50 protein-coding genes, 1 tRNA gene, 1 other RNA gene and 1 pseudogene (1 of these 53 running past the window's edge) are annotated in these 57671 nt (G+C 41.7%); 29 read left to right on the top strand and 24 right to left on the bottom strand.

Translation table 11 applies throughout. The annotated features are described in order from the left end of the window. The 8 genes from mmp3 to ACPK8D_RS03110 all read left to right on the top strand — a co-directional run. On the top strand, nucleotides 1-599 hold the end of the coding sequence (gene mmp3, locus ACPK8D_RS03145; protein WP_424716389.1) for a methyl-coenzyme M reductase-associated protein Mmp3. Its footprint begins 958 nt before the window's first position; the window shows 599 of its 1557 coding nt (coding positions 959-1557); the start codon falls outside the window, past its left edge; its stop codon occupies nucleotides 597-599. A gap of 315 nt (nucleotides 600-914) precedes the next feature. Continuing rightward, on the top strand, nucleotides 915-1358 hold the full coding sequence (locus tag ACPK8D_RS03140) for a methanogenesis marker 6 protein (protein ID WP_424716388.1): 444 nt from the start codon (nucleotides 915-917) through the stop codon (nucleotides 1356-1358). Nucleotides 1359-1363: 5 nt separating this feature from the next. After that, a complete protein-coding gene (locus ACPK8D_RS03135) occupies nucleotides 1364-1867 on the top strand; it encodes a methanogenesis marker 5 protein (protein WP_424716387.1) in 504 nt (167 codons plus the stop codon). Continuing rightward, entirely contained in the window at nucleotides 1864-3111 is a 1248-nt protein-coding gene (locus ACPK8D_RS03130) for a methanogenesis marker 15 protein (protein ID WP_424716386.1), read from the top strand. The genes ACPK8D_RS03135 and ACPK8D_RS03130 overlap by 4 nt, the downstream gene beginning before the upstream one ends. Nucleotides 3112-3118: 7 nt before the next feature. Beyond that, nucleotides 3119-3718 (top strand): methanogenesis marker 17 protein, encoded by a 600-nt coding sequence (locus tag ACPK8D_RS03125; RefSeq protein WP_424716385.1) that lies wholly within the window; start codon nucleotides 3119-3121, stop codon nucleotides 3716-3718. 1 nt (nucleotide 3719) lies between these two features. Continuing rightward, complete coding sequence (locus ACPK8D_RS03120) at nucleotides 3720-4652, top strand: methanogenesis marker 7 protein (protein ID WP_424716384.1); 933 nt, start codon at nucleotides 3720-3722, stop codon at nucleotides 4650-4652. Between the two features lie 145 nt (nucleotides 4653-4797). Next, nucleotides 4798-5280, top strand: a complete 483-nt coding sequence (locus ACPK8D_RS03115; RefSeq protein WP_424716383.1) for a carboxymuconolactone decarboxylase family protein — start codon at nucleotides 4798-4800, stop codon at nucleotides 5278-5280. A gap of 348 nt (nucleotides 5281-5628) precedes the next feature. Next, the gene (locus ACPK8D_RS03110; protein WP_424716382.1) at nucleotides 5629-6318 is read left to right on the top strand and encodes a matrixin family metalloprotease; all 690 of its coding nucleotides are present in this window, start codon (nucleotides 5629-5631) and stop codon (nucleotides 6316-6318) included. 35 nt (nucleotides 6319-6353) lie between these two features. Here ACPK8D_RS03110 and ACPK8D_RS03105 read toward each other — a convergent pair whose 3' ends face one another. Further along, nucleotides 6354-6791, bottom strand: a complete 438-nt coding sequence (locus tag ACPK8D_RS03105; RefSeq protein ID WP_424716381.1) for an NUDIX hydrolase — start codon at nucleotides 6789-6791, stop codon at nucleotides 6354-6356. A gap of 607 nt (nucleotides 6792-7398) precedes the next feature. On the opposite strand from ACPK8D_RS03105, the gene ACPK8D_RS03100 reads away from it, so the two are divergent. The 5 genes from ACPK8D_RS03100 to speB all read left to right on the top strand — a co-directional run bounded on the left by ACPK8D_RS03100 (nucleotide 7399) and on the right by speB (nucleotide 13905). Beyond that, a complete protein-coding gene (locus ACPK8D_RS03100; RefSeq protein WP_424716380.1) occupies nucleotides 7399-9549 on the top strand; it encodes a TolB family protein in 2151 nt (716 codons plus the stop codon). Nucleotides 9550-9662: 113 nt separating this feature from the next. Further along, nucleotides 9663-9914, top strand: a complete 252-nt coding sequence (locus ACPK8D_RS03095; RefSeq protein WP_424716379.1) for a hypothetical protein — start codon at nucleotides 9663-9665, stop codon at nucleotides 9912-9914. Nucleotides 9915-10315: 401 nt separating this feature from the next. Next, nucleotides 10316-12049 carry an aldehyde ferredoxin oxidoreductase family protein gene (locus ACPK8D_RS03090; protein ID WP_424716378.1) on the top strand — a complete coding sequence of 578 codons (1734 nt, stop codon included), beginning with the start codon at nucleotides 10316-10318 and terminating at the stop codon, nucleotides 12047-12049. 515 nt (nucleotides 12050-12564) lie between these two features. Continuing rightward, a complete protein-coding gene (locus ACPK8D_RS03085; RefSeq protein ID WP_128506096.1) occupies nucleotides 12565-12951 on the top strand; it encodes a translation initiation factor IF-5A in 387 nt (128 codons plus the stop codon). A 78-nt stretch (nucleotides 12952-13029) separates the two neighbouring features. Next, nucleotides 13030-13905, top strand: a complete 876-nt coding sequence (speB, locus tag ACPK8D_RS03080) for an agmatinase (protein ID WP_424716377.1) — start codon at nucleotides 13030-13032, stop codon at nucleotides 13903-13905. A gap of 158 nt (nucleotides 13906-14063) precedes the next feature. Here the strand turns inward: speB and ACPK8D_RS03075 are convergent, their stop codons facing one another. From ACPK8D_RS03075 to ffs, 11 genes are all read right to left on the bottom strand, one after another. Continuing rightward, entirely contained in the window at nucleotides 14064-14249 is a 186-nt protein-coding gene (locus ACPK8D_RS03075; protein ID WP_424716376.1) for an MM0924 family protein, read from the bottom strand. Nucleotides 14250-14448: 199 nt separating this feature from the next. Next, nucleotides 14449-14628, bottom strand: coding sequence for an MM0924 family protein (locus tag ACPK8D_RS03070; RefSeq protein ID WP_424716375.1), 180 nt, complete (start codon nucleotides 14626-14628; stop codon nucleotides 14449-14451). Between the two features lie 437 nt (nucleotides 14629-15065). Continuing rightward, nucleotides 15066-15290, bottom strand: coding sequence for a helix-turn-helix transcriptional regulator (locus ACPK8D_RS03065; RefSeq protein ID WP_424716374.1), 225 nt, complete (start codon nucleotides 15288-15290; stop codon nucleotides 15066-15068). 99 nt (nucleotides 15291-15389) lie between these two features. After that, entirely contained in the window at nucleotides 15390-15773 is a 384-nt protein-coding gene (locus tag ACPK8D_RS03060; protein WP_424716373.1) for a DUF2178 domain-containing protein, read from the bottom strand. 594 nt (nucleotides 15774-16367) lie between these two features. Then, nucleotides 16368-16625, bottom strand: a complete 258-nt coding sequence (locus ACPK8D_RS03055) for a hypothetical protein (protein WP_424716372.1) — start codon at nucleotides 16623-16625, stop codon at nucleotides 16368-16370. A 476-nt stretch (nucleotides 16626-17101) separates the two neighbouring features. Beyond that, nucleotides 17102-17461 (bottom strand): P-II family nitrogen regulator, encoded by a 360-nt coding sequence (locus tag ACPK8D_RS03050; protein WP_424716371.1) that lies wholly within the window; start codon nucleotides 17459-17461, stop codon nucleotides 17102-17104. Continuing rightward, a complete protein-coding gene (locus tag ACPK8D_RS03045; protein ID WP_424716370.1) occupies nucleotides 17451-18185 on the bottom strand; it encodes a DUF1538 domain-containing protein in 735 nt (244 codons plus the stop codon). The genes ACPK8D_RS03050 and ACPK8D_RS03045 overlap by 11 nt, the downstream gene beginning before the upstream one ends. Next, entirely contained in the window at nucleotides 18182-18874 is a 693-nt protein-coding gene (locus tag ACPK8D_RS03040; RefSeq protein ID WP_424716369.1) for a DUF1538 domain-containing protein, read from the bottom strand. The genes ACPK8D_RS03045 and ACPK8D_RS03040 overlap by 4 nt, the downstream gene beginning before the upstream one ends. Before the next feature lie 567 nt (nucleotides 18875-19441). After that, a complete protein-coding gene (locus tag ACPK8D_RS03035; RefSeq protein WP_424716368.1) occupies nucleotides 19442-21433 on the bottom strand; it encodes a cation:proton antiporter in 1992 nt (663 codons plus the stop codon). A 460-nt stretch (nucleotides 21434-21893) separates the two neighbouring features. Continuing rightward, nucleotides 21894-21978 (bottom strand) — tRNA-Ser (locus tag ACPK8D_RS03030). Between the two features lie 137 nt (nucleotides 21979-22115). Next, an RNA gene (gene ffs, locus ACPK8D_RS03025) (signal recognition particle sRNA) lies at nucleotides 22116-22430 on the bottom strand. Between the two features lie 311 nt (nucleotides 22431-22741). On the opposite strand from ffs, the gene ACPK8D_RS03020 reads away from it, so the two are divergent. Next, nucleotides 22742-24367 carry a methylamine methyltransferase corrinoid protein reductive activase gene (locus tag ACPK8D_RS03020; RefSeq protein WP_424716367.1) on the top strand — a complete coding sequence of 542 codons (1626 nt, stop codon included), beginning with the start codon at nucleotides 22742-22744 and terminating at the stop codon, nucleotides 24365-24367. A gap of 287 nt (nucleotides 24368-24654) precedes the next feature. On the opposite strand, the gene purB is transcribed toward ACPK8D_RS03020, so the two are convergent. After that, nucleotides 24655-26001 (bottom strand): adenylosuccinate lyase, encoded by a 1347-nt coding sequence (gene purB, locus ACPK8D_RS03015; protein WP_424716366.1) that lies wholly within the window; start codon nucleotides 25999-26001, stop codon nucleotides 24655-24657. A 437-nt stretch (nucleotides 26002-26438) separates the two neighbouring features. Here purB and ACPK8D_RS03010 point away from each other — a divergent pair, with 437 nt between their 5' ends. The 3 genes from ACPK8D_RS03010 to ACPK8D_RS03000 all read left to right on the top strand — a co-directional run bounded on the left by ACPK8D_RS03010 (nucleotide 26439) and on the right by ACPK8D_RS03000 (nucleotide 29595). Further along, nucleotides 26439-26588, top strand: a complete 150-nt coding sequence (locus tag ACPK8D_RS03010) for a 50S ribosomal protein L40e (RefSeq protein WP_048137048.1) — start codon at nucleotides 26439-26441, stop codon at nucleotides 26586-26588. Between the two features lie 6 nt (nucleotides 26589-26594). Then, entirely contained in the window at nucleotides 26595-27338 is a 744-nt protein-coding gene (locus tag ACPK8D_RS03005) for a geranylgeranylglyceryl/heptaprenylglyceryl phosphate synthase (protein WP_424716365.1), read from the top strand. A gap of 502 nt (nucleotides 27339-27840) precedes the next feature. Then, nucleotides 27841-29595, top strand: a complete 1755-nt coding sequence (locus tag ACPK8D_RS03000; RefSeq protein WP_424716364.1) for an ATP-binding cassette domain-containing protein — start codon at nucleotides 27841-27843, stop codon at nucleotides 29593-29595. Between the two features lie 254 nt (nucleotides 29596-29849). On the opposite strand, the gene ACPK8D_RS02995 is transcribed toward ACPK8D_RS03000, so the two are convergent. From ACPK8D_RS02995 to ACPK8D_RS02985, 3 genes and pseudogenes are all read right to left on the bottom strand, one after another. Next, on the bottom strand, nucleotides 29850-30581 hold the full coding sequence (locus tag ACPK8D_RS02995; RefSeq protein ID WP_424716363.1) for a flavodoxin family protein: 732 nt from the start codon (nucleotides 30579-30581) through the stop codon (nucleotides 29850-29852). An 85-nt stretch (nucleotides 30582-30666) separates the two neighbouring features. After that, a complete protein-coding gene (locus ACPK8D_RS02990) occupies nucleotides 30667-31332 on the bottom strand; it encodes a flavin reductase family protein (protein ID WP_424716362.1) in 666 nt (221 codons plus the stop codon). A 298-nt stretch (nucleotides 31333-31630) separates the two neighbouring features. Continuing rightward, nucleotides 31631-32847 (bottom strand): annotated as a pseudogene (locus ACPK8D_RS02985) (ABC transporter permease). A gap of 446 nt (nucleotides 32848-33293) precedes the next feature. Here ACPK8D_RS02985 and ACPK8D_RS02980 point away from each other — a divergent pair. After that, entirely contained in the window at nucleotides 33294-34622 is a 1329-nt protein-coding gene (locus tag ACPK8D_RS02980; protein WP_424716361.1) for an ATP-binding protein, read from the top strand. Between the two features lie 22 nt (nucleotides 34623-34644). Beyond that, on the top strand, nucleotides 34645-34782 hold the full coding sequence (locus tag ACPK8D_RS02975; protein ID WP_424716360.1) for a hypothetical protein: 138 nt from the start codon (nucleotides 34645-34647) through the stop codon (nucleotides 34780-34782). A 36-nt stretch (nucleotides 34783-34818) separates the two neighbouring features. On the opposite strand, the gene ACPK8D_RS02970 is transcribed toward ACPK8D_RS02975, so the two are convergent. The 7 genes from ACPK8D_RS02970 to ACPK8D_RS02940 all read right to left on the bottom strand — a co-directional run bounded on the left by ACPK8D_RS02970 (nucleotide 34819) and on the right by ACPK8D_RS02940 (nucleotide 46737). Further along, nucleotides 34819-36075, bottom strand: coding sequence for a COG1361 S-layer family protein (locus tag ACPK8D_RS02970; protein WP_424716359.1), 1257 nt, complete (start codon nucleotides 36073-36075; stop codon nucleotides 34819-34821). Nucleotides 36076-36124: 49 nt separating this feature from the next. After that, entirely contained in the window at nucleotides 36125-36994 is an 870-nt protein-coding gene (locus tag ACPK8D_RS02965) for an ABC transporter ATP-binding protein (RefSeq protein WP_424716358.1), read from the bottom strand. A gap of 606 nt (nucleotides 36995-37600) precedes the next feature. Continuing rightward, complete coding sequence (locus tag ACPK8D_RS02960) at nucleotides 37601-38815, bottom strand: ABC transporter permease (protein WP_424716357.1); 1215 nt, start codon at nucleotides 38813-38815, stop codon at nucleotides 37601-37603. A gap of 41 nt (nucleotides 38816-38856) precedes the next feature. After that, nucleotides 38857-40098: a COG1361 S-layer family protein gene (locus ACPK8D_RS02955; RefSeq protein ID WP_424716356.1), complete on the bottom strand. Its 1242-nt coding sequence runs from the start codon at nucleotides 40096-40098 to the stop codon at nucleotides 38857-38859. A gap of 12 nt (nucleotides 40099-40110) precedes the next feature. Then, a complete protein-coding gene (locus tag ACPK8D_RS02950; RefSeq protein ID WP_424716355.1) occupies nucleotides 40111-40833 on the bottom strand; it encodes an ABC transporter ATP-binding protein in 723 nt (240 codons plus the stop codon). A 4084-nt stretch (nucleotides 40834-44917) separates the two neighbouring features. After that, on the bottom strand, nucleotides 44918-45751 hold the full coding sequence (locus ACPK8D_RS02945; RefSeq protein ID WP_424716354.1) for an ABC transporter permease: 834 nt from the start codon (nucleotides 45749-45751) through the stop codon (nucleotides 44918-44920). Further along, nucleotides 45748-46737, bottom strand: coding sequence for an ATP-binding cassette domain-containing protein (locus tag ACPK8D_RS02940; protein ID WP_424716353.1), 990 nt, complete (start codon nucleotides 46735-46737; stop codon nucleotides 45748-45750). The genes ACPK8D_RS02945 and ACPK8D_RS02940 overlap by 4 nt, the downstream gene beginning before the upstream one ends. Nucleotides 46738-47588: 851 nt before the next feature. Here ACPK8D_RS02940 and ACPK8D_RS02935 point away from each other — a divergent pair. From ACPK8D_RS02935 to ACPK8D_RS02920, 4 genes are all read left to right on the top strand, one after another. Beyond that, nucleotides 47589-47783, top strand: coding sequence for a hypothetical protein (locus tag ACPK8D_RS02935; RefSeq protein WP_424716352.1), 195 nt, complete (start codon nucleotides 47589-47591; stop codon nucleotides 47781-47783). After that, nucleotides 47747-47941 (top strand): Hsp20/alpha crystallin family protein, encoded by a 195-nt coding sequence (locus tag ACPK8D_RS02930; protein WP_424716433.1) that lies wholly within the window; start codon nucleotides 47747-47749, stop codon nucleotides 47939-47941. The genes ACPK8D_RS02935 and ACPK8D_RS02930 overlap by 37 nt, the downstream gene beginning before the upstream one ends. A gap of 44 nt (nucleotides 47942-47985) precedes the next feature. Continuing rightward, the gene (locus ACPK8D_RS02925; RefSeq protein WP_424716351.1) at nucleotides 47986-48294 is read left to right on the top strand and encodes an Hsp20/alpha crystallin family protein; all 309 of its coding nucleotides are present in this window, start codon (nucleotides 47986-47988) and stop codon (nucleotides 48292-48294) included. A 132-nt stretch (nucleotides 48295-48426) separates the two neighbouring features. Beyond that, nucleotides 48427-48636 (top strand): DUF1059 domain-containing protein, encoded by a 210-nt coding sequence (locus ACPK8D_RS02920; RefSeq protein WP_424716350.1) that lies wholly within the window; start codon nucleotides 48427-48429, stop codon nucleotides 48634-48636. Nucleotides 48637-48862: 226 nt separating this feature from the next. On the opposite strand, the gene ACPK8D_RS02915 is transcribed toward ACPK8D_RS02920, so the two are convergent. Further along, nucleotides 48863-49387 (bottom strand): TspO/MBR family protein, encoded by a 525-nt coding sequence (locus tag ACPK8D_RS02915; RefSeq protein ID WP_424716349.1) that lies wholly within the window; start codon nucleotides 49385-49387, stop codon nucleotides 48863-48865. Between the two features lie 379 nt (nucleotides 49388-49766). On the opposite strand from ACPK8D_RS02915, the gene glnA reads away from it, so the two are divergent. The 6 genes from glnA to ACPK8D_RS02885 all read left to right on the top strand — a co-directional run bounded on the left by glnA (nucleotide 49767) and on the right by ACPK8D_RS02885 (nucleotide 57539). Next, nucleotides 49767-51110, top strand: a complete 1344-nt coding sequence (glnA, locus tag ACPK8D_RS02910; protein WP_424716348.1) for a type I glutamate--ammonia ligase — start codon at nucleotides 49767-49769, stop codon at nucleotides 51108-51110. A 772-nt stretch (nucleotides 51111-51882) separates the two neighbouring features. After that, complete coding sequence (locus ACPK8D_RS02905; protein WP_424716347.1) at nucleotides 51883-52935, top strand: class II glutamine amidotransferase; 1053 nt, start codon at nucleotides 51883-51885, stop codon at nucleotides 52933-52935. Beyond that, nucleotides 52932-54443, top strand: coding sequence for a glutamate synthase-related protein (locus ACPK8D_RS02900; RefSeq protein WP_424716346.1), 1512 nt, complete (start codon nucleotides 52932-52934; stop codon nucleotides 54441-54443). Before ACPK8D_RS02905 ends, ACPK8D_RS02900 begins: the two co-directional genes overlap by 4 nt. A gap of 5 nt (nucleotides 54444-54448) precedes the next feature. Beyond that, a complete protein-coding gene (locus ACPK8D_RS02895) occupies nucleotides 54449-55192 on the top strand; it encodes a hypothetical protein (protein WP_424716345.1) in 744 nt (247 codons plus the stop codon). A 6-nt stretch (nucleotides 55193-55198) separates the two neighbouring features. Beyond that, nucleotides 55199-56233 carry a Coenzyme F420 hydrogenase/dehydrogenase, beta subunit C-terminal domain gene (locus ACPK8D_RS02890; RefSeq protein WP_424716344.1) on the top strand — a complete coding sequence of 345 codons (1035 nt, stop codon included), beginning with the start codon at nucleotides 55199-55201 and terminating at the stop codon, nucleotides 56231-56233. Nucleotides 56234-57098: 865 nt separating this feature from the next. After that, nucleotides 57099-57539: a hypothetical protein gene (locus tag ACPK8D_RS02885; RefSeq protein WP_424716343.1), complete on the top strand. Its 441-nt coding sequence runs from the start codon at nucleotides 57099-57101 to the stop codon at nucleotides 57537-57539. Nucleotides 57540-57671: the final 132 nt, after the last annotated feature.

Genomic DNA, 57671 nt, shown 5'->3' with positions numbered 1-57671 from the left:
AAAGCCTTCCTCCCCAGCTAGTTCTTCTGGGGCATAGCTTTGATGAAGTTGAGCCCGTACTTTCTTCCATAGGGGTTGAACTCGTAAAGGACGGGTACACCGGAGAGGATGCAATAATTGTCAGGCAGGACCCGCCGACAACTCTGGAAATTCTTGGAGAAGCAAAAGTGACTGCGTATGCAGTATCCAGAGCAAAACTAATTGAAATCGAACTTTATCCTGAAAAAGCCCCCAAATCTGTGGATTTCTTCCGGCATGCCCTTGAACTTAAGATAAAAACTGTCGGAAAACTGCCTGTTTATATGATATACGACGACACCTACCTTTTTAAAACCGAAAAGGAAGTCGTCAAGTATAAGGAAATCCTTCCGGAAAACATACCCACGGATACAGTATTCGGAGGAGAAATAGGAATTACAAATCAGGCGGCAAAGAGAATGGGGACTATAGGAGTAAGAATTGGAGATGATGAGCTTTTCGGCCCCACCGGAGAAAGATTTTCCTCAACTAATATTGTCGGCCGGATAATAAATCCTGAAAAACTCCTCGGTATCAAAGAAGGAGATGCGATATACGTAACTGAAATTGTGCGCAAGTAAACTTAAAAATATAAGTAGTGAAACAATTGGATAAGTACTGAGGCGTACATAATAAAGATAATATATAAAAGAAGTAATATACGTGAGTGCAGTAATAAATAAGTAGCCGTAATAAGTACCAGCCTAATAAATAACTCAAAAGTTAATAAATAACTCAAGCAAAAAATCGGCTTGTCGGTATCAGGTTAAAACCTGGCTGATATATAAGTCAACTCATTATGATACAGCCGCTTTAATGGATTCAAACACTTGAACGAATTCAGATTTATTGATTTATCGCAGGTGAAGTCTCCCGGGGCTAAGGAGAGACGAAAGATGACGGAAACGAAAAAAGAAGAGATTACGAAATACATTGTAATCAGTTCGGATGAAGTGCTGCCTTCAGATGCAGCTATGAAAATCTACGAGTCAGAGTTCCCGGTTACGGTAAAGGAGACATGTTTTGGACTTATCGTATCAGGAGCTAAAGATGATGTCGAGATCGTTGTCGACAGAATCAGGCAACTGGATAAAAATCATATTTTCGTAAAGGATAGGGGATTCCCTCCAGGAGATGAGAGGCGCTGCCGTGCAAGCAGGGGTGGAGGTCCGCGGCCTGGGTTCCATTTTTTGAGGGAAGAAGTGAAGATGCTTCCTGCAATAGGGGCTGCACTTGACGAACTGGAAACAAAGGAACATGTAAAAGAAAAATGCAAAACGAAATGCAGGCTTAAAACTTCGGACCTGGAAAAAATTATTGAAGAAGAGCTTGCGAGGTGAGTTTTTTGGCAAAGGTTTTCATTTACCCTCTAAATAGTCTTATTCTGGCGGACCTGGTTGAACGTTTCGGGCACAAACCCCTTACCATGATGAGCCAGATACGAGAAAAAGTTACAAATATCAGCCTGGATTCCCCCCCTGTAAATATTACTCCCGAAGACCCTAAATTAGGTCTTAAATACGCTGCAATTGAAGTGCCGGCTGGAGTAAGGGGGAGGATGGCGCTGATAGGTCCCCTTATAGAACAGACCGAAGCTGCAATTATAGTTGAAAACCCACCTACGAACTTTGGATGTGTGGGTTGTAACCGCACAAATGAGCTGACGAAGTATCTGATACGCTCAAAAGGTGTCCCTTTACTTGAGGTAAAGTATCCTGAGTCTGACGAAGAGGCCCACGATTTCGTAAACAAAATCGCAGAATTTCTGGAATCACTACCTAAGGAAAAGCCTGAAGAAGAGGAAAAGGCGAAAGAGGGAGAATCGGTAGAAAAGGAGGACGAAAAATGAGCGCTGAAGAATCTGCACTTGTCAAAATTGCGCTGGTATCCTGCGGCTCTGAGTATTCCGGGGTTCAGCCCGAATTTGAAGAGGCCGCAGCCAAAGTAAATGCAAAATTTGTTTTCCCTGAGATTGATGTTGCGTCCATAGATACTATAGGTAGAGATTTCGGGCTTGAGGTTGCGAGCGGAGATCTCAGGCTTATGATGGCCAGAGCAAAGGCTGTCGTTGAAGGCACGACCAATGTGGATGGAGTTTTTATTACCACTTGCTTCCGCTGTGCAGAAGGAGCTATTGTACGAAATGAAGTCAGAAGGTACATCCATAAGCACTCCAGAATCCCGGTAATCAGTTATTCATTTACCGAAAGCACCACTGCAGGTACCCTTCTCACTCGCCTGGAAGCCCTGACTACCATTGTCAGACGCAGGCACCTCCTTACAAGGGAGGTTCAGACGGGGCTAACTGCGGGAATAGATTCAGGGTCAACAACTACAAAAGCCGTGATAATGAGGGACAATAAAATAATAGGCAAAGGCTGGGTGCCCACAACGAAAGTCCTTGAAAGTGCTGAAGAGGCATACTCTATTGCCCTGAAAGAAGCCGGGGTCTCCAGGGAAGAGATTCAGGCTCTGGGTACGACCGGATACGGGCGCTTCCTTATCGGGAACCACTTAAAAGCTCAGCTTATCCAGGAAGAAATAACCGTCAACTCAAAAGGAGCGGTCTATCTCGCAGGCAGGCAGAAGGGCCCTGCAACCGTTATTGATATAGGCGGTATGGACAATAAGGCGATCTCGGTTGAGGATGGAATTCCCGGAATGTTTACAATGGGTGGGATCTGTGCAGGCGCCTCAGGACGCTTCTTTGAGATGATCTCAAAACGTCTTGGTGTGGACATTACCGAACTCGGAGCCCTGGCAGTCAAAGGGATGCACGAAAAGGTATCCATGAATAGCTATTGTATAGTTTTCGGGATCCAGTCCCTTGTAAATTCCCTTGCCAAAGGAGCTACCCCTGAAGATGTGGCGGCTGCGGCTTGTTATAGTGTGGTAGAGCAGATCTATGAGCAGCAGTTGCAGGAAGTGGATGTAAAAGAACCGCTGATTCTCGTGGGCGGATCTTCCCTGATTGAAGGGGTTCCAAAAGCCCTCGGAAAACTTCTCAAGATCGATGTCCTCGTGCCCGAAAACTCCCACCTGATAGGAGCAGTAGGAGCAGCTTTGCTTGCTTCAGGCTTTGTGGAGGAGTGAGGAAAAGATGGATTCGCTTGAGATTTTTGCTGTTGAGTCCGCAATCGCTTCGGAACAGGAATTTTACAGGAAAATTATCGAGGACAACCTTGCAAGTCTCAAGCTTGCCCCGGCAATAGGGAGAATAAAGGTAGTACTGAAACCTGAAGATTCACTCTTTCAGATGGCAATTATCCTGAGGGATGTAGGCACCAGGGTTACAACGATTGATATTGCCGACGTGGAAGCAAAACCGGTTGCCGGTGAGATAATAATTTCGATCAGGAAAGAGCAATATATTCCAGAGTTACTGGGAAAACTCTGGGAACGTTACGGGAAAGCGAATATCAGCCAGCCGGACCGCTGGACTGTAGCCATAAGTACGGATAAGCCAGAGGAAGAAGCGATTTTTCTTAAAGATATGATGGTCGCAGACCCAAGGCACAGACTTCACGAAAACCTTGTTGATTTCGCAATCCGTGTCACTCCCGAGGGTTTCAGGGTTCGGTACCACCTATATAAAGGTAACCAATTTATTTTCGTAGCGTCCGAGGAAGCGTTAAAACGTGAATGGATCGAAGAAGCAGGGATAATGCTCGAAGAATTGATGAAAGGAGGGAAAACGTAAGATGGCTGTACTCCGACCCTATCTTTATACAGGCGGTGTCCACAAGCATGGGCTTTTAATCGAGCTGCTGGAAGACCTGGGAGGTTACATAATCCAGAAAGTGGTTACAGGGACTGAAGTCAACCTTATAATGCTTATTCCTGAAAAAGATATCCAGATAGTAAAACAGCAATCTGACGAACTGCTTGGGATTCTGATAGAAGCTCCCCTGACCGGAGTTGAGATCGCAGTTGTTTCTCCAACCCTTGCCTCTCATCACCTTCCGCATTCAGCCTGTGATATAGCAGAGTATCTCCGCCACCCCGGGGCCAACACAAACATGGTAGGACTTGCAAGAGGAATGGGGCGTAGAGTGTCTCTATCTATGGATTATGAAAGAAAGCTGATTAATGAACATGATATTGCGGTTTTCACATTCGGTTCATTCAGCGACTGCATTATAAACAAAAAGCCAAAACTCTTTGAAGGCATAGAGATACCGATCGTGGTTACAGGCGGGCCGGACCTGAAAACTGAGGAAGTCCCCGGGGCAGACCTGTATGTTGGGAATATCGGGAGAACTTCCCACAGATTAAGGAAAACAGAGGAGGTTAGCGCCCTTGATAAACTCAATGAAGAGGTTGGGAAAATTGCTGACAATATTCGTAAACAGCAGGCAAAAGACCCCCTCGCAGTGCTTCCTGCCAGAGTTATGAAGGAGATCGAAAACCAGGTTCCGGAAATCCGAACAGTACTTTCACCTGCCCCACTTACCCTCCAGCTTAACGGGCTCAGGGTCAAGCTGCCTTATGATGAGTTTCACGAAAAACTTGAAAAACTGGAGTTTGATGAAGGAGTTACGCTTTCCGAGCTTGCAAATATTTCGAGATCAAAAATGAAAAATTATATATTGATAAAAATCAAATCTAAGTCTGACGTTGGTTTTGCAATTTGATCCGGATTCTGTTGCGTTAAGAGTTGTCAGCTTTACATTTTTACTGGATTCGTGCCCTTTCACTTATCCTTTTAAACTGTAGAGCCTGACCCGGAAAACGGTGACTGAACCCTTTTTCCACGTTAATCTATGCTGGTGGTTTCGTATGGAACTTGAGGATATTGTGGAAATTTTGAAAAAGGACCCTGAGAGAGCTGTTCCTGAACTCCTTGAGGATGTCCGGAATCAGTATGGCGAAGTTCCTTATATAATGAACTTTATGAAGGATCTTCCTGAGATTTTCATTCCGAAAACACTTTATGATAACTCCATAATGAGGGAATTCAAGAACCTTGACCCGGAAACAGTGGAACTTATTTCTATAGGTGTAGCTTCTGCCCTTCGCTGTGAGCATTGCCTGAAAATGCACATCAGAATTGCAAAAAGAAGAGGGATAAAGAAAGAAAAAATATTCTATGCCATTATGATAGGAGCATCCATTTCCAATGCTGCCGTGCTTGCCGAAAGTACAAGAGCACTTGCATCCGAGTTTCCGGGTGACGGAAGTGAGGTAGAGGACGAAAACGAAAAAAACTGCAGGGATCCAAACTGTGAGATATGTGACATCTCCAGAGCAACTCTTAAGTAAATAGAGAGATCCAGTAAATATGTCAATTCGAGTTTTGTGGATTTTGTAAATTCAACTCATCAGGACCTTTTTAATTTTGTAAAAGTAATTCCCTGACTAAACTTGACCAAAGTTACTGTCTGATAGTATCTCCATTAACAGTTATCTGTCAGTACTTATCCGTCAATAAATATCCGTCAACAATTATCCGTTAACGTAACCAGGCTTTTGCAGTGAATTTTATGAGAATATATTCGAGAAACATGTGGAATATATGCGGGATATATTCAGGAGATCGATACTGTTACGTCAGGATTCCAGGTCAAATAACATTTATTATGGAGGCAGATTTATATAAATAAAAAAAGTATGTACGGAATTAGACTGTTCTTTGTGCTGTTACTGATAGTTTCTGTTTTACCCACTGTCTCGGCCACGTCCGAAGGGAATCCAGAAAAGATTCTGGAATATCCGTGGGATCATTCCCCTATCACTGTATATATAGATGACAGCAACGTGCCCGAACATTACAGCCCTACCTATTATACGCAAATCGAAAAGGCTATGGAATACTGGGAGGAGGGAGGAAACGGAGACCTTGAATTCACGCCTGTTTTCGAGCTTGTGGATTCGAAAGAGGCTGATATCAGAGTGAAATGGGTCGAAAATCTGGAGAACGTCGAAGGGGCTCCTTCAGGCGTTGCTGGCTATGCAAGCCCCAGGGTATCAGATGGGCGATTTGTAAGGGTGGATATAGTGCTTGAGGTAGGGAACTACAAGGGGAAAGCCTGGCGCCAGTATGGGGATGCAACAATGCTCTCTATTTCAAAACATGAATTCGGGCACGCCCTTGGCCTGGGGCACAGCAGCGACAGGCGAGACATCATGTATCCCGAGTACGAGCTGAGAGACAACATAAATCCTCTCCTCCTGAGCAAATACGGGCCCTTACTGCGCGTGGCAGGTTTTGCAGCTCTGGCGGTTCTCCTGTATCTTGGGGTAAGCTGGCAGCACAGCAGGAAAAAAAGGAAAATACTTGAGGATGAGTACTTCAAGTAAAAATTTGTATGAATTAACCTCAGAGTAAATCCGGATTAAATAGGTAACTCTGGAGGTTCTTTATTTTCTGTAGCGAACCTTTTAAAGAATTCTTTGAAATGACCAGGGAGATCATTCATTTCCAGAATACTATCAAGAGGGCTCCATACATATTCCATATGTTCATGGCTCAACTTTACATCGGCGATAACATATCCTCCATCATATATTATGGCAATCACCTTTTTTTCCGGAAGCTCAAAGGTGGCATATCCTGCGATATCTCCAGGAACAATTGAAATCCCGGTTTCCTCCCAGACCTCCCGCACAACGGCTTCTTCAAGGGGTTCCCCACGGGTCAGCTTTCCACCTGGAAAGTCCCATTTTCCAGGATTGCTGTGAGAGTTTTCCGACCGCCTGAGGAGCAGAAATTCACTTTTCTCGTTCCGGAGAACGGCATATACAGAAACGATGTAAGGTTTCTCCAGATTCATATAATAATATTTGAGATTTCCCTGTCTTAAAGGCTGGCTCTTTCAGGATTTTCAGGATATAATCTCTTTTTAGAACTGATTTTAAAACTAATAAAAATTTCAGAGGGAATGAATACCGAGGTTATTTTCAAACTAATAAAACGAACATATTCATCTCTTTTAAAATACCTATGGGAATTCCGAATTTTATTTATTGCTTTAAATTATTAGCCTAAAATATTCGATGTTAACTTAAATAGGAAAATATATATATTCTATAATACTGATATTTTTTTAGAATGGAAAGAAGTAAATATCCATTCTTTCAATCTGGTTTCCTGGAACCAGTGAAAAAGCTGGGACTTTTTTTGACCTTTTTTTTGAATGTCACAGTCATAAATAGGCTCCAGAATTCAGCGCCTGCAGTAGATTAAAAGGCTAAGTTTGAAGGTTGTGATTGCAGTTCTAAAAGGCTTTTAGAGTGGAGGCTGCAAGTTTCGTACACCTGGATAGTTGTAAGAAACTCTTCCTGCAAATTTAGAACTCAATGCGTAAAACGAATATACCGGATTCTGGAACAGATTCAAACCAGGGGTAAAAATCCTTTCTGGATTAAGGGGTAAGTTAGATGAAAATTAATAACAGAACGGTAATTTGTTTTGGAGTGTTTCTTGTTCTATTTTTGATGACCATAGGGAGCGCATCTGCAGGTTCGGAAAGTAACTCAGTTATCTACGAAGACCGGATAGTCTGGCAGGATGATAGTAATGGAAATTGGGATATTCAAATGTACAATATTTCCACTTCCACTAAGATTCAGATTACAAACAATGAAGCAGATCAGCAAAATCCTGACATCTACGGGAACAGGATTGTTTGGCAGGATTCCCGTAATGGAGGAGACAGAAGTTACTGGTGGAGTCTTTCTGGGAACTGGAATATTTACATGTATGATATTTCCACTCAGAAAGAAACTCAAATCACCAAGAATGAATCAATACAAATCAATCCTGCTATTTATGGTGATAAAATCGTTTGGCAGGATTTCCGTAACGAAAACTGGGATATCTATATGTACGATCTCTCCACTTCTACAGAGACCCAGATAACCCATAATTCCTCAGATCAGACTTCACCTGATATTTACGAAGACAAAATAATCTGGGTTGAAGAAGCAAAGATCCACATGTATAACCTCACCACTTCCGAGGAAACCCGAGTCTCACAGGGTCCTGGCTGGACACTCGATTTTGACAGCGATCCTTCTATTTATAAAGATAAGATTGTCTGTTCAGCTGAGACAACTTCTACTAATTATGTAATCAAAGTATATGACCTCACTAATTCTACCGAAAACGTGATCAGTGACTATATTGACTATTCATCTTCGCCGGATATCTATGAAGATAAGATAGTGTGGATAGATAACCGTAATATGATTGACATTGGTCAATGGAACTATGATATTTTCATGTACAATCTCTCCACTTCCAAGGAAACTCAGATTACTACAAATAAATCAAATCAGATGAATCCTGCTATATACGGAAACACAATAGTCTGGACAGATGAGCGGAATGCTGAGACTTACAATGATATGTCGGAAATCTATATGTACGACCTTTCAACTTCAAAAGAGATCCAGATCACTACCGTTGGAGAAGAACAGCTGGCACAGGGTACGGAAACCCGGATTACCACTAATGAAGGAGAGCAGGAATGTCCTGCTATCTATGGGGACAGGATAGTCTGGAGGGATTGGCGCAATGGAAACCAGCATGACTTCGAAAACGGAGATATCTACATGTATAATATCCCAGCTTCTACGGAAACTCAAATAACTGCTAATAAGTCATGCCAGGTGAATCCGAATACCTATGGGGATAGAGTGGTATGGGCAGATGACCGTAATGGAAACTGGGACATCTATATGTATGAGCCTTCCACATCCAGAGAGACTCAGATCACTACCAATAAATCAGATCAGTGGGACCCTGCTATCTACGGAGATAGGATAGTATGGTTAGATCAGCGCAACGGATACCCAAACAACGATATTTACATGTATGATCTTTCAACTCACGAGGAAACTCAAATCACCACCGATGGATCAAATCAGCAGTCACCTAAAATCTACGGGAATAGAATAATATGGGATGATTGGCGCAACGGTGACGATTATAACAGAAACTGCGATGTTTATATGTACGATATTTCTACTTCCAGGGAAATCCAGATCACTACCGATAAATCATTTCAGGGAGAGTCCGCTATTTATGGAGACAGTATAACGTGGACGGATGAGCGTAATGGAACAATAGAAATTCAGATATATGATCTTTCCACTTTCAAGGAAACTATAATACCCATAAAAGGGGAAAAAGAAGGCGGTTCTGCTATCTACGGGGATAGAATTGTCTGGCATGAGAATAAAAAGCTCGATACAGGAGGATGGGGATGGGGAGATATTTACATGTACAATCTCTCTACTGACACTGAAACTACAATCAGCACCAGCGGATCTGCAATTCGCCCTGCAATCTACGGGAACAGAATTGTGTGGGAAGATAGTCGTAATGGAAATCCCGATATCTACATGTTTACTCTTGCTTCGGATGAAGTGCCGCCTCCGGATGGCAATGATACAGAAACGGATACGGATACAGATAACGAATCCCAGATTCCTGACAACAACACCGCTAACGGAGATGACACCGGAGAGATAATGGTACTGAAGTCCCTGACAATAACTCCTGTAATGGAGATGACACAGGAATAGATAATGGCACCGGGATTCCGGATAATGAATCCGATACAGGAACAGACAATGGTACAGACAACGAATCCCAGGTTCCAGACAACTGTTCTTCTGAGTTAACTCCTCTTGACAGGATGCAGGCTCTCAAGGGATATGTGGAATGTACGTACAAATGCCACGTGAAGACAAAAACAGGTCTGGCTACCCTGCTGGATACCTCAATGTGCCACTATGAAAAGTGTGACAACACTAAAGCCGTTTCCATGCTTAGATCTTTCATTCATCTTGCAGAGAAAATGAAGGTATGTAAGCAGATTTCGGCTGATGAAGCGGATTACATGGTAAGGGAAGCAAAGAAAATTATTGACCAGATAGAGGCGAATTAAGGGCGAAAGTTAAGTTTTAGCCATAAGAAGGTGATAAAGAAAAACAGTGACCTTCTGTATAACCCATCATTTTTTCTTTTTTGATTTAATCATATGTTTACTACGTTTACGGGTCTAATTATCATTAAGTCAAGGTTGTGCCCCCAAGTTATTGAACAGGGACCCTGAAAGTTCACAATTCCGGTCTTCCGAGGGTAACTTATTCTTGAACAAATCTTCTCAATTTAGAAGATTGCTGTCCAAAACTGCAGTGTAACATCCCCTGCAAGTTACAGTAATTCCATTGAAAGAAGATATAAATTAGAAGCATAGAAAAAAGCAGACTAAAAAGCACAATTAAAAAGCAGAATTAAAAAGCAGAACTAAAAATCAGAACAGGGAAAGAGAGTAGAGGACTCAATATGGCTGGCTGGACAGGAAAAACAGTATATGTAGACCTTAGTTCCCAAATGGTAAATACCGTCAGGACTGAGGAAAGTTTAATAAGAAAGTATCTGGGCGGCAGGGGGCTTGGGGTGAAATTGCTCTCCGAGCTTGCAAATGCTTATATTGACCCTCTTGGGCCGGAAAATCCCCTGATTTTTACTTCCGGGCCTATTTCGGGGCTTGCTCCGATGGCTTCAGGAGCGGCCCTTACATCAAAATCACCGCTGACAGGCACAATATTTAGCTGGAACATGGGTGGGAGCTTCGGGAGAGAACTCAAGAAAGCCGGGATTGACGCCCTGATCATTACCGGAAAGGCAGAAAGACCTTCATATGTAGAGGTTGGGGAAGGAAACATTGAAGTCGTGCCCGCAGAGCAGCTCTGGGGAAAAAATGTCAGAGCCTGTACTGAAGCCCTTGGGAAAAAAGGCAGCTTAGCCTGCATTGGCAGAGCAGGAGAAAAAAAAGTTCTTATCTCTTCCTTTGTTATTGATTCCATTCACAGCGGAAGAGGAGGTTTAGGTGCGGTTGCCGGCTCAAAAATGCTCAAAGCCGTGACTGTGAAAGGGGAAAAGGAACTCTTGCCTTCTGATCCCAGGAGATTCAAAGAGCTTGAAACAAAAGTATTGAAGCTTTTTGATGCAAGCCCTGTACTGTCAAAAGGACTTGCAAATTATGGCACATCTGCGCTTGTAAAATTGCTGGACTATATGAATCTTATCCCTACCAGGAACTTTTCCGGAAGAGGAACTTCTTTTGCAGATGCGCTTTCAGGAGAGCATATCAAATCCGCTTTCGAGCTTGAAAAAGAGAGCTGTCCTGGCTGTCCCCTTGGATGCAAGAAAAGGGTTAAAGAAACAGGGCAGATTGTGCCTGATTATGACTCCCTCTGGGCTTTCGGGTTTAACCTGGAGAATTCTGACCTGAAGTCGGTGTTCAAGGCTGACAGTATATGCAAAGATTACGGGCTTGATCCGATCTCAGCAGGTTCCGTACTTGGTGCGTGCTCAGAACTCAAACCAGGAATAATCGAAGTTAACAGGCTGGAACCTCTGCTTATGGATATTGCAGAAAGCTCAGAAGCTGGGAAAAGAGGAAAACCCGGAAACGGAGCCAGAAAATATCTTTCAGGCCTTGGTAGAGAAAGTTTGAGCATGGATGTAAAGGGGCTTGAACTCGGAGGTTTCGATCCGCGAGGAATCAGGGGACAGGCGCTGGCTTATGCTACATCCAGCCACGGCGGAGACTACTTTACTGCTTTCATGGTGGGGCCCGAGGTACTTGGAAAGCCTGTGAGTCTCGACCGCCTGAGCCTTAAAGGAAAAGCGGGAATCCTCCAGGTCTTTGAAAACCTGACTGCCGTACTGGACTCTTTTGTGTTCTGTCCCTTCTCGGGTTTTGTCCTTAATGAAGAACTCGGTTCGGCTTTCCTGCTTTCGGCCGCAGGCATAGAGATGCCGCCGGGGGAACTTCTGAAAATAGGAGAAAGAATCTATAATCTGGAGAAAGTTTATAACCTTAAAGCAGGATTTGCCCGTAAAGACGACACCCTTCCGGAAAGGCTATTCGAAATCGAGGAAAATGAAGGATACGGGCTTTCCAGGCAGGAATTTGAAGCAGCACTTCAGGAGTATTACCACTACCGCGGCTGGGATGAGGAAGGCGTGCCCAGACCGGAGAAGTTGAAGGAGCTTGGGCTCAACTTTTAAAGAGAAAGCCGTAAGGTAGTGAAGGCGGCGAAAAAGTGAAGAATCAAATCCGAAAACGCCTCTCAAGGGAAGAAAAAAGTTTTCAGTGATGTTTACTGTGCCTCAAGCTTTACGGAAATAGAAATCTTGTAGAGTAAAGAATTTTCTCTCTGAAAATCAGCATTTTTAATCCAATATTGATTTTAAGCCACGGATTTTTGCGGATCTTTCGGGAGTTTTCCCAGGAAGCTGGTCCAAAGACGCAGAATCTCGCATAAACGTTATATAGTCAAGGATAATTAATCGTATTAGTTCTCGACCTGTGGATGGATTCTGCAGGCACCCCAAGCTCAGAATATTTTCCAGTATTTCCATGCAGGACATTAGGCAATGTATGGACGGAATAAGAGACAGGCTTAAAGATCAGGAAAGCCTTCTTATACTACTTTACCGGAGCCGCAGAAATTTTTCCGGCAAATCCTGAATGGCGTTTACAGCTTATTATAAACATCCTAAAAACGTAAGGGAGAATCGTTATGAAACAGCAGGTAGAAGTAAAAGAACTTAAAGAAGGGAAATATGTAATTATTGATGACGAAGCATGCGTCATAAAGAGCATTACCAAATCCAAGCCGGGAAAACACGGAGCTGCAAAGGCGAGAGTAGAAGCTATCGGCCTCTTTGACGGCCAGAAGCGCTCCTTTATAGGCTCAGTTGCAACCAAAGTATATGTCCCGATTGTGGAAAGAAAGTCTGCGCAGGTAATTTCGATTACCGGCGATATTGCCCAGCTCATGGACATGGGAGACTTCTCAACCTTTGAGATCGTAATTCCTGAGGAATACAAGGATAAGGTCAAAGAGGGCGAAGAAATTTCTTACATTACGGCCCTTGGCAAGGTAAAGCTCGATATACGGACATAAACTTCCTAGACTGAAGCGAAACTCAGGTAAGAGCCTGAGCCATTCTTTTTTTAATAATATAATTATATAGGTTAAATTATGTTTTTGCCCAATTCCTTTATAGATGCCCTTGCAGACTATGAGTCTGCACATTATGTTATCTTCGGTGTGCCTTTTGACAACACCTCTTCTTACAGGGCAGGCAGCCGCTGGGCGCCGGACGCCATGCGACAGGTCTCTGCGAATTTTGAGAGTTACAATCCGACTTTCGATATAGATCTTGTGGACCTTCCGATCTATGATGCCGGAAACCTGGAAACTTCAGCCTCGGTTGACGAGACCCTGCAAAGCCTTTACGAAGCTACAAAAGACCTCCTGAAAGATGGAAAGCTTCCCATTATGCTTGGAGGGGAGCATTCCCTGACCTTCGCTATGGCAAAGGCATGTGCCGAACTCGCAGGAGAGGATTTCGGAGTCCTTATTCTGGATGCTCATTTTGACCTCAGGGAAGAGTACAGGGGTTTTAAACATAACCATGCGTGCGTGTCCCGAAATATTCTCAATCAGGTTACAGAGAATCTGGTCTCCATAGGCATAAGGAGCGGCCCTGAAGAAGAATGGGTCTTTGCTAGGGAAAATAACCTGAAGTATTATACAGCCGATGACGTGGAATCCACAGGTATGGTAGAAGTCCTTAAAGAAGCCCTCGAGTGGCTTGACTGCAGCCAGCTATACCTTTCTCTTGATATGGACGCCATAGACCCGGCTTTTGCCCCCGGCCTTGGCACGCCTGAACCTTTCGGCCTGAGTGCGCGTGATGTAAGGACTGCAATAAGGACGCTTGCTCCTTTCTCAATGGCTTTTGACATTGTAGAAATTGCCCCTGAATATGATTCCGGGCAAACGGCCATGCTCGGGGCAAAACTGATGAGGGAGTTTATCGCTTCCCATGCAAAAAGCTGCAGGAAAGCATAAGCTACGGAAACAGAAGAATGACCCGTATATTACAAAACTCTCAACTGACAGAAGAGTCTAAAAGCCTTTTGCGACTCAAAAACTGGTGGAAAAGGAGGAACTTCTTACTTCCAGACTTTTCCATTGTATCCAGTAAACCCTTTCTTCAATAAACTTTTTTATGGATATTGTGCGCGCCATAAAGCTATGATCTTATCAATTGCTATGTACGTGTACTTTCCATTCTGTTCAAGAGTGAGCACATTGTCTGCGCAGCTTTCTATCCTTCCGCTAAAGACGTCAGGACCCCCACAGTAGACGTCTACAACCTCACCTCGAAGGTGTTCCACTATAAAAGATTGCATTTTCTTCACACCTCAGATATTCTCCCATATTTGAACTCTGACCCTGCTGGTTTGAATTCGATTCCTTTTCCGGGAAATAAAAGCCCAATCCAGCCGTTCAGAACTTTATCCTGCTTTACCCAGGCGGAAAACAAGTAAGATTTCACCTGTTCCGTTTATCCCATATATTATAACGAATTTGAAATATAAAATTTTGAGCTTATTGACCCCATAGGGCTATTATTTTATCAATGGCTATATGGGTAAGTTTTCCTTCATTATTGAGCGTCAGGACATTATCGGCACAGGCTACTACATTTCCCCTGAAAACGTCAGGCCCACCGCAGTAAACATCTACCTCCTTGTTAAGATAGTGTTCTACTATAAAGGATTGCATCATAGATTTCTCCTCCTGCTTATTTTCTTTGCAACTTGCGTATTTACCTGTTAGCTTGTTTGATGACATAAACCGGCGGCCTTTATATCCTCAGGCATCCGTTAATTGTAACTATCCTTTCATTCCATATAAATATATTTAGAAACTAAAATTGATTTTCGGAGTGCGACGCCGCTAATCCCTCGAAGAAAAGTTAGCTTACTAGCCCCGGAACCATATAGTTGTCAGGTCTCGTTTTCCCGGAAATAAAAAATGATTATATAACTTCTTTTCTCAGGGTTTATTTGCTTCAGGAAACCGGGAAAGCTAAGTTTATCTGGAGAAATCTTATGAATCCGGTTTTTAATAAAAAGGATTAAATTCGGAGCTTTTCGGTAAATCCTGAGGCAAAAGTCTCTCAAAATTAAGTGGGAGAACCCTTTCTCTTAAAATTAAGCAAATCAGCCTTTTATTTCAGAGTTCTCGGCTTCGCAACCTTCATAGATGAAAATATCTTCAATACGGGCGCCAAAAAGCCTGGCAAGTTTGAACGCAAGTTCAAGAGAGGGATCATATTTGCCCTTCTCAATCGCATGTATGGTTTGCCTTGTCACTCCCACTTTTTCAGCCAGGCTTTCCTGAGTAAGGTCGTGCATTGCCCTGTAAACTTTAATATTATTTTTCATCGCAGGCTCCTAATTTTTCCTAAAACAGATGTGCTGTCGGATGTATGACAGCTGACAGATTACTTCCTTAACATGGAATTCATAAATCTGACCGCTAGATCAGCCTCCATATTTCATGTTAAAATACCCATAAAAAACTGAGTAAAGTACGAGAACTGCGCAACCTGCATATGCCATGAAAAAACCAAGGTCAGTATAGCCGGGATAGGTTTCTCTCATGGCTATCAGGATTGCTCCTGCAAGGGTAAAGCCGAGGGCTATAAACTGGAGAGTAACTCGGGAAGCTTTCTGGCTTACCTGGCGGACCCTCTCGTCTTCAACAATAACCTCAACCCTTTGCCTGGAAAGGTACATGACAGCTATGCCTGCAAGTACAGCACCTGCGGCAAGTGCCGGACTTCCTATAGTAACTGAAAAACTTACGGCAGCCCCCAGGACCGTCACAATCAGCAAGGAAATTACTCTGAATTTCTTCAACTTCATTGCAGAACCCTCTTGAGTATGTGTTCAGTAAACAAATTATTTAGCGTCCCCTGTATAGGTACAAGTACAAATTGACCTATTTAGCGTACAATAAGTAATGTAAACTTTACATATAGTAAATATATAGTTACATTATATAAACGTATCGAAAGATGGTTTCGAGTAAAAGGATACGGGCTGAACAGGAGAGAAAAGGAGAAACGGAATTTAAAAACTGGTGAATGGAAACTGGAAAAACAATTAGAAAACATGTTAGAAATACATATAAATGTATAAACCGGATTATCAAACAAATTGTGTATATTACTCCAGTTACTACCTAAAATTTTAAAATCGAATGTCGTACCAGGTATGAGTAGAGATCTGAAGATCAGTGTGCAGATTAAAATTTGAAGATTTCATTCTGTTTTTGAAAAGTTTTCATGCTTCGAAAATAAGCTGGAAAAAATAATTTATAAGAGTTTTGCAGATAGTATAACTATGGAAGATAATTTCTTAAGATACATTGAAATTATATTTTGTATCTGCCTCACAATACTTTTTTTGATTTCCTGCGGTCAAACTATATAGGAAATAATCTAAGATCTTACCTTTTCAACGATATATACGATTTAAAGGCTCAATTTCTATAACTACCAGGGTCTTGTTCTCATAATTGATTCTGTAAAGCAGTCTTAAATATCTGGACCGCAGCCTGAAAAGTTTCTCCTTACTCTCAATTACTCTTTTTGCTCGCTGTGGGACCGGATCAAGGGCAAGCTCGTCAAGCGTCTCTTTGGCCCTGGAGTAAGTTATTTCGTCTGCCAGTTTCAAAAAGGTTTGCGCAGGAATATCAAGAAGGATTTCGAACATTTTAGAGCCTCAGATCTTCAATTACTTTAAAGATACAAATTTCCTCTCGCCTCATTTTTCAATACTTCTGAAAACTAATTCTTTTTCTTGGACGGTGAGCAGGGTATCTATCCATGATGTGCTCCTTTATTTTTCCAGGTTGTCTTTTGAGAAAGCTAAATTCTTCAAAGAACCGTTTGCCAAATTTCTCCCTCAATAAAAACACTGCTCCACTTATTCATCTGCTTATTGCTATTAATAAATTAATACCGTTAAAACTGTTTATATATCCGGTTTATTTCCCAGAATTATATCTTCAGGATTACTTTCTATTCCGGTTCGATTATATATGGCAGGTAGGGGCAATGACAACTATCAATATAATTGCAGCTCATAATCATAATAATCTTACTCTGGTAAGTTTTATTCATACAGAGCATGCGACCAGTACCAGAGAATATATCAAACAATCATAAGTTTTATGAGCCCAAAACCGTCTAAAGCTTAAATTCTTTCTCGGAACGTTTCATTTCATAAAACGGATGACAAATTCCAAATACTTTATCCAGCGAAACTACAAATCCTATTCCCATTCCTGGTTCATTAAGGTTTATAGCTTTAATAATACTATTCTGAATACGGTCCGCAATATTTGATTCGGCTATGGTAAGGACAATCTCCTTTTCCGGCTCAATCATTAAACCAAGAATACTTTTGTTTTCGTGGATTCCTGTACCACGACCGAATAAAATTGTTCCGCCATGAGCACCGGCTTTTCTTGAAGCCTTGATTACCTCATCGCCCCAGCCTTTTTTGACAATTGTTACTATTAATACAGATCCTCTCTCATTGCACATTTTCTCGACCTCCGTTAAATTTTATATAAACACCCAGGAGCAGAACAAAGATGATGGGTGCGAGTGCGATCAATGCAATCAGACCAAAACCATCTGCTACAGGATCTGCACCTTCATATGCCGTAGCTACTCCTACAGCCATTGACATAAGGAAAGATACAGCCATCGGACCTGTTGCAACTGCTCCTGCGTCGAATGCGATACCTATAAAATCTTTGTCACAAAGCCATAATAAAATAAGGGCAAATAAATAACCTGGAATTATTATATACAGAAAAGGAATTGTATAGATGATTCTCGCCATTCCCAGAGCAACTACCGTAGCAACGGCAAAAGAAAGTGTGTAAAGCATAAGGTTTGATCTTATATAACCACGGGAGGATTCCTCTACCTGGTAACATAATACTCTTACAGAAGGTTCTGCAAAAGTAGCAAGTAAACCAAGGATAAAACCTATGGGGATCAAAAGGTTTTGTCTGTCTGTACCCCCGAAGAATTCGCCTATTTCTATTCCCGCAGGGAGAAAACCATTGTTAACACCATGAAGAAATAATATCATACCAAATGCTGTGAAAACTAATCCTGTATAAAGTTTTACCAGCTGCGTTAATGGCAATTTAAGGTATAATATCTGGAATAAAGTGAAGAAAATTATTAGAGGAACTATTGATTGAATAACCTCAAAAACTATAAGCAATATTCCTGTACTCTCTCCCGAACTCACGAAGACAGTACCCCCAGCAGCAGGAGACTCAGTATGGGACCCATAGTCGCCAGGCCTATAAGCCCAAAACCATCAAGTTCAGATCTATCCTGCAATACAGCAGCCATCCCGATTCCAAGGCCCATAAGTACAGGCACAATCATAGCCCCTGTAGTCACGCTTCCGGCATCAAAGGAAATTGCCAGGTAGTCAGTAAGTACGAAGAAGGACAGCACGAGTATAATCGAATAACCCGCTGTAAATAAATATCGGATTGAGACTCCATAAATAATCCTCAGGATAGAAATAGCCATAAGAAAGCCTACTCCAAAAGCTATGGAAAAGATCAGTAAATCAGTATCCAAACTGCCCTGCAAAGCCGAGTCAACCATATTGCTCAGGACTTTTACATTAGGCTCTGCCATGGTTGTAAGGAATGAGAGAAAAAACACTACTAATGCGATAAAAGCCAGTGAGTTATGCTTAGGCAGATCAGCTCCAATTGCCTCACCTATAGGGAGCATACTCAGCTTAACTCCAGTTAGAAAAAAGGTCATTCCGATTACAGTTAGCACTGTAGCTATTAAAAAAGAAATAAGATCATCGAAGCTTATACCGACGAATATGAGCATAAGCAGCACTACGGCGAGTGTTAAAGGAAATACGGCCTGAACTACTTCCTGAAAAATCTCTTTAATGTCACGCATCATAAATATTCCACCAGATGTATGTAAATTAATCGAAATGCATATACAAATAAAAATACTTGAGTAAAATTTGTAAATAATAAAAATTATAGTGTTAATTTGCCATCAGTGGATATTCAGGTTTAAATTCCATTAATCAGATAGCTGAGAGTTATGTGTTACAGTTTTATATATTATTGATATAAGCAGATATTCACCTGTAATATTTACCAATTTTAGTCAGAAAGTTAATTCTCGAAGATAAAGACTTCTCACAGCTTCCTGATTCATACCAGTACTCACAGGTTCACATGCTCTCCCCCTCATTCGGCATGTGTCCCCTATTAATTGCCTTTCAGGTTCTTATTTTACTCACAATCTGAACCCTTATGTATTCGTCTATAACTGGTTGTGTTCAGTTAGTTTGGTTCTCACAATAGAAAGCAATACAAACATCAGTTAGTAGGATCATATATATTAGTCTAACGAAGATATTAATGAAAACAAAAAGAGCTGACGCTTATACCCCCAGCCTGAAAAGTCAGGGGCTTTACACGTCTTTATGTAAGTTAGTGCGGGAAGTTGAGGCTGTTATTCCACATTATCTTCACAAAGCTTTCTGACTTCATCGAGCTTTTCCGGTGGGCTGATTACAAGCAAAATGTCATCCGCGAGAATTTTAGTCTCAGCCTCCGGTGCGGGAATCATTCTGTGAGAACGTGAGATTGCAAGTGCAGACACTCCGTAATTCTTCCGGAGATCTAGTTCTCCAAGGGTCATTCCCGCAGCTTTGGAAAGTTTCCCGACCCTGATGCTCCGGATTTCTACGTCTGCAAAATCAAGAGCCAGATCGCAGAATTTCTTCCTGGGAATATCAGGACTTCGCAGCATCTTATAATGGTCGGCACGTAGTGTTGAACCCAGAGAATTGATTTCACTGCTGGGAACTAAATATCTGTGAAGCACCCTTGTGAAAAGCTCTATTGAGCTTTCAAATTCATCAGAAATGACCTCATTTGCCCCAAAAGCATAAAACTTATCCAGCTCACTCAGGAAATGTGTCCTGGCAATAATATGGATTTGAGGGTTTAACCTCCGAACAACCTCGATTATCCTTTTGGCACTAGCAGGATCGCCTGCGGTCACAGCAACGGATTTTGCAGTCTGGATACCTGCATGTTCCAGCACGGCACCCTGAGCAGCATCACCGTAAAAAATATGTTCTCCCTTCAGTTTTTCTACCCGCACTACTTCAGGATTCATGTCAATTACTATGTAGGGAATTGAAGCTGCCTTTGCAGCAGTCACGACATTTTTACCGTTTATCCCGAATCCTACTATAATTACATGATTTTCAGGTTTCTCTTCAGATTCGTTTTCTTTAAATTTACTGTACCAGCCCTGTTTCAATATTGAAGGAAAATGTATTAACTTAGCAGAAGTCGTGGCTCGATGCCCTATACTCATAAAAAGGGGGGTAAGTATCATAGAAAGTACAGCCACATCCAGAAATTCTTGATACATGATAGAGGACATCAACCCGCTTGCAAAACCTACTTTTGCAAGGATAAGTGAAAATTCCCCAACCTGTGATAGAGAAAAACCAACCAGGATCATTGTATGCAATGGAAAACCTATAAGAAAAGTGCTCAAAGAATTTGCCAAGAGCTTCAGGAGTAGCACAATTAGGGTAGCAGCCAGGATCAGAAGAAGATGTTCCCTTAATATTCGAAGATCAAGCATCATTCCTATTGATATAAAAAAAATACTCATGAACATATCCCTGAAAGGGATCAAATTTCCAAGAGCTTGAACCGAATACTCGGACTCCGAGATGATAAGGCCAGCAAGAAAAGCCCCGAGCGCCAGAGACAGGCCAACTATTGAAGTAAGCCAGGCAACAGAAAGCCCTATTGCTACAACACTCAGGAGAAAAAGCTCATTATTCCGTGTTTTTGCCACCTGGTACATGATGAAAGGAACTACATACCTTGCGCTTAAAAGGGTAAATACAATGAGCCCGATACCCTGCAGGATAAGCTCTAAAAAGGACTTATCTGTTCCTGGAATGCCTGCGAGGACTGGAATCAAGAGAATAATTATCACAGCGGCAATATCCTGGAAAATCAGTATTCCTAAAGAAGTTTGCCCATGAAGACTATACATTTCTCCTCTTTCTTGTAACAATTTAAGGACAATTGCAGTGCTGCTTAATGCTACTAGAAGCCCAAAGAAAATCGAAGATTCTTTGGAATTGCCAAGCCCGAGGAATATAAAAGCAACAATAACTGTAGTTATAGAAAGCTGAAATCCGCCTCCAAAAATTACGATCCTGCGAAGCTTAAAGAGGTCGCGCAGTGAGAACTCCATACCTATAGTAAAAAGCAGGAGGACAACTCCGATTTCTGCCAGGACTTCGATGTTCTCTGTCTCTCGGATCAGTCCAAAACCGAATGGTCCGGCAAGAATACCTGCAAGTAGAAAGCCAATCAGTGGAGCTATTTTTAATTTTGAGAAAGTAAAAACTACAGGAATAGAAAGTGCAAAAATGATAAGGAGGTCAGTTAAAAGATTCGTTGCCATCAATATAAATTTAATTTTTAAATAATATAAATGTTATTATAGATAACTGTCAGGAAATATCGACACTGATAACAATGCTGAGTAAAGTTAAAATCTAAAAATCAGCGTTCCGGATCAGAACCTGAAGGTTTAAACCTGTCGCAACATAATAAGATCAAGCTGGTATTTTACGATGGATTTGCAATGAGTATGATCTCTGATCTTTTATTTTGTATACGGTACCTCTACTGTAGAGCTCATGCTGCTGCGAGGGGACTGTAGTCATAAAATACAGTTAGAAAAATGTAACGAGTTTCAGATGGGAACAGTTAGAAATTATGGTTTATAAATTTAGGGTATATTAATAAATTCAGGGTACAGGTTGTTAGATGGATCCTGTATAGAATTCAGACATAAATTCCACGAACAAATCTGAGAATTAAAAAGGAACAATAAAGGATAAAATTTTAGAAAAAGAAAACGACGAGAGGGGGACTCGAACCCCCGGGATGCGGAGCATCACGGGATTAGCAATCCCGCGCCATACCGGGCTTGGCTATCTCGTCACAAAGGACTTTAAGAAGCGCGTCCCCTTAAACGCATTTCATGTATTTAATCTTTTCCAGAGGAAAGGTTTCACACAGACTATTTTATAAGAAATATAACAGTTATGCTATAAAACCAAATCGCCTGATGTGTTAAGCGATGAGCACGCCTCAGGTTGTTGCATCTTGGAGATTCCAGGAGACTGGACCCTCTTCTCCACCCCGCGGCCCCGCAAGCGACGGTTGCCCACAGTGAGTCTGCTCCCTTCCGGGCCTCGACCGGTTTCCGCAGTTAGGGTATGAAAACTTGCTCTCCAGCAAGCCCGCATACCTGCACCATCCCAGCAGGACGGGGCTTCTCCGTTGAGATTCCAGGCTGGAGTCTCTTCGACGCATCTTCCTTTAGCTTCGTCCCCCGCATATCGGCGATTTCGGGTTATAGGTAACGCCGGGCTACCCGGACTAGCTCATCAGCTATACAAAGACACTTTTAATATATAAAGATATCCTAGTCATATCCCTCCCGATATCTGTTTTTTAATTATGCGATCAAAATGTTCAATCTGCCTTCAAAAGAAAGAAAGCAAAGATAGGGGAGGAATTCTTCAAAAAATGGAGAAGAAGTAATAAGATGAAACTCAGTAGATCTTAAAATATACAGGAAGGAATAAATTACTCTATTTATATATACGTTATTTTTCAAAATAATGTTTAAATAAATCTCAAACAGCCTATATAGTAAATTAAAATACCCGGCAAAATTGGGAGAATAAGGGGAGTTTCTATGAGATATGGAGTTGCAATTGACCTTGGAACAAGTGGGTATCGAGCTCAGAAAATCGATCTTGACACAGAAGAGATCCGAAGAACAGTGATAACTTTGAGGAACCCTCTTCCCGGAGCGAACGTGATGGATCACATGGACTTCGGAATTCACTATGGGCAGGAGCTCGCACACGGACTTTCCATAAATGCGGTAAAGAATCTGTTCCGGACTCTTGATGTGAAAAGCGAAGAGCTTGAAAGACTTTCAATCTGCGGGAATCCAATCCAGTTATCCATCTTTCAGGGGATAAGCATTGAAGACCTAGCCTATGCAGGAGAGCGGAAGAAAAAGAAGTACAATATACAGGAACAGGACAGGAGCGCGAGAATCATACATAGCAGCGAAATTTCCGGGCTTGATGAATATGACTGTGAGGTCGTAGTTCCTCCTGCAATAAAGCACGAAGTCGGGGCCGATGCCCTTGCCCTGATAGTAAAATCCGGAATGCTTGATAGCGACGAAATTTCAATTGCCACGGACTACGGGACAAATGCAGAAATGGCTCTCAAAGTGAAAGATATCATTTACACTGGATCTGCAGCCGCCGGCCCGGCCCTTGAAGGGCAGCAGATAAAGCATGGAAAACTTGCATCTCCGTATTCCATATCAGACATTGAATTCGAAAATGGGGCATTAAGGAATTATGTCCTGAGCGAAGAAATGAGATCTGTTCCGGGAGATCTCGTAGATCCGGCAACCGGAGAAATCCTCGATGAAGGCCAGATCAAAGCTGAAGGAATTACAGGTACCGGGGTTATAGCTCTGATCGAGAAAGGAATTGGAAGCGGCCTTATAGAGCTTCCCAAAATAAAGACTCCTGACAGGCTCATTCATCTGCAAAACCGGATAGATTTCTCGGAAAAAGACCTGGCAGAAGCCGGAAAAGCCATAGGTGCCATTCGTGCAGGGCATATTACGCTCTGTTCGACTGCAGGTATTGAAATAACAGATATCGACATGGCTTATATGGCAGGCGCTGCCGGCACCTACATGGATGCGGCAAAAGCGCAGAAGGTAGGGTTGATCCCTTACTCGACAGAAAAAATCTGCCAGCTTGGAAACACTTCACTTGCAGTAGCCCGCGAAATCCTGCTTTCGGAAAAGAGGTTATGGGAGCTCCAGGAGATTGCAAGTCAGATAGTTGGCACACACATAATGTTTGCTACTGCTCCGGAATTCCGGGATACATATGTTCTCGAACTTGCATACTGGGAAGAGGGTATGCCCTTTAAGATGTTTAAGAAATATCTCAAAAAGAAGGGGCTTCCAGTACTTGGAGACCCTGTCGAAAATCCCATTATCGAGAAACGTGTGGAGAGAGACATTCCGATTCTTGGAGAAGAAGGGCTTTATGTACTTGAAAGGGTTGGGACCTATATGACTATGGTTGTTGATTGTCCCGAATGCAGAAAATGTATTAAAGTATGCCCAACTGGTGCAATATCAATTGACGAAGAAAATAGGGTCATGATAAGCACCGACCTGTGTGAAGGTGCCCATTGTCAGAAATGTATACGAGCCTGTCCTCCTGAAAAATTTAACTGGGAAAATCTTGAGGTTTTCGAACAACAGCTGCAGGAATAAAAATACGCTCAGGAATCTCTGGCCAGCCGCTCTGAAATACCCGGAACAAAGGTTAATGGTCAGCTTCTACGCATCCAGAGGAAGGTTTTGCTGGCCAGAGAAAATAACCTTCTGTAACCTCCTGGAAAAGAGATAGGAACGATAGAATTTTAAAAAGTAGCATAATTTTAAGAAATAATATGTTATGAAAAAAGAAACCCTCTGGTAGAAAGGAAGGTGTAAGGAATAGAAAGTTAGAGGGAATAAAAAGAGTAAAGAGAATAAAAAGAGTAAAGAGAATAAAAAGGTTAGAGGGAATAAGCTTCACGAAGTTTTGTAACGAGTACTTCAACCTGTTCCACTGCAGTTCCTATATATTTGTCGGGATTTACAAGATTCTCGATATCCATAGCAGTTAGATATCTTGCAACATCAGGAGTTTCCAGAAGTACGTTTTTGAAATGCTGTCCTGTATCATGGGCTTTCATTGCTGCAGTCCGCACAAGCTCATGGGCTTCCTGCCTGCCTACTCCTCTCTTTGCAAGCTCGATCATCACAGCTTCGCCCATATTGAGACCCCTGAGCAGTTCCAGATTCCTCCGAATATTTTCAGGATAGAACCTCAGGTTTTCAATCACGCTTATCCCGAGCTTAAGGATGTGGTCCGTAAGCACGCAGGCTTCAGGGAAAACTATCCGCTCGGAGGAAGAGTTGGTCAGATCCCTTTCATCCCACAGGGTATTGTTAAGGAGTTCAGGCTCGACCATAGCCCTTACGATCCTTGCAAGCCCGCATATCTGCTCGGACTTTATAGGATTGCGCTTATGAGGCATGGTAGATGAGCCTACCTGTTTTTTCCCAAAACTTTCTTCAATCTCGGCAATTTCACTGCGCTGAAGAGTCCTGATTTCTATGCCGATCTTATCCAGGGTCGTAACTGTGTTTGCCATCCACATTACAAATTCGGCGTGCCTGTCCCGCTGAATGATCTGGTTGGAAACATCCACAGTCCCGATTCCAAGGTGCTGCATGGTAAGTTTCTGGATAAGAATCCCGGCTTTTCCAAAAGCAGCCTGGGTCCCGACTGCCCCGGTCATCTGGCCTACAGTCGCTCTCGGAGCGAGTTGATTGAGACGATCCAGATGCCTTGAAATTTCCGATGCCCATATGGCAAAACGCAGTCCGTATGTTGTTGGAACTCCGATCTGTCCGTGAGTTCTTCCGCAGCAGACTGTCTGCTTGTGGGCCTCGGCCTGGTTAACCAGAACCCTGAGCAGAGTTTTGAGTTTATCTTCCAGAATATCGATCGCATCCTTAATCTGGAGTGCCGTTGCCGTGTCCAGGATGTCGTTTGAAGTGGCTCCGAAATGCACCCACTTTCCGGCGTCATCTCTGCACTGCTCGGAAATCGCAACGACCACAGCCATCATATCATGGTGGATTTCGGCTTCAATTTCGTCAACTCTCTCGGCTTTTACAGAAGAGATACTCCGGGATATAATTTCAGCCGCGTCTGCGGGAATCAGACCCATATCCGCCTCGGCGAGGGCAAGGGCAGCTTCGGTCTGCAGGATCTTGGCAAGTCTGTTTTCCTGGCTCCACACATGTTTCATTTCTGCTGTACCATATCGGTAGTCTATAGGATGAATTGCCATATTAATCACCACTCATAAGATAAGGAATAAAAATAATCCTGAAAAATTAAACTAATCGTAGAATTATATTTCTAACATATTTCTACCCTAATGATCTAGCTTAAACTAAGATCTTAGCTTAAGTTAATCATTTTAGCTTTAAATGATCTTAGCGTTATTCAATTTCAATGTTAACTTTGTCACAGTCCAACGTCAACTTAATTATAGCTCCATTCAGGTTTAAGCACATAGGGCAGGGAATAAACAACTTAACCAATAAATAAACTTTGAGTCGGCAGGACAGGGAAAACAGCGAGTATGCTAAAAGCGAAAGAAAAAAAGGTTGCAAACTCAATAAAAGTCGGACTTTTTTGACGAAAAACGTTATATCCCTTAACATCCATTAAGCGGGCTATATACCTTATCAATATCGAAAAATAATAGCAGGTGACAAAAAAATGGCTCGTTTTCCAGAAGCAGAAGAAAGATTATTAAATAAGAAAATTTGCATGAAATGCAATGCCAGGAATGCAATAAGAGCAACCCGCTGCAGAAAATGCGGTTACAGTGCTCTTCGGGTGAAATCTAAGGAATCCAAGGGAGCATGATCTTTTTTGCAGGTGGAAGCACACCTTCAGAAAATCATTGATCAGGAAGGAAAAGTTCATCTTACCCTTATCGATCCCGCTTCCCAGACGCCTGAACGAGCCGCTGAAATTGCCCTTGCAGCAGTTAAGGGAGGCACCGATGCCATCATTATAGGGGGCTCAACCGGAGCGTCGGGAAGCCTGCTTGATGAGACCGTTATAAAGATAAAAGAAAAGGTAGATGTCCCAACCATTCTTTTCCCGGGAAGTTCAGCCGGGCTCAGCAGTTATGCAGATGCCGTATTTTTCATGAGTCTTCTGAACTCAAGAGATATAGGGTATGTGATCACAAACCAGGTGCTTGGAGCTCCGCTTGTATACAGAAGCCAGATCGAACCTATTTCCATGGCATATATTATTGTCGAACCCGGAGGAACTGTTGGCTGGGTAGGGGACGCAAAACTGATTCCCAGGAAAAAGCCTGAAATTGCCGCAGTATACGCCCTTGCAGGCAAATATCTTGGCATGCATTATACCTACCTTGAAGCCGGGTCCGGAGCCGACATGCCTGTCAGTCCTGAGATGATAGGGGCTGTCAAGCAGGTGCTCGGGGAAAACAAACTCATCGTTGGCGGCGGGATCCGAGACGCAAAAGCTGCAGAACTCTGTGCTTCTGCTGGTGCAGATATGATAGTTACCGGCACCGTTGTTGAAGAAGTAAAGGATGTTACTGCAAAGGTGGCTGAACTTGTATCAGCTATAAAGAGATGAACCCTGAAAAGATAGATTCGGGATGTGCTGCCTGCATTTAAGAAAAGACTCATTTAATTCCACTCTTCTTTTAAAATATTTATTTTTCCGGGATGCTTATTCCGGAGCTCAGCCTTTCTATAGCGTCTAAATCGAAATAAAAGTCTAGATTATTTGATTAAGTAGATTTCGTGAAGGCCAGAGCAGGTGAGATCATGCAGTGAGTTAGGTTTTCAGGCCGGAAAAGCCCCTTTTTCAGCTGTAAATTTGATATACGGTATGTCCCGGAAAATTTTGAATGTTAAAGATCATTTTTACACTGTTGAGGTTTAAATCACAGTAGCCGATTGTAATAAATAGTTATAAGGTAATATTTGACTCCTATTTTAGTATAAATTGTACTGGCGCAAAAGGATCCGAAAAATGCAGCAAAAGAGAATAGATTATCACACCGGACTGGTAAAATTGCAGAAAGGGGTTCGGGTCCGGCGTTAACTTGCGATCAACACTAAGAGGTATGATTATGCTCAGAGTTTCCAACCTGGTTAAAGATTATGAGGTACGTTCCGAAAAGATAAGAGTGCTGGACCATATCGACCTCACGGTGGAGGATGGAGAAATTCTCGGGATTACAGGTCGAAGCGGAAGCGGTAAATCGACACTGTTGCGCATCATCCGGGGAGTAGAACCCTTTCAGCAGGGAACTGTGGAAGTAGATGGAGAGATTATAACTCCTGAGTCAGGGATTGAAGGGGAAAGATTTCTCAAAAGCGTAAGCGCAATACACCTCCAGCGAAACTTCGGGCTCTGGAACGGGCCTGCAATTGAAAATATTATAAGAAAGCTAAATTACCTTCGAGTAGGACATGAATCCCTCCCCCAGAATGAACATCTTCCGCATGATGTTACTAATGATTACGACGAGCTCTTTGAAGAAGCAATGGAGTATCTGAAACTTGTGGGACTGGAACATAAGGCTCTTCATTCCACCAATCTTCTGAGCGGGGGAGAAAAGCAGAGAGTTGTAATGGCAAGGCAGCTTGCTGCAAAGCCAAAGCTCCTTCTCCTCGACGAACCCGTTACAATGACCGGGCCGGACACAAAACAGGAAGTCCTTGACGTAATAAAGAGTCTGAAAAAGAAATTGAATATTCCAATTATAGTAGTTTCTCACCTTCCGGAAATTCATGCCTATCTTGCCGACAGGCTGATCTTCCTTGAGAATGGAAAAATTGCAGCCGATGGAGAGCCTTCTTGGGTGCTTAAAAATTTCCTTAGAGACATGAAGCCAAGGAAAGAGCTTGCAGAGTCTGAGAGTAAAGAGGTTTGCATCAAAGTTAAGGAGATCTCAAAACGCTATTCCATTATCCGGATGGGGGAAGTCCTTAATATAAAAGACTTTTCTCTCGATGTTTACAGGGGAGAAATTCTTGCTCTTATCGGCTCATCGGGAGCTGGAAAAACAACCCTTATGAAGCTTATGGAAGGGCTTGTAAGGCCGAAGAGCGGGACTGTGGAATATCTCTGCAACAGGGACTGGGTAGATGTCACAGAGTATAGCGAAAAGCGTATGGAGCTCCGACGGATTATGAGTATCATGAACCAGGAGTTCTCGATGTCCGTTAACTCCACGGTCAGGGACCAGATTCGATTCAGGCTAAGTATGAAAAAGCTAGGTGCAATCGAATACGCAAGGAATAAAGCCAGGGAAATGGGACTTTCGGATGAGACCCTTGATACGATATATCGCCTGCCTGACATGCCAGAAGAGGAGAAAACAACTGCGCTGCGGGAGCTCAACCTCAGTGATACTATCTATTCCGATCTTTTTCCTACAATCCCGATAACTGATGTAGATACCTATGCAAATCCAGTCTTTGAAGCCCTTGACCTTCCAATGGAAGTGCTTGAAAAAACGCCTTACCAGATCAGCGGAGGAGAGCATGTCCGGGCTTTCATTGCCTTAAGCCTTGCAACATCTCCCGAGTACCTCATGCTTGACGAGCCCTTCGGAGACCTTGACCCTGTAACCCTCAGGGATGTCACAAACTCATTAAAAAGAATCAATGAACGCTTTGGCACGACCATTGTGCTTGTGAGCCACCACATGGATTTCGTCCGAGAAGTTGCTCACAGAGCCATATTGATTGAAAACGGAGCCCTTGCAATGGACGGGAAGCCGGCCGAGATCTGCCAGGAACTGATCAACAGGAGCAATGCCCCCTACATGGAACACAACCTGCAAGACCTTGTGGAAGGCAGTTCAGAGGCTGATTAAAGCACACCCAGCTGATTTCTGAAAGTTCTCCTTAATTCAGAGGGTAATTAAGAATAGCCAGATTGTTTGTTGAAGGCAGTTTGGAAGTTAATAAAAAGACAACTAAATGGTTCAGGAGGAAAAAGCTTCTTTCTCCTCCTGAACCAGTAAAGGAAAGGTCAGGTTTACCAGACCCGCAACGTTCTTTTAAAATTACATTGAGGGTTAATATTGCCTCATGTTTTGAAACTTACTTATGCTCTTTTGCAGCCTTTTCAGTCAACTTTATTTTCCTCGCATAACCTATCCCATTCTTCATTCCCGAATTTTATGTACAGGCTTGCAGGCACAATCGGTTTTTCGAGTTCCCGGGTTGTTTTTTCCGAGAGTTGCTGGTTTTCGACAAGCTCTTTTCCTGCGTATCTGAGCATTTTCTTGTACTTTCCCAGAAGAGGTTTTAGCATGATATTGCTTTTGCCCCTGAAAATTTCCCCTTCTCCTCTGTAAATCTCGGTAACGAGTTCGGTGTGAAAAGTTCTTGCAAGCCTCCTGAAGAAAAGGCTTTCAACCTCAAAATTTGTCTGGCCCGGCAGTCCGGCGTTTGAGATCACAGCAATTTTCGGAAACTTTTCATAGCGTTTTGCATGCCTGTACTCACCCTTTTCATCCTCTTCAAAATGAGGCAAAAGTACAGGAGCAAGCCTATCTATGAAATTTTTCATAATAGCCGGCACATTATCGAAATAAACGGGACATGCAAATACTGCAATATCCGAGGCCATAAATCTGGGGAGCAGGTCATCCATGTCATCCCGGATTGTGCACCTTCCAGGGGTTCTGAGCCAGCATTCAAATTTTCCCCTGCAATACCCAATGTTTTTTTCGATCAGGAAAATATTTTCGGTTTCTGCTCCGGCTTCTTCCGCTCCTTTCAGGAATTCCTCAACCATAATTAGAGTGTTTCCTTCTCTGCCCTTATGGCTCCCGCTGAATACTGTTATTTTCACGTAGTAATCCCCCCATCAAATAAAGAACCTGTGAGCTGAAAAAAATGCTCAGAAAAGCCTTTCAGGTAAAAGGCCGATTTTACAGTTATTTGTTTTTGCTTGTTTCCTTCAAATCACACCTGCAATGAAATTTATTTCCCTTCCTCTCATTGTTTTCAGCTTTTCCTTCGTTACTGCCCTCACCAAAATTTTTCCCTGCAGACCAGGCTTTGCCCAGATGCTCTCCTATTCCCCAGTAATTGTTATCATACATTGAAAAAACTATAGGTTCAATCTTTTCAATATCAGGAATCTCATTGCAGAGATACCGTTCCTCTGCATAACTCTCAATAATCTCTCCTATGAAAACCTCGCTCGCACCTCCGAGATCCAGGGCATTTACAAGCCTGCACTCAAGATTCACCGGGCATTCCCGGATCATTGGGGCTTTTTCAAGTTTTCCGTAGAAAGTTTCGAAAACTTCCGATTTATCAGTTCTTTTTCCTGAGACTATACCGCAGTAGTCCGTAACTTCCACCATATGCCGGGAGGGAATATTTACACTGAAACACTGGTTTTCCCTTATTCCTTCGTTTGTATAGTGCGTTTTCCCCAAGGTCACCGCGATCATTGGAGGGCTCGCCTGCACGATTCCGCAAAAAGCGACTGTCAGATAATTTGGCTTTCCGCTTACATCAGCCCCTACAAGGGTAGTAGGCATGGGATAAAGAAAATTTCTGGCTCCAATGGCCTTTTTCTCTCCAATCTCCATATTTTAGTCCTCCTCAAAACTGCGCAGGTCATTTTGATTTAAGCTTAAGTTATATATCGAAGGCTGCCAGAAAAAACTACACCGAAAAGTGTATCTTCAGAGTAATTTTCCAGATACGTAATTAGTATTCCGGTTTTTATCAATATATAAATTAGGATATAATATTCGGGGGATAAATGCTCTGCATAAATCCGAAGATCAGAAAGTGACGCAGCCAGATAGGAGAACATCTAATCAGATTGGAAATCGCTCGAAAATTTAAAAAAGGGAAAAATAAGTCTGAAAGAAGAGATTTCCTTTATTCGTACCTTAAGGCGTCCACAGGAACCAGTTTTGCCGCTTTGCTTGCGGGATAAGCCCCTGCAGCAACTCCCACAGTGACTGCAACGAGGACTCCTATTTCAAAGATATAATAAGGATACAGGAAGGGAAGCTCCAGGGCCATTGTAACGATATAAGTCCCTCCGATTCCAACCCCTAGTCCCAGAATCCCTCCAAAAAGACTGATAATAATAGACTCGATAATAAAAAGCATGAGGATATCACTGCTTGAAAAGCCAAGCGCCCTCATGATCCCGATTTCCCGTGTGCGTTCCGTAACCGTAACAAGCATAATATTCATTATCCCTATTGAGCCAACTAGCAGAGAGATCAGGGCAACAGCAACAAGGAAATTCCTCAATGTATCAGCTAGCCGGTTTGTCTGCTCAAGGATATCCGCCTGGTTAAGAATCCGGTATGGTTTTGCATCCTCGTCATCAAGGTTTCTTGAGGAAACCCCGAAATTCCGGGCAAGCCGCTTATCCACCTCATCCGAGACCTGTTCCACGCTATCAGGGCTGCCAGACATGGCGAAAAAATACTCGTAATCATCCTGTTCGAGTAACTGGTTAATTGTGGAAACCGGAATGAAAATTGATACGTCTCGATCAATACTCCCGCCTCCGACAACTGCGACATCAGGGCTTTTAATAATGCCTTTTACCTTGAAGCTCCTAGTTACTGACCTGTCCCCATCAAGGCGAAAAGTTATATTAACAGTGCTGCGGGTTGAAATATTCCTGCCGAATTTTTCGTCAGCTACTTTAGACCCTATTGCCGCAGAGAAGGTGTCCTGATCGCTTATGAAACTGCCTTCTTCCATGATGATATTGGCAGTATCCTGGTAATCTGCAGTCACCCCTGCGATTTCAATATTTTTAGTTTCCGAGAAATAAGTTACTTCACCCGACTGTTGTTTTACAGGAGAAATTCCACTAATTCCGGCGGTTTGTTTTATTATTTCCAGCTCGCTAGTGTAAAAAATATTAGGCTCCTGGCTGTATATAATGATAAAATTAGAGCCCTGAGCATTGATTTCCTCTTCAAAAAGAACTTTAAAGCTTTCCCCCAGAGAGACATTTGCAACCACCGCAGCAATTCCTATGATAATCCCAAGCGTTGTCAGGGCCGAGCGGAGCTTTGCGTTCCTATACTCCCAAGAGAGATTTTGACGGCTTGTCTTATATTTAGCATAAAATCCTCCAGTCTCCACCCCTAACACCGTAACTCTGTTTGAGACTTCATACAAGCAGAGCTTTAGTTTACGGATACGAGAGTACAGTACGAACTAAGTTTGCTGATAATGTGGAACTGAGCTTTTTTTGCACTTTTCCCAAGAAAACCCCAATAAATATTAATGACCAAATATATAATAAGTTACCTTTAAAAAAACAGCATAAACCAGGATATTTCTTATATATGCTAGTAATATACATAAGAAAAATGAAGCATATGTATAAAGTGTTATAAGTTGAGAAAGAGAATTATATTATCCTGAATTCTTTAAACGATTTAAAATACTTAATTCGCCTGAATTGCTGAACGTTAAAGTTTATACCTATTTAAATTCTGTCTCATACCCCATTCAAGCCCTGTTGCATAATATTGAACGAATTTAGAATATGGAGGGGGGAAAGATTTTGAGAAAAAATATTGTTAAAGACCCCGGACTTTTTTCAAACGCTCCGCAGAGTCCCCAAATCTCTGCTGTATATGAGGATGCCGAAGAATTGACAGAACTACTTGTTACCTATTTTAAGGAAGGAATTGAAGGGGGAGAATATTGCTTATGGATTTCCCCGGATAAACTGGCCGTTGATGGGGCAAAAAGTGAACTTAAGAAAGCAGGAGTGGATGTCGAACGCTCTCTCGCTTCTTCTCAATTGGAAATTCTGCAGGCTGATCCATTCCCGGAAAATCTTACCTTTGTTGCGTTAGCAGTAAAAGAACTCGCAGAAAATGGATATAAAAAAGCCCTTTCTGGAGGATTTTCAGGGTTCAGAACAAACTTTGATCTTAAAAACGCTGGAGATTCGCTTAAGCCCTGTCTTGAGACATGCGGAAAGGCCGTTGAAACGGTGGTTTTCGAAAATAACAAAAGCCTTACATTTCTCTGTACCCTCCCTCTTGAAGAACTTTCAGGTAGAGTACTGCTTGAACTGATGGAGGAAAACGATGTTTTTGCCAAAAGGAAGGGAAAATGGAAGCATTTGAGAAATCTGGAAGGGAAAATTGAGCTGGAAAATATTTTTCTCAAAGCGGAAAAGGATATAGAAGCCGCAAACAGCACCAAGAACGGGTTAATAATGAATATGAGCCATGAACTTCGGACTCCCCTTAACTCAGTTATAGGTTTCTCCGATTTGCTGCTGGAAGGGGCTTTCGGATCCTTGAACACGAGGCAATCAAAGTATGTGAGTAATATTCTCATAAGCGGGAAGAATCTTCTGGAAATTATCAATAACCTGCTTGACATCTCAAGGCTTGAAGCCGGTGAAAGGAGGCTTAACTATGAAGATGTAGATATTGCCAGCCTTTTAGGAGAGGTAAGAATGAGTCTTCTCTCACTTGCTTCAAATAAAAAAATCAGTGTAGAAGTAAAGGTTGATGCCTCCCTTGAGAATGTTCGGGCTGACAGGACAAAACTGAGACAGATCCTGTACAATCTAATGAATAACGCTATAAAATTTACTCCTGAAAAGGGAAGGGTTACTGTAAGCGCCCGCAAAAAGGAAGGAATGCTCGAAGTTAAGGTTTCAGATAGCGGAATAGGATTGTCAAAAGAGGATCACGAAAGAATATTTATGCCTTTTATTCAGGCCGATTCTTCCACAGCCAGGGGATACGGGGGAGCTGGACTTGGACTATATATTGCTAAAAACTTCATAGATCTTCACGCAGGAAGGATCTGGGTAGAGTCCGAGGTCGAAAAAGGCAGCACATTTATTTTTACTCTTCCGATGGATTAGAAAGAGATAATCTGAAAGGAGATTGGCTAAAACTAAAATTGGTGACCGCTTTGCACATCCTACATCCTATCCGGATATGATCGTAAAGGTAGCGCAGTCTGAGACTGTCCCTATGCTTTCAAGAGACCTGTCCGGGCTGCGCGGCCTTCAAATTTTCTGAAAATCCGTTTTTCAGGAGCTTTTGTCCCCAAAACATTCATTTTCTGTTCTGTTTCTTTTTTCTGTAAATTAGCATACCTGCAACGGCAATGACGGTGAGTAGTAAGCCTGGGAGAACCAGGTTTGAACTGCCTCCCTGAGTATCCTCAATGGAGTGGATATACAGGTTGCTTACTATGTTTTCATGCTTATTTATTCCATTGCCGTAACTTGCTGAAAGTGTCAGGTTTATAGGCTCGAAAGTCTCCCTTCTGGAATCTGATAAGTTATCTGTTACTGCATTAAATTCGATAGTAAAAAGCTCGTCCGGATTCATTGGCCCTATGAAATATTCCTCAGGGTAAAATCTCACACCTTCGGCTTCAGGTTTTATGCTTACCGAATTAAACTCGTTAGGGTGGGTGTTTGCCACATCGAACTCAAGGGTAGACTCACCATTTACTATCTGGAGCTCTTTTGAAGGAATTACCTTGACATTTGAAGAATCGACTTTGATAGGAATATTCTTTCTGCTATTGTAATCGAAAGAGTTACCCTCTATTGCAAGCTCAAGGTTATGAGTTCCTTCTGTAGCATCCTCTGCAACCTTAACGTTGAAAGTCAAAGTTATGCTGTTTCCAGGCCCCAGAAGGCCCATATCTTCGTAGGGGGCGTCAAGCACAACTATCCCGTCAGATAAAGGCCTCAAAACTGCAGCCTGGATTCGGGCATTGGTATCAAAGTCACTCCCATCAATAGTGACAGTCGGAGTAGATGCAGTGTTCGTAAGAATTACGGTAATAGTACCCCTATCCCCAGGCATGAAGGCCTTGGGATCCGAAACGACTTCCTTAAGCTCAACTGTACCTTTACTGTCAAATGTTTCAGTGCCTATTCGTATGTCAAAGCTTTTCTCGCTCCAGGGGCTGTCTTTATCTGTTTTCGTCCGAATATCAATAGAACGTATCCCTTTCTGCGCATTTTTGTCTACGAAAAGGTAAAACTCCTTTGTAGCAGTGCTGTCAGGATTTAGGACCCCGACATTTTTCAGAGCATTTGCCTCGGAATCAAGAGAAAAGGGATATTGAGGTACAATTTCGATGTCAACATTATCAGCTTTATCCCCTCCGACATTTTCTACCTGAACGGTCAGATTCAGGTATTCTCCTATTTTTGCAGGATAGGGATTTGTTTCGACTATTGTAACCTTCAGATTAGCCCCCCCAACAGCTGCAGAGGCAGGAGCTGCAAAAAGAGAGGAAACCAAAAGAAAAGATAATACAAGAGGGACAAGTGAATTTTTTATTTTTGTCATTCTAATTTCACCCCGATTAGCTTGAGTTTCGAAATCTAAACACCAGGGATTATTCTGTATTATTCTGAACTATCCCATCCTTTACGAGCACTATCCTGTCTGCATATCCTGCAATTTCCGGATCGTGGGTAATCATTACAATGGTTCTGCCAGCTTCGTTGAGTCTTCTAAACATATTTAGAATTTCACAGCCTGTCTTTGAGTCCAGATTTCCAGTGGGCTCATCTGCAAGAAGGATTGCAGGGTCATTGATCAGAGCTCTGGCGATAGCAACTCTCTGCGATTGCCCGCCTGAAAGCTCACCCGGCTTGTGGTGCATTCGATCCTCCAGCCCCACAAGTTTAAGTAACTCCTTTGCTCTTTCATGAGTGTCGACCCCGCTCCTGGAGTTAGCATATGTGGGGAGCTCGACATTTTCAAGAGCTGTGAGCCTTGGAATCAGGTTGAATGTCTGAAAAATAAAACCGATTTCTAACCCTCTGAGCCTGGCAACTTCCTTGTCCGATAGTTTATTGATATCAAGACCTTTAATTATGATTATTCCTTCCGTAGGCCTATCAAGAAAACCTATAAGATTCATAAGTGTGCTCTTCCCCGAACCAGAAGGCCCCATGATGGCAAGAAATTCTCCTTCCCGGACTTTCAGATTAATATCGTGAAGGATCGGAACCTCCATGTTTCCAAGAATATAACTCTTTTTAACATCAATAACTTCAATAACGGGAGCTGCTGCCCCATGTATTTCGTCATTCTGCAAAGATCTCGAACGGCGCAGATCGCACTTAAACGGCTCTTCACTTAAAGTAGCGCGGTCTTCTCCCAAAGGCAATTCTTCCTCAGGTCTGGGATTTTCAGTTCCTGTCCCCAATATCGAATCTCCGGGAGCAGAAACGTCTTCAATGGATATCTTCGTTTCCATGCCTACTCCTCTGTTTTTCAAATGCTCGGATCAATTTATACGTATCTTAGTTATCCATACAATATAGCCTATTCTGGTTTTTATGCTTTAAGTATAGCAGCAAAACGGTTTTTTCAATACGCTAAGAACCGAAGAGAGATAACTGTTGTTTCTCGAAATGGGAAATATCACTTTTCCCATGCTGCACATACTTTCTTTTTCCTCCGTTCAGGCTCAGTATATCTTTTATACCGTGATAAGTTCGGACCCTCAAGAGGATTGGAATGAATGCCAGGTAACAGGTAGTCTTCCAAAAGCTGTATAAGGATAACTTCCTGTTGTCAGGCAAAAATTGGGTAATCCTTGCATTTGACTGGTTTATCTTATAGATACCTGTCAGCGCACTGACAGATATAATAGTATCCTGTCAATTTGTCCTTAAGCATTCACATAGATTCATTAAAGAATTATATTCTTTAAGGAATTCACAAATTAACCGTTAAGAAATTACTTATAGATTGTCTTCAACCAACCAGTACCCAATCAGGTTGATCAAGAAGAAACAATTTAAAGAGAAGTGAGCTATTCTGCCTGGAGAATAACCCTACTCAATGGACAGACCGATCTTTATTCATATCTCAAAGCATCCACAGGATTCATGCGTGCAGCCTTTCTTGCGGGATATAAGCCAGCAGTTATCCCCACAAGGACAGAAATCGCAATCCCGATTTCGATCAAGGTTAAGGGAAAAACCGGGGGAAGCTTAAGAGCACTTTCAAGAGCGTAAGCCCCCAGACCACCGATTGCAGTCCCTACAATCCCCCCAAAGAAACTTACCATTATAGACTCCAGCAAAAAAAGGGATAGAATATTGGAATTGCTATAGCCTACGGATTTCATGATCCCGATTTCTCTGGTTCTTTCAGTTACGGTCACAAGCATAATATTCATAATTCCTATCGAGCCCACAAAGAGAGATATCAGGGCAAGAGCGAGCAGGAAAGAATTTAAAGCGTCTCCTATTTTTCCGGTTTGCTCAAGAATATCTGCCTGATTGAAGACATAATAGGGTTTTGAATCCTCATTCTCAATTTCCCTTTCCGGGACTCCGAAATTCCGGGCTAACCTTTTATCCACTTCATCTGCAATATCCCGGACTTTTTCAGGACTATCAGCCATTGCAAGGAAAGCCCCATAGTCTTTTTCCCCGGTCATTTCATTCATAGTAGAAATTGGAATGAAAACTGTCAAATCATAGTCGCTGTCTTCACTAACAACCGTGGGCTCGGAATTTTTCAATATCCCTTTTACTTTAAAAGATTTCGTCACAAGAGTGCCATTTTCCTGCCGAAAAGCAATTTCCACAGTGCTCCTATGAGAAATATTCTTACTGAACTCATCGTTTGCAATATCATATCCAAGAACAGCAGCGGAGCTATCTTTATCCGTCAGGAAAGTCCCCCCTTCCATCTGTAAGCCCTGAATCTCCTGAAAATCTTTGTTGACCCCTGCAACATTCACATTTCTAGTTTCTGAAAGATACGTTAGATCTCCACTCATTGATTTTCTGGGAGACACGCCGGTAATCCCCGGTGTGTTCTTTATAAGATTGTACTCGTTATCAAAGAAGAGATTTGGCTGCTCGCTGACTGCAATAATAAAATTAGAGCCTACAGAAGAAATCTCATCAGTAAAAAATTGATTAAAGCTGGCACCAAGGGATGCATTAACAACTACTGCAGCTATACCAATTACTATTCCCAGTGTGGTGAGTGCAGACCTTAATTTAGCGCTTCCTATACTGCCAGATGCTATACGGGCCGCCTGTGCAAATTTTATCATATTTTACCCCACAAATATGATGTCAGTTGACTCTTCTCCGACTATTGTTTTCTTTTTTTGTAGAACAAGAAAACTGCGGGAACTGAAATTATAATAAGTCCGCCTGCCAGTACGGCTGTTGAACTGGATTTAGTTGATTCCGAAGCAATTGTAAAGTCCAGGTTCCCTACAGTATTTGCGTGTCTGTTGATTCCGTTGTTGTAATTTGCAGTGAGGCTCATGTTTGTCCCTTTTTCCCTGCTGGCACTCCATGAATTGTTTGCTACTGCATTAAATTCGATAGTAAAAAGCTCATCCGGATTCATTGGCCCTATGAAATATTCCTCAGGGTAAAATCTCACACCTTCAGCTTCAGGTTTTATGCTAACCGAATTAAACTCGTTAGGGTGGGTGTTTGCCACATCAAATTCAACTGTAGCTTTTCCATCGGTCATTGTAAGTTCTTTTGAAGGAATCACTCTTATGTTCGAAGAATCGACTTTGATAGGAATGTTCTTTCTGCTGTTGTAATCGAAAGAGTTCCCCTCTATTGCAAGCTCAAGGTTATGAGTTCCTTCTGTAGCATCCTCTGCAACCTTAACATTGAAAGTTAGTTTGATACTATCTTGGGGTCCCAGAAGGCCCATATCTTCGTAAGGAGCGTCAAGCACAACTATCCCGTCAGATAAAGGTCTCAAAACTGCAGCCTGGATTCGGGCATTGGTATCGAAATCACTCCCCCCAATAGTGACAGTCGGAGTAGATGCGGTGTTCGTAAGAATTACAGTAATGGTACCCCTGTCCCCAGGCATGAAAACCTTGGGATCCCAAGCAACTTCCTTAAGCTCAACTGTACCTTTGCTGTTAAATGTTTCAGTGCCTATTCGTATGTCAAAGCTTTTTTCACTCCAGGGGCCGTCTTTACCTGTTTTTGTCCGAATATCAATAGAACGTATCCCTTTCTGCGCATTTTTGTCTACGAAGAGATGAAACTCTTTTGTAGCCGTTCTGCCAGGATTTAGGACCCCGACATTTTTCAGAGCATTTGCCTCGGAATCAAGAGAGAAGGGATATTGAGGTACAATTTCGATGTCAACGTTGTCAGCTTTATCCCCCCCGACGTTTTCTACCTGAACGGTCAGAGTCAGGTATTCTCCTATTTTTGCAGGATAGGGATTTGTTTCGACTATTGTAACTTTCAGGTTGGCCCCCCCAACAGCTGCAGAGGCAGGAGTTACAAAAAGTGAGGAAATCAAAAGCAAGGAGAAAAGAATTGCGGCAGTATTCTTCCTAATTATTTTCATATACTTCCACCTTCAATTGTATTGAATTATTCCATCCTTTACCAGGATAACTCTATCAGCATATTTCGCAATTTCAGGGTCGTGTGTAACGATTACTACTGTTCTCCCTTCCATGTTCAAATCCGTAAATATTCGAAGGATTTCGGCTCCTGTTCTGGAGTCAAGGTTTCCGGTCGGCTCATCCGCAAGAAGAATCGCAGGGTCATTAATAAGTGCACGTGCGATTGAGACCCTCTGGGACTGGCCTCCTGAAAGTTCTCCAGGTCTGTGATGCATGCGGTCATGCAGTCCCATAATTTCAAGGAGTTCCCTTGCACGCCTCTTTGGATCCATACTGGTTCTCGAATTAGCAAAGGTAGGGAGCAAAACGTTCTCAAGAGCGGTCAGGCGAGGAACAAGATTAAAAGTCTGAAAAACGAAACCTATTTCAAGCCCCCGAAGACGGGCAAGCTCTTGATCTGACATTCTATTGAGATCCCTCCCCCTTACAAGAACCTGCCCTTCAGTAGGCCTGTCAAGGCAGCCTATAAGGTTCATAAGAGTACTTTTTCCGGAGCCTGATGGGCCCATAACTGCCAGAAACTCCCCTCTTTCAATTTTAAGATTTATATCTGAGAGAACGGGAACTTCCAGACTTCCAAGTACATAGCTTTTCCTGACATTGGAAACTTCGACAATAGGGAGTCCATCCTCAGGTAAACTATTTTTATTAATATTTACATCCCCCTTTCCCAAAGTTACTGAAATGTGATAGAAGAATTACATTGAATAATCTCAATGTTTTTACTACTTATGTAAGACAGTCCATTTTAACTTATGCTTTATCAATTTTCGCCTAAAGATCCGATTTGAAGGCACATAGTTAGCGATTCTCATCTTTGAAAGCAAGCATTTAAAATTCAGTTCTCAAAATTGACATTACATACACTACCTTGGACTTTTTTATAGACTTTATAGATATAAAACGCAGTTCTTTACGAAAAATTGTTACAAATGAAGCCTGATAAAACATAGGCAGTGAGAACAGATAGCTGTAATTATTTCATGAGAGAATGGCCTTTTTTCAGAAAATTTACAATCTCGCCCCGGAATTTATCTTCATAAACTTATACTGTTTTCTATATACATATTTTCTAGAAAGCTAATGGCAGACGTGAAATAACTGTAACAATCAGCTTGAAAAAATTTTTATTTAAACCTGGGAAAACAATTTAATATTTGAATCAAAGTTGGAATAAATTTTGAACTTTTAAACATAATAAGAGTAAAAAAAATATATATCTGTTTACAGAAACCTTACTCTAAATATTTAGGAACTATTATTCATAAGGAGATGAAATTCTATTGAGCTTATATAATTTGCTATATATAGCTATATACAGTCACTGTTGGTTAAAATTTCAAACGGTAGATCTCGAAATAAGAAAAACGTACCATATTAATCTCAGTAAGTGGCTGACAGGGACCGTGAAAAATGTACCATCTAATGGTACGCAAGCATCGATATTAAAAACTAATAAAATATGGAGGGAACAAAATGATCTTTGCATTTAACTTTAGTCAGATGTTCGCATTCATGACTAACTTCAACTTCGTATTCGATTTAGGCAATTTCTGCTTTTTCTAAGCGGAAGTGCAAGAGGTGTTTCTGCAGGGAGAACCATAAGGTCTTATCCAGAATGCAGAAGACCGGGGTATAACGGGGGATAAACAAAACAAGGAAAAAGTGAGGGATTTAAAATGATTCTCAGTTTTGAGTATTCAAAGATTTACACTTACTTCCAGCAAGAATGCTTCAAATTCTTCTACTGCTTCTAAGCAAGCTGTAAAGAAAAAGGTCTCTGCACCGATATGAACAGTATTGTTGTAATCTCGGTTGCAGAAGGCCGGGGTATAACGGGGACGAACAATCAGGAAAAGAGTGAGGGAGTAAAATGATCTTCAGTCTTCAGTATTCAAAGATTACAAAGATCTTCCAGTCCGAATGCTTCAAATTCTTCTACTGCTTCTAAACAAGCTGTAAAGAAGAAGGCTTCTGCAGGGCATTTGAATTAACAATATCCTATAGTCTCTGCAGAGGGCCGGGGTATAACGGGGAATGAACAAATGCAGGAAAAGAGTGAGGGAACAAAATGATCTACAAAATTTTCTACTCAAAAGTTTACAGCTTCTACCAGGCTGAATGCTTCAAGTTCTTTTACAAATGCTAATCAAATGTAAAGAAAAAGGCATCTGCACCGGTATGAACAATATTGTTGTAATTTCGGTTGCAGAAGGCTTGGTATAGGGGGATGAACAATCAGGAAAAGAGTGAGGGATTAAAATGATCTTCTGTCTTGAGTATTCAAAGATTGTAAAGGTCTTCCAGGCCGAATGCTTCAAATTCTTCTACTGCTGGTAATTAAGCAGTAACGCGGATGAAAAGATAACAATAACATATGAAGTTGCCTGAAAAACGGCAACTTCATCTTTACAAAAGAAGTATAATACTGCCACTTTTTTACTTCCTTTTTATTTTCTTGATATTTGTGCTTTTGAAGATTTCTACAATTTCGAGTATACTTTTTGAAATATGAGAGAGGAAACGGCATAAAATTTAAGATTAGTTTTAAGCAGCTCCAAAATAGGAATAGTAGAATATTTTTTAAACATTATGTCTTTCCTGAAAGGGCGTTCACGTCAGAAAATTAAAATACAACTTAGAGAAACGAGATGCTTGAACATCCCATATAACAATTGCAGTGAAAGATTCTGTCTCTAAATAGTAAAAGACTATTATTTGTAAGAAGTTGTCATTCTTTACATTATATGTAAATTCATAATATACCTTAATATTGATGCTCCTGGGTAAATTAAATTTGGAGATTTTGTTTTTAAATAGACAAAATTTCCCACAATAATACATAAATATAAATACAGATTATCCAAACACCTGATTTAAGGCTCTTCAAATCCCTTAAGTCTTTTAGCTGGAAATATCTAAGATTGTTTATATTTACCTCAATCCAAAAAATAAGTCTCTGAGAGTGTGACCTGGGAGTATAATATAAAATGTATATCGAAGGGGGTTTGGCGAAAGCAAATTCTATCCGAAGGAATCCGAAAACTGAATTTAGTTGGCAGAAAATCATCAATTTGATTGAGAGGACACAAAATTTCAAGAGCGGAGGGACTTACAATGTTTTACTATATAAGCTATACAAAAATCACTATATTTATTCAGATAATAAGGTTTAAGATGATCCAGATCGGCGGCCAGGGTTTTAGCGGTTTTGGAAGATTCTTCAGGTAAATTAGATGTCAGATGTTTACTAGTCAGCTATCATTTTGAGTAAATACCAGTACAGGCTCAAACTGCGTGCTGAGGCAGCAGTGTAGCCTGTATCCTGTTTTCTTAAGCAGAAGTGTTTTCTTAGCAAAAATGGCTGAGTTAGAGTCCTTTCTAGAGAAGCTACTACAGAATTAATCGGACAAGCATAAAAGCTTAGCCGAATATATTTTATATATCAGTTATCCTTCTGCACTTGATAATCTAAGAAAGGGATAATTTCGAAGGAAGAGCTGAAATTTAAGTAGCTCTTGAAAGATTAGTCAAGGAGTTATAAAGAATAAGGGAAAACTTAAAACTTTAAGGAGAAAGAGGTTCAAACTTTTGAAATGAAAAATGTTTAAATTTTTGAGATGAAAAGGTTTAAGCTTTAAGTGAAAAGAGAGTTTAATGCTTAGTTTAATTTGATCACCATCTCCAGCTGTAGGAAATCGACAGGCTGGAAGAACTAATTCGAACCTATCTGACCACGGAAAACATGTAAATACGGAAAGTACGGGAACTATGTGCCGTTCCTTTTTTAGTATTTTAAGCGTTGTAAATGGTCCCAAACCGCTTCATCTTTAAGAAAGGCACGGAAGAACCCAATCTAAACGCTATGACTACGATAATCGCCTGAGCCCGAAAGTCTGTGTGTCTATATTCCTTTCTTCTACGTTATAGATGCTTTCAGTTGTTTATTTGCAGCTTGAGAATGAAAGGATTTCTGATTTTTCACTAAATTATAGCTTTAAATTTCAGAGTTAAAATCTAACCTGATAATTGAAGCTTAGAGTTTCTATAAAGCCAGTAAATTTTGTCCTCATGAACAATATAATAGCTATGATCCTATAAATTTATAAAAACGCTTAATTTACTTCTTTTTCCTTGTAAACGTCATAAAGTTTCCACTTTGGCAGGAGTATTTTTAGTATAATATGCAGTAAAAAGGCCTGCTTTCTTTAGGTTGTAGTCCTTTTTAAAACTTCACTGAAAATTTCTGATACGAACCAGTTCCTAAAAAATAGAAGTTAGGTATATGAACCCCTCCTGGCTTAGAGCTACAATAGGCAGCAGTGTCTTCAGGATACAACCTTTTACAAAAGAACTCTCCGACTCTATAGGAACAAAGCAGGAAGCTTGAAATCCTTTCTCCCTGGGAAGAGTGGCCAGTGCTACAACATGGCTCTTCCAGTGTCTTGGTTCGAAAAAGATACGGCTCAAAGCCCTCATAGAAATCATTATTCACACAATCATAATCATTATTACTATAGTTACTACTCGTAACTATTTTACTATAGTTTCAATTGAATATTAACTAAAAACAAGTATGATTAAGAAGCCTGGAATGTTCAAAAAAGAAAAAGCTAATTAGATATGTTTTAAATTTTCCCTGAAGTGGAAGATAAGGATTATGAATTTACACTTAAGGGATTTAATAAAATGCCTGTTAGACAGGCAATTTTCAGAATCTCCAGAACAAAAAATAAAATGAAAGAAGTAAATTGAATGTTATATATCTACCTTATTAAACCTCCACATAGCAACAGATAGCATTACAAGGGCGAATGAAATGAGACCCAGGAATGATACAGCTATATCGGCTGTAGTATAAATGTAGTGATTCCCCATTACAGAGAAATTAGTACCTAAAGCAAAATAACGAATCCCATCTGCCAGCAGGGTCAGCGGGTTAAACATAGAGAGAAATTTAAGGACAGGAGGAAAGGAATCGATAGGATAGAGGGCGTTACTTACAAAGAAAAGGGGCATGCTAAGCAGGGTAAGAATTGACTGCATTCCTTCCGGATTTTCAATTGTAATTGCAATAGAACCTGATAGGAAAAGGAAACCCAGAGTAAAGGCTGCCACCAGTAGCATAATGCCCACGACTGCTGTAAAGGTTTCAGCAAGAGTATATCCCTTGAAGAAGTCCATTCCTAGATATCTTCCAACTCCTATTATTATGAAAGTTTGAATAAAAGCCTTGGTCACAGCTGAAAGTCCAATCCCGAGAATGATATGAAATCTGGGAACCGGACTTGCGAGAGTTTCCCTCAATAGGCTGAACTTTTTGTCAAACATAAGGGTAGTGCCTCCAAACAGACCGCTGAACAGCACATCCATTGCAATTATTCCCGCACCCATATACGAAAGGTAATTGACTACTGGGGCATCGGGTAAGTTTGGAATAAGTGAAGTTAATTGGTCAAAACTATCTGACATAGCAAGCCCGAAAAATGCCAACCACATTACAGGCTGGATCAGTGAAGTTAGGAGCACCGATTTGAATCTAAAGAATTTAACCATCTCTCTCCAGTATATGGCATGAAATTCGAAATTCATTCCGAGACCTCCGCCATTTTAGCTCCCTGCTGTTTTTCTTTTTCATCGCCTTCCCTTAACCCATGCCCTGTATAATGAACAAAAACATCATCCATTGAGGGCTTTTTAATATTCACCGTTGTGATATCTATCCCTTCTCCCCGAATTTTCTCCATAATTTGAGGAAGTACATGGGTAACATCTTCCCCGATCAAGACTCTCAGGGACTTCGTATCTTCTGTTACGCTTTTTACCGACGTGAGAGACCTTAAAATTTCTGCAGCAAGTTTATTATTATTGGTTTCCAGATAAATAAGGTCTTTACCAAGTTTATTCTTTAATTCGTCTGAGTTTCCAGTTACGATTATTTTTCCGTGATCAATTATGCTTATTCTGTCACTCAATTGATCTGCTTCTTCCATATAGTGTGTTGTCAGAAATATGGTAGTGCCTTCTCTCTTAATCTCTCTAAGATACTCCCACATTCTCATTCTCGTCTGAATATCGAAACCTACGGTTGGCTCATCAAGGAAAAGGACTGCAGGTTTTGTCATCAATCCTCTTGCAAGTTCGAGCCTTCGCTTCATACCACCGCTCAGCTCTTTTGCCAGAGTATCCCTTTTATTTTCCAGATCTGTTAGCTTTAAGAGCTCTTCGATGCGCTTTTTTCGTTCCTTTTTTGACATGGAATAAATCTTACCGTGATATTCAAGGTTCTCAGATACGGTCATTTCATGATCAAGGCAAAGCATCTGAAAAACAATACCTATTGATTTTCTTACGGATTTCGATTCCTTTTCGACATCATACCCGTTAACTCTGGCTTCGCCCTTCTGGATTTTCTTCAGTGTCGTGAGAATATTAATCACGGTACTCTTGCCCGCCCCATTTGGACCAAGAAATGAGAAAATCTCCCCATGTTTTACAGTAAAACTAATATTGTCAACAGCTTTTATAGAACCATATGAATGCTCAAGATTATTTACTTCTATGACATTTCCGGTCATTCGTAAATCAACCCCCTCCCTCTACCGTATAGGATCAATCCTATCACTTATATTAGACCCCAATTTTAGACTCCAACCTGGATGGGTATGGATTTAGTAAGTAGTTTGTTGAAACTATTAAGTTTGGATAAATATCTTGATAGTTTTACACAAGTAGTTATGCCTCAGATGGTTTATATAAATAGGAAATTAAGCTTCTAAACTAACCTCTGAGAAGCTCTTTATTTCTATTTTAAAGGTTTCTGAGGTGCTTGATAAATTGCCCAATTCAATCTTGCGTATTAAAGCATGTCCCCAATAACTTCTCCCTTTTGTTTTTTTGTTGAAGATTTGTTTCTTTTATCACATTGTAAAGAAAATGTGAAAAAAATGTAAGAAGGATATCTTTATATTATGGAACCTGCCCCCAAATGAGCGTTAATTAAACTAGAAACTAAACTCTTCTTAAAAATAATCTAAGAGCTAAGTTTAATATAATCTTCCATTAAGAAAAAGATTTCGCACTATATAAACTAATTGTCCATTCTAAGAATTGGAGCCCTTTTTTTCGTACAAATATCTTTCACCTCGAATTACTTACCACCAGGCCTTTTGATTCAGGGATTCCCTCAATATAAGGCCCAGATACTGAAAATATATCCTGAGGAAACTAAATTAAAAATAAAGTATTCCGAGCATTAAACGGCTTTAGAAAATTTCTGAAACCAGGACGAATAACATGAATCCAAATAGAAAGCTTGACTGATAGTTTTCTCGCATATGGTCTGATTTCAAAAAGAGTTCAACTGACTTGAATTTATATAAATAGAGTCTCCAGTTTATATACGTTCAGGTATGTGGAGTTCAGGTATGTGGGGAAGATACATATAAATACGTTAATCGGTGATGTTATTTTGGGGGTAAATAATGGCAGACATTTAAGACTGTCACCGGTTATCAGTGCATATCCTGATGATGAGTTTGAGAACCTGCAAATTGAAGTAATTCTTCCAGGGTACAAAAGAAAGATATTACCTTTAAGATCACCGAAGATGGTTTTTATATAAAAGCTACCAAAGAAGGGGTTGAGTATGCAGACAGTTACGCAGTCTGCTGCCCGGTAAGCCCGGAAAAGGTGGTAGCCAGATACTCAAACGGTGTGCTTAAAGTAAAAGTACCTTATCAGCAGCCTTTTGAAAAAGCAGTGGATGTAAAAATTGAGTGAGGGAAGGGATATCACAATAAATTTCGTTAAGGGGAGAGAGTGCTATGGAAAGTGCCATACCCAGAATATTGAAAACTCCGATACTAGCAATGTATCACGATGACAAACACGAACTTCTCACTCTGGAAGTTGAACTTCCTGACGTAGAAAGTGAGAATATAACACTTTTGATGCATGAAAATAGCTTCTATCTGAAAGCGTTCAGCAAAACCGTAGAATATTTCGGGTCTTTTTTCCTGGATGGACCGGTAGACCCCGAAAAAGCAACTGCAGTCAATAGTAAAGGAATGCTTACCATCAAAGTCCCCTATAAAGAGCGCTTCATGTGTGCAAGGTATATTCCGGTTAGGTAACGCAGCGATAAATAATGGATTATAGGAAAGCAATCTGAAAAACTTAATTTTATATCCTATTAATCTTTATTATATTTTATCAAATTAATAAAGGCCATTTTTATAAAGATTTGTTTGCGTAGAGGAGATATTATGAAGATAATAAAATGCGGTGATCTGGGGTTTAAGTGTAACTTTATGGCTGCTGGTAACGAACTGGAAGAAGTTGAAAATGCTATGTACGATCATATTGAAAAAGAGCATAAAAAAGAGCTTCAGAAAATGTCCGAAGATGACATTCATCATCTGAAACACCGGATATCGACCCTTCTGGGCAGAAGCTGCGGCTGTGGAGCTCTCTAATACGAAAAATATACGAAATAAATCCTGAAAAACGAAAGTTTATCCTGGGCCTCTAGGCAAACTTTCTTTACAGCTTTCTGTCAACGAAGGATTTCACTCAAGGATCTCACTCTGAAGAATATTGAGCTCAGAGAGAATAAAATAGAAAAAAGCCGGGATAAAAACCAGTTTTGAATAAGCCAGTTTTGAATAGCTCAGAGACTCAAACTTGTTTGAAAACCCTGCTTTATGAGTTCAAAATCCAGATATAGTAATTAAGCAGCATCGCGAATGAGTTCAAAATCCAGATATAGTAATTAAGCAGCATCGCGAAGCTAACCCACAGGATATAAGGCAACAATAAATAAGAAGCTGTTTTTGAAATTTCTCTGAATTTCAATATTGTCAGAAATATTGCAAGCCAGAGCAAAATAATCTCGATAAACGCATAGAAAGGAGATTTTAGCCCAAAGAAAAGAAAAGACCAGAGCGCATTAAGTCCTAACTGAATTCCGAAAATAAGCAGAGCTATTTTGACTCCCTGTCTTTCCAGCCCTTTCTCCCAGACGAGATAAAATGAGATTCCCATTAGCGTATAAAGCGTAACCCAGGCAGGAAAGAAGACCCAGGATGGAGGAGTGAAAGCCGGCTTTTCTAGTAAAAGATACCAGTCATCGAGAGATGAAACTGTAAATACCGAACCTATTGCCCCTGCAAGCTGGCAGAGCAATATAGAGACCAGAAGTTTGAAGAAATTAACCCTTTGAACCATACAATACCTGAAAATTATTATATACTCCAACCATTATTAAGATTAGGATTCAAAAAAGCTTTAAGCCTTTTCCCCTACCGTTTACAGCCTTTTTGCAAATACATATTGCCAGAAGAAAAAACTCAAATTGTCCTGAGAAATCTACCCTTTTAGTATAAGCTTTAATGAGTTTTATATACATGAGATTAGAAATAGATTCAACAAAGTGGGAATGAGGCACATTATTCAACAAAGTGGGATAAGGGATACAACTATTTCCAAAAATAACGCTATCTGCTCGGCACTTTCACAGTTTCATATTTTAAAGGGATATGAGAAAAATATATATATTATTGAATAGGTAAAAGGATACCTAATGCCTAGTTAGGATGGAAATCAAATGGTGCAGATAAAAAAGTGTACAACCAAAGAAGATGTAATACAGGCTGTAAATGAGAGAGACGTGAAGTTTATCCGAACCCAGTTTACGGATACACTCGGCATCATCAAAAGCTGGGCAATCCCTGTCGAACAGCTGGAAGAAGCTTTCGAAAGCGGAGTAATGTTTGACGGGTCTTCGATCCAGGGATTTACAAGGATTGAAGAATCGGACATGAAACTTGTGCTTGACCCGTCTACTTTCAGGATTCTCCCCTGGAGACCTGCAACCGGCGCAGTAGCCAGGATCCTTGGAGATGTCTATCTTCCTGATGGCCAGCCGTTTGAGGGAGACCCCAGATACGTTCTTAAGAGCGCAATCGCAGAAGCCGAAAAAATGGGGTACTCCATGAATGTAGGTCCTGAACTGGAATTCTTCCTCTTCAAACTTGACGCAAATGGAAATCCGACCACAGAGCTTACGGATCAGGGAGGATACTTCGATTTCGCACCCCTTGACCGTGCACAGGATGTACGTAGAGATATTGACTATGCTCTCGAACATATGGGATTCCAGATTGAAGCTTCCCATCACGAAGTCGCACCTTCCCAGCATGAAATTGACTTCAGATTCGGGGATGTACTCAGTACCGCAGACAATGTTGTAACCTTCAAATATGTAGTAAAATCAATCGCATATCACAAAGGCTATTATGCCACCTTTATGCCAAAACCTCTCTTCGGGGTAAACGGTTCAGGCATGCATACCAACCAGTCTCTCTTTAAGGGAAGCAAGAATGCATTCTATGATCCGGAAACTCCAACCCAGCTTTCTCAGGAAGCAATGTACTATATTGGTGGCCTGTTGAAACATATTAAGGAATTCGCAGCCGTTACAAATCCTGTTGTTAACTCCTATAAGAGAATTGTACCAGGGTATGAAGCACCGGTTTACATCACCTGGTCAGCAAAGAACAGAAGTTCCCTGATCCGGATTCCTGCGACCCGTGGCAACGGCACAAGAGTGGAACTGAGATGCCCGGACCCGGCGTGCAACCCTTACCTTGCTTTCGCCCTGATGCTCAGAGCTGGACTTGATGGAATAAAGAACAAGATAGATCCAGGAGAACCAACTAACGTGAACATTTTCCATCTTACGGAAAAAGAGCGGGAGGAAAGAGGTATTCATTCCCTGCCTGCTGACCTCAAAGGATCAATTGATGAAATGAGAGGCAGCAAATTCGTAAAAGAAGTGCTTGGAGAACATGTTTTCAGTCACTATCTCTGTGCTAAAGAGATGGAATGGGATGAATACAAAACAATTGTTCACCCCTGGGAACTTGATAAATATCTACATATGCTGTAAGCATACCCCAGAGATCCTGAAACTCATATGGATGCCGAGAAAAATCTACTGCAGCAAAAATAAAAAAGTTTCTTTCATAAGACACACCCTTTCCGCAGGTGTGTCTCAATTTTAGGAAAAGAATCCAGTGGATCAAAAAAGAATTTTCTCGCTCAACCGGTTAATTTCTGTTATAGTAAGCTTCTTTTATTTTCTTTCAAAATTAAGGCCTGAAAAGAATATTGATATAAAAATGCTTTCCTTATGAAAGTCCAGTATTCAGTAGCATTACTTTTTTCTCAAAGAGATCTACCTGCATATATGATGCAGGGAAATAACATTGAGACCTTGAAGATGACAACGAAGTAATCTGTTAAAAGCGAATGCCAGGGTAAAAGTGCAGAAGAAAAAAGAAGAAATGAAAAGGTTAAAACGTCGTGCTTCGCAGGGTTACTTCAAGAACATTTAACCCTAAAAAAAGAAACATATATATATTGTCAAATAGGTACTAAATTACTTACTTCCCTTAGTGATGACCCTCTCAATATATGTAAAGAAAGAAAACCATATGAGGGAGCGTTGCTATTCACTCACATTAATTAGATAATTCAAATGATACAAATTTAGTTAAATATCCTTAAATTACAAAAACTGATAAAACCTCTGAAACCCAGTTCCTCAGCTGGCAAGTTTTTTGAACTATTTCTCAAAAATGAGCCACGGAAATAATCCAGGAAATTATTAATGAATATACTAATTACATTCATTCCTATCCATTTCTAGAGTGATCAAAATGTGTGGAATAATAGGCTTCATAGACCGAACAAAGTCCAGAATGGACGGGTCGAGCATAAAAGCCGCCCTCAGCCTCATGAATGAAAGAGGCAGTGGAGATGGGGCAGGCTATGCAGCATATGGAATTTATCCAGAATATGCAGACTACTATGCTCTTCATGTTTTCTTTGACAATCTAGGTGAACCAAAAAAGAAGGTAGATGAACTCCTCGAACAATCGGGAGAAATTGTTCACCAGGAAGAAATCCCGACTACCCCGCAGCCGGGCATAAAGAAAGTACACATCCCATGGAGATATTTCTTTAAGCCCTCAGAAGACCTGATGGCAGGAAGGATGTCTTCTGAAAACGATGTTGTCACTTACATAGTCATGGAAGTAAATGCCAATGTAAAAGGAGCTACAATCTTTTCCTCCGGGAAAAACATGGGAGTTTTCAAAGCTTCCGGCTGGCCCGAGGATGTGGCAAACTTCTATAGAATTGAGGACTACAAAGGGTATATCTGGCTTGCCCATAACCGCTATCCTACAAATTCTCCGGGCTGGTGGGGAGGCGCTCATCCTTTCAACCTGCTCAACTGGTCCGTAGTACATAATGGAGAAATTACCTCATATGGTACAAACCAGCGCTATGTCGAAGGATACGGATACAAATGCACCCTGTTTACTGACACCGAGGTTGTAGCCTATCTTTTTGACCTGCTTGGGAGACAGCATGAGCTTTCGCACGAAATGGTTGTCAGGGCTCTTGCTCCACCTTTCTGGGACGATATAGACCGCATGCCTGCAAAAGAAGCAGAGCTGAACAAGGCAGTTCGCCTTACCTATGGGTCTGCCCTCATGAACGGACCCTTTGCAATCGTAGTCGGAACAGAGGATGGCATTGTCGGTTTTACTGACAGGATTAAACTGCGCCCTCTGGTAGTTGGTGAGAACGGGAACCGGCTTTATATTTCCAGCGAAGAAGCCGCAATAAGGACCCTTGACCCCGAAGTTAAAAACGTATACACTCCCAGGGCAGGAGAACCAATTGTAGGGAGGTTTATTGAATGACGCTCGGAAGTGTGCCCCCAAAATTTAAGGTCAGTATTGACCGTGACCAGTGTATGGACTGCGGACGCTGTATTGAAAACTGTTCCTACGGTGTGTACAGGAGAGAAGGCGACAAAATCCTGATAGAATCCAGGAAATGTACAGCTTGCCTCCGCTGTGTTGCCATGTGCCCGAGGGACGCAATCACGCTTACCGAAAAGCCCGTAGACTACCGTAGCCACCCTCTCTGGACCAGAGAGGTCAGAGAAGATATTATTAAACAGGCTCGCAGCGGGAAAATTATCCTTTCAGGAATGGGAAACGCCAGGGATTTGCCGGTTGTCTATGATCGCCTTCTCCTTGACGCCTGCCAGGTTACAAACCCAAGCATTGACCCCCTGAGAGAACCCATGGAACTCAGAACTTACATAGGAAAAAAGCCGTCCAGACTCAAATTCAGGAAGACCGAGAGCGGGGATGTAGAGCTGGAAACAAAACTGGCTCCAAATCTCAAGCTTGATACTCCGATAATGATCGGACATATGAGTTTCGGAGCTATCAGTCTGAATTCTCAACTCAGCATGGCAAAAGCGGTAAAAGAGACCGGAACTTTCATGGGAACAGGAGAAGGAGGACTGCACAAAGAACTCTATCCTTACCAGAACCATATGATTGTTCAGGTCGCCTCAGGCCGTTTCGGAGTTAATATCGACTACCTGGAGAGAGGCGCTGCCATTGAGATTAAAATCGGCCAGGGCGCAAAACCGGGTATCGGAGGACATCTACCTGGCGAAAAGGTAAACGAGGAAGTCTCAAGAACCCGTATGATTCCATTTGGCAGTGACGCAATCAGCCCGGCTCCTCACCATGACATTTACAGTATTGAAGACCTTGTTCAGCTCATTCGAAGTCTCAAAGAAGCAACCGAGTGGAAAAAACCTGTCTTCGTAAAGATTGCAGCTGTGCATAATGTAGCTCCGATTGCTGCTGGTATTGCTCGCTCTTCTGCAGATGCGGTAGTAATTGACGGGTTCCGTGGCGGGACCGGAGCAGCTCCCAAGGTCTTCAGGGACCATGTGGGAATTCCGATTGAAGTTGCAATCGCAAGCGTTGATCAGAAACTCAGGGACCAGGGCGTAAGAAACGAGATCTCGATTATTGCAAGTGGCGGGATAAGAAGCAGTGCAGACCTTGCAAAATCAATTGCACTAGGAGCAGACGCTGTCTATATTGGGACTGCTGCGCTTGTTGCTCTGGGCTGCAGGGTCTGCGGCAACTGTTACAGAAACCTCTGCCCATGGGGTATTGCCACACAAGAGCCGAACTTAACGAACAGGCTTGACCCTGAGAGAGGAGCAGTCCAGGTTTCAAACCTGATAAAAGGCTGGACTCTCGAACTCAGCGAACTTATGGGCGCTGCAGGCATCAACAGTATTGAAAGCCTGCGTGGTAACAGAGATCGCCTGCGTGGATATATGCTGGATGAAGGAATGCTTAAAATCCTGGACGTACTGCCAGCGGGGGCCTGATTGAGATGAAGACGGTAAGAATTGATGCCAGAGGTATGCATTACACTCCCCTGAACCAGAAAATCAGAGCTGCAGTTGCGGACGGAGCAGAGGAAATCATACTCGATAACGTTCTCGGACAGCGCTTCATAGGTGATGGGTTAAGAGGCAACGTCCGAATAATAATTAACGGAGTCCCTGGCGGAGATCTGGGGATGTTCATGAGCGGGCCGATCTGTATTATACATGGGAACGCCGAACACGCTCCTGGCAACACAATGGACAGCGGCATGCTTGTGATTCATGGAAGCGCAGGAGATGCAGTTGCTCATAGCATGCGAGGAGGAAAAGTCTTTATAAAGAATAATATTGGCTACCGGGGCGGCATCCACATGAAACAGTACGAAGTGGAAGCCAGACCTGTACTTGTAGTAGGAGGGACAGCACATTCCTTCCTTGGAGAGTATATGGCAGGTGGCCTTGTACTCGTACTCGGTATCGGTAAAGACAAATCGATGACAGACAGGGGCATAGGAAGCGGAATCCACGGTGGAGAAATTATCATCCGTGGGGAAGTAGATGATTACCTGCTTGGAGTAGGAGCCAAGAAATTCAAGTTTACCGAAAGCGATCTTGAGCGCATTGCCCCGACTATAAAGAGCTTCTGCGAGCAGTTCGGGTATGATCCCGCAGAGTTCCTGAACACTAACTACACAAAGATCGGACCTGCAAGCAGCCGGCCTTTCGCAAGCAAATACGTCTGGGAGTGATGAGAGATGGCAGAACAGAAACCAATTAGCAAAAATTACCTTGATCTCAAATCAAAAGTCTGGGACGAAGGTCTTTGCTCAGGCTGCGGGGCCTGCATTGCAGTCTGCCCTGCGGATTCCCTGTACTTCGAAACAGGCGGCGATTCCACACACCCGAAGAGCAATAACTACTGCAAAGCCGCTGTCGACGATGTCCCCTGCGGAGCCTGTTACGAGGTTTGTCCGAGACTCGACGAACAGCCCTCAAGCCTGCTCGGAGATTACCTGGAAATCACTGCCGGGAGAGCCGAGTTTGATATCCCGAGAAAGCAGAGCGGAGGAGCAGTCACAGCAATCCTTGCAAATGCCCTTGATACAGGCCTTGTAGATGCTGTGGTTACGGTTACGGAAGATCCCTGGACCCTTAAACCGCACTCCATGATAATAACCAGGAGTGAAGCCCTTATCGGCCAGGCAGGAAGCCGTTACAACTGGTGGGTCCCTCTTGTTTCTTCCCTGAAGGAAGCGGTCGTAAACAGGAAATACAGGAACATTGCAGTTGTCGGAGTTCCCTGTGTCGTCCAGGCAGTCCGCAAAATGCTTGAAACCGATCACCAGCTTGTACGCCCGTACAAGAATTCCATTCGCTTCGTCTTCGGGCTTTTCTGCACGGAAAGTTTCGATTACGAAAAACTTATCGCAGGCAAGCTGAAAAGCGAGTACGCCCTCGAACCTATGAAAGTATGCCGCATTGACGTCAAAGGCAAGCTCGAAATCACCCTCAATGACGGGACGCAGTATGTAATTCCCCTTACCGAACTTGAGGACACTGTCCGTCCAGGCTGCAACGTCTGTACGGACTTTACAGCCCTTAAAGCCGATATTTCTGCAGGCGCTGTGGGAAGCCCGGATGGCTACACCACCCTTGTAGTCCGCACTCTTGTAGGGCAGCATCTTCTTGACAGCGCAGTTGCCAACAAGAAACTGAGCGTCGGCGGTGAGGTGAGCCTTGGGATAATTGAAAAACTTGCAAAGAAAAAACTTGCAAGAAAACCGGAATAAAAGAACTTAAAAAATTTCAAGTAAATTTTAGATGGAGATTACTCCATCTTCTACTTCTTACTTAATTATTTTCTACTCCTTACTACTTCTTTTATTCTTCTTACGTTTTTTATGAGCTCATCCCAAAACTTGATTTAACTCACATAATTTTAAATTTATAATTTCAATATAATATCAGTTTCGGGAAAGGCTCTCGCATATATTTCTTTTTTGAATATTGAGGCATGGTGGTTAATTGCTGAAAACCACAAGCATCCAAAAATTTTTAATTTCTTCAAATAGAATGTGCCTATTTTGCCATGTTTGATCTGTAATCCAGGATACGATCATGGAAACTTTCAATCTAAATCTGTAATTTAAAGGAAACTGTCAAATATTTCTGGTAAAAACAAAAAGTGAGTGTAAAAATGAATGAGTTTAGATATAGTGGAATAAACTTTCCAAAATAAGGGAATATTTTAATAAACTTGGACGGAGTTCATTATTCTTTTAGAATTAGATAAGAACCAGAGAATATTAAAAAGACATAAAAGCCTGCATTATTTAAATGGTAACTATATTGGTCAGTTGTTTTATTCCTAATTTATTTTTCTGCTATACTTAATACTAATTATTTTATCTATATCTTATAATAAAAACGATAATATATTAAAAGCTATATAAAATTTGTTTAACAAAATTTCGGGAGTGTAAGTAAATGAGAAATCAAATATTTGAGAGATTGAAAAGGTCACTGGGTATTTTACTGGCAGTCTTTTTTGTAGTTTCATTGACATATGCGTCAGCAAGCGCATCTTCTTCAGATTCATCATTCCAAATGACAGAAACAAAATCAGTTAGTCTAGATAAATGCAATGAGACCAATATGACAGAAACAAAATCAGTTAGTCTAGATAATGAGACCAATAATGAGCCCAATAACTTCATCCTGAGTGGAGTCGGACAGCATAAGGATGTACGTATAAACTATTCGACGACCAGTTTCAGAAACGTACCTATTTTCAGCTATAATGACTCGAAAGACACATACTACTTCATGGGAAGCGAAATCCGTGCACAAGAAACGGAGATCGGTACGATGGTCACCGTGACCGAGATGTATTATCCGCACCAGTGTGAGATAATGCTGACTTTGCTAGTACCTGATATCAACCTGGACGGAGATTGTTCAGAACAAGAATTTGAAACTATTGCGATCCGAACAACTAGCAAAAGCACCTACATCGGGCAGCAGGGCGTTAAGGGAGCAGTCCAATCTTATGAAGTAATACACCTTAATGGAACTGCTAATATTGTCTATCCTTGAGTTGAATTTTAAGTGTAACTATTCAGGTAGCCTTGTTAGGGCTCCACAATTTTTCCTCGTTCCGAGGAAAAATTGGATATAAAATGAATTATTTTTTTCTTTTATGAAACGTGAAGAGATTCTTGCTCTGTG

Origin of the sequence: Methanosarcina sp. (genome assembly GCF_049706645.1) — an archaeon.
In the GTDB taxonomy this organism is placed as follows: Archaea; Halobacteriota; Methanosarcinia; order Methanosarcinales; family Methanosarcinaceae; genus Methanosarcina.
The sequence above is the reverse complement of the archived record's forward strand: the minus strand, read 5'-3'. Positions and strand labels throughout refer to the sequence as shown.

Coding starts and splice junctions, on each gene's coding strand:
- ACPK8D_RS03140 (WP_424716388.1), top strand. CDS start 915: ATGACGGAAACGAAAAAAGAAGAGATTACGAAATACATTGTAATCAGT.
- ACPK8D_RS03130 (WP_424716386.1), top strand. CDS start 1,864: ATGAGCGCTGAAGAATCTGCACTTGTCAAAATTGCGCTGGTATCCTGC.
- ACPK8D_RS03125 (WP_424716385.1), top strand. CDS start 3,119: ATGGATTCGCTTGAGATTTTTGCTGTTGAGTCCGCAATCGCTTCGGAA.
- ACPK8D_RS03120 (WP_424716384.1), top strand. CDS start 3,720: ATGGCTGTACTCCGACCCTATCTTTATACAGGCGGTGTCCACAAGCAT.
- ACPK8D_RS03115 (WP_424716383.1), top strand. CDS start 4,798: ATGGAACTTGAGGATATTGTGGAAATTTTGAAAAAGGACCCTGAGAGA.
- ACPK8D_RS03110 (WP_424716382.1), top strand. CDS start 5,629: ATGTACGGAATTAGACTGTTCTTTGTGCTGTTACTGATAGTTTCTGTT.
- ACPK8D_RS03105 (WP_424716381.1), bottom strand. CDS start 6,791: ATGAATCTGGAGAAACCTTACATCGTTTCTGTATATGCCGTTCTCCGG.
- ACPK8D_RS03100 (WP_424716380.1), top strand. CDS start 7,399: ATGAAAATTAATAACAGAACGGTAATTTGTTTTGGAGTGTTTCTTGTT.
- ACPK8D_RS03095 (WP_424716379.1), top strand. CDS start 9,663: ATGCAGGCTCTCAAGGGATATGTGGAATGTACGTACAAATGCCACGTG.
- ACPK8D_RS03090 (WP_424716378.1), top strand. CDS start 10,316: ATGGCTGGCTGGACAGGAAAAACAGTATATGTAGACCTTAGTTCCCAA.
- ACPK8D_RS03085 (WP_128506096.1), top strand. CDS start 12,565: ATGAAACAGCAGGTAGAAGTAAAAGAACTTAAAGAAGGGAAATATGTA.
- speB (WP_424716377.1), top strand. CDS start 13,030: ATGTTTTTGCCCAATTCCTTTATAGATGCCCTTGCAGACTATGAGTCT.
- ACPK8D_RS03075 (WP_424716376.1), bottom strand. CDS start 14,249: ATGCAATCTTTTATAGTGGAACACCTTCGAGGTGAGGTTGTAGACGTC.
- ACPK8D_RS03070 (WP_424716375.1), bottom strand. CDS start 14,628: ATGATGCAATCCTTTATAGTAGAACACTATCTTAACAAGGAGGTAGAT.
- ACPK8D_RS03065 (WP_424716374.1), bottom strand. CDS start 15,290: ATGAAAAATAATATTAAAGTTTACAGGGCAATGCACGACCTTACTCAG.
- ACPK8D_RS03060 (WP_424716373.1), bottom strand. CDS start 15,773: ATGAAGTTGAAGAAATTCAGAGTAATTTCCTTGCTGATTGTGACGGTC.
- ACPK8D_RS03055 (WP_424716372.1), bottom strand. CDS start 16,625: ATGTTCGAAATCCTTCTTGATATTCCTGCGCAAACCTTTTTGAAACTG.
- ACPK8D_RS03050 (WP_424716371.1), bottom strand. CDS start 17,461: ATGTGCAATGAGAGAGGATCTGTATTAATAGTAACAATTGTCAAAAAA.
- ACPK8D_RS03040 (WP_424716369.1), bottom strand. CDS start 18,874: ATGATGCGTGACATTAAAGAGATTTTTCAGGAAGTAGTTCAGGCCGTA.
- ACPK8D_RS03035 (WP_424716368.1), bottom strand. CDS start 21,433: ATGGCAACGAATCTTTTAACTGACCTCCTTATCATTTTTGCACTTTCT.
- ACPK8D_RS03020 (WP_424716367.1), top strand. CDS start 22,742: ATGAGATATGGAGTTGCAATTGACCTTGGAACAAGTGGGTATCGAGCT.
- purB (WP_424716366.1), bottom strand. CDS start 26,001: ATGGCAATTCATCCTATAGACTACCGATATGGTACAGCAGAAATGAAA.
- ACPK8D_RS03010 (WP_048137048.1), top strand. CDS start 26,439: ATGGCTCGTTTTCCAGAAGCAGAAGAAAGATTATTAAATAAGAAAATT.
- ACPK8D_RS03000 (WP_424716364.1), top strand. CDS start 27,841: ATGCTCAGAGTTTCCAACCTGGTTAAAGATTATGAGGTACGTTCCGAA.
- ACPK8D_RS02990 (WP_424716362.1), bottom strand. CDS start 31,332: ATGGAGATTGGAGAGAAAAAGGCCATTGGAGCCAGAAATTTTCTTTAT.
- ACPK8D_RS02970 (WP_424716359.1), bottom strand. CDS start 36,075: ATGACAAAAATAAAAAATTCACTTGTCCCTCTTGTATTATCTTTTCTT.
- ACPK8D_RS02965 (WP_424716358.1), bottom strand. CDS start 36,994: ATGGAAACGAAGATATCCATTGAAGACGTTTCTGCTCCCGGAGATTCG.
- ACPK8D_RS02960 (WP_424716357.1), bottom strand. CDS start 38,815: ATGATAAAATTTGCACAGGCGGCCCGTATAGCATCTGGCAGTATAGGA.
- ACPK8D_RS02955 (WP_424716356.1), bottom strand. CDS start 40,098: ATGAAAATAATTAGGAAGAATACTGCCGCAATTCTTTTCTCCTTGCTT.
- ACPK8D_RS02945 (WP_424716354.1), bottom strand. CDS start 45,751: ATGAATTTCGAATTTCATGCCATATACTGGAGAGAGATGGTTAAATTC.
- ACPK8D_RS02940 (WP_424716353.1), bottom strand. CDS start 46,737: ATGACCGGAAATGTCATAGAAGTAAATAATCTTGAGCATTCATATGGT.
- ACPK8D_RS02925 (WP_424716351.1), top strand. CDS start 47,986: ATGGAAAGTGCCATACCCAGAATATTGAAAACTCCGATACTAGCAATG.
- ACPK8D_RS02920 (WP_424716350.1), top strand. CDS start 48,427: ATGAAGATAATAAAATGCGGTGATCTGGGGTTTAAGTGTAACTTTATG.
- ACPK8D_RS02915 (WP_424716349.1), bottom strand. CDS start 49,387: ATGGTTCAAAGGGTTAATTTCTTCAAACTTCTGGTCTCTATATTGCTC.
- glnA (WP_424716348.1), top strand. CDS start 49,767: ATGGTGCAGATAAAAAAGTGTACAACCAAAGAAGATGTAATACAGGCT.
- ACPK8D_RS02905 (WP_424716347.1), top strand. CDS start 51,883: ATGTGTGGAATAATAGGCTTCATAGACCGAACAAAGTCCAGAATGGAC.
- ACPK8D_RS02900 (WP_424716346.1), top strand. CDS start 52,932: ATGACGCTCGGAAGTGTGCCCCCAAAATTTAAGGTCAGTATTGACCGT.
- ACPK8D_RS02895 (WP_424716345.1), top strand. CDS start 54,449: ATGAAGACGGTAAGAATTGATGCCAGAGGTATGCATTACACTCCCCTG.
- ACPK8D_RS02890 (WP_424716344.1), top strand. CDS start 55,199: ATGGCAGAACAGAAACCAATTAGCAAAAATTACCTTGATCTCAAATCA.
- ACPK8D_RS02885 (WP_424716343.1), top strand. CDS start 57,099: ATGACAGAAACAAAATCAGTTAGTCTAGATAATGAGACCAATAATGAG.